Genomic DNA, 57,671 nt, shown 5'->3' with positions numbered 1-57,671 from the left:
CAGCTTCTTAATACCATTCACACAGAATAACAGTGACATGACTGTTGCTATAGTCCAGCCTATCGGCCAGGCCAGCCATATTCCTGTGGCGGAACCTATAACTCTTGACAGCACTATCGCCAGCACCACTCTGAGTATCAGATCCGTAAACGTCGATGTCATGAATCTGCCCATCATGCCTGTTCCCCTTAGTATTCCATCAGCTACAAGTTTTGCCGATACTACAAAGTAGAACGGCGCCAGTATCCTGAGATACGTGACTCCCGTGTCAAGGGCAAGTCCTGTCCTGTTCTCCATAAATGGATACATGCCATAACGGCCAAAGAAGAAGTACAAAACCGCAAATGGTATGCATAGTCCCCATATGAGTTTTATTCCAGCTTTAAGTCCCTGTCCTATCCTGTCGATCTTACCCGCGCCAAGATTCTGTGCGGTATAGTTGGATATTCCATTTCCAAGTGTTGTAAATGACGTTATGACGAGATTGTTGAGCTTTACAGCCGCCGCATAGCCCGCTATGACAGAGGCTCCAAATCCATTGATGACGCTCTGAATAATTATATTTCCAACTGAGATAAAGCTCTGCTGAAGTATGCTCGGTATGGCTATGACTGCTATCTTGCCCAGCATGCTTCCCGAAAATACACGGACCTTCCCCTCAGTGCGAACTGCTGTCAGGCGTCTGAACACAACTATTATCGCAAGTACAGCGCTCACGCCCTGACAGATGAATGTAGCCCACGCAACTCCATTTACTCCCATTTCAAATGTCTTTACAAACAGTATATCAACAGCTATATTGGACACCGATGAGATGGCAAGGAATATGAACGGTGTTCTCGAGTCGCCCAGCGCAGAGAATATTCCTGTCGCTATGTTGTAGAAGAACAAAAATGGCACGCCCAATATGTATATGTTCAGATAAGTAAGCGAATCTCTCATCAGCTCATCCGGGGTATCAATAAGTGCCAGCAGTCTCTCTCCAAGCAGGAATCCAACCAGCATGAGAACCGCCACAAGTACCGCGCTTGCTATGAGAGTAGTCCAGACCGCAGTCTTCATCTCGCTGTATTTCTTTGCCCCGAACAGCTGGGATACTATGACCGAACAGCCTATATTGCATCCAAATGCAAATGCTATGAAGATAAGTGTTATCTCATAGCTGTTGCCGACCGCCGCCAGAGCATTTTCTCCTATGAACTGCCCCGCCACAAAGCTGTCCGCTATGTTATAGAGCTGCTGAAATATCACACTTCCGAAAAGTGGCAGGCAGAATCTCCAAAGCACGGATTCAGGCCTTCCCACAGTAAGATCTTTGTTCACTTTTTTCCCTTCTTTTCTATAATTTACTCCTGTTTTCGGTTTTATTCTAAACTCGTTCACCCGGCATTACAATAGGCAAAATAGTAAACATCTTCGGCTGAACACCCGTTTTTTTGTACTTATTTCCATATATTTTTATGCATATAAAAACGACAGTACATGCCGAGATGGACATATACTGCCGGATCTTTTTATATTTTAAGTTTCTTGGTAATTACAGTATATCTATGTATTCCCCTGACAGCGCCTTGTTCATCGATCTGACAGCACAGAATTTACCGCACATACTACACGTGTCGCTGTACTCGTCATCAGGCTTCCTGCTGTCCCTAATCTCCTTTGCGGTCTCAGGATCTATGGCACATGCAAACTGTGCATCCCAGTCGAGGACACGTCTCGCATCCGCCATCTTGTCATCTATATCCCTCGCTCCAGGTATCCCCTTTGCTATATCTGCCGCATGGGCTGCTATCTTGGATGCGACGATTCCCTGCTTGACATCTTCTACATTTGGCAGGGCAAGGTGCTCTGCTGGTGTGACGTAACAGAGGAATGCTGCGCCGTTCATGGCTGCGACCGCTCCGCCTATGGCACTTGTGATGTGATCGTATCCCGGTGCTATATCTGTGACAAGAGGTCCAAGTACGTAGAATGGTGCGCCCATACAGAGTGTCTTCTGAACTTCCATGTTGGCTGCGATCTGATTGAGTGGCACATGACCAGGGCCCTCAACCATAACCTGTACGTTATGATCCCACGCGCGCTTTGTCAGCTCTCCAAGTCTGACAAGCTCCTCTATCTGACATACATCCGTTGCGTCCGCAAGACATCCCGGACGACATGCATCTCCAAGTGATACTGTCACATCGTATTCCTCGCATATATCAAGGATCTGATCAAAATACTCGTAGAACGGATTCTCGTTACCAGTCATGGTCATCCATGCAAATACAAGACTGCCGCCACGGCTGACTATATTCATCTTTCTCTTGTGTTTCTTGATCTGTTCGATCGTCTTTCTTGTTATTCCGCAGTGGAGAGTCACGAAGTCAACTCCATCCTCCGCGTGAAGACGTACCACATCGATGAAATCCTGTGCTGTCAGTGTCGCAAGATCTCTCTGATAGTGGATAACGCTGTCATATACCGGCACAGTTCCTATCATAGCCGGACACTCTGAAGTGAGCTTCTGTCTGAACGGCTGTGTATTGCCGTGGCTTGACAGATCCATGATCGCCTCTGCTCCCATCTCGACAGCACTCATAACCTTCTGCATCTCGATACCATAATCCTTGCAGTCTCTTGACACACCGAGGTTGACATTGATCTTGGTCCTCAGCATGCTTCCAACTCCCTCTGGGTTTAAACATGTGTGCTTCTTGTTAGCTGGTATCGCTACCTTGCCCTCTCCTACCAGTTTCATCAGCGCCTCAGTGGACATATGCTCTTTCTCGGCAACTTTCTCGATCTCAGGAGTTACTATGCCTTTTCTTGCTGCGTCCATCTGTGTTGTGTAATTTCTCATCTGTTCCTCCAATCTGATCCGGCTTTATAAATCTGTTCCAGATCTAATATTTGTTTCTCTTACACTTTTATAGTGGCGGAAGGTGGTGCCCCCAATCAGCCACTTTAGGGAATATCCCACTTAAGCGGGTCCCTCCTTATAAAGGAGCAGACGCATGAAAGGCGCTTACGCGCGGCGTCTGCGTAATATGTCGTCAAGCACCGCTTGATGACCTGCGCGCACATCAGTGCGCTTCCACTCTTCACAAGGAATCCCCCCACTTACGTGGGTCCCTCCTTATGAAAAAAGAGACACAGGAATGCGTCTCTTCTTTCTTACATCATTATGTATGTATCAAACGTATCCCTACGGCGGCATTATCCGCATCAGGTTGTGGGTCGAAGCGTTCAGCCTCCTCTCAGCCGGCTAACTCGCCAGCTCCCCATATACTATCCAATTCTCTGACAACAAGTATACCGCTGTCAGATCGTAACATCAACATATTTTTCTGTGATGTTACACCGTATGCTGCAACTCATTACTGATCTGCATCTTTTCTAAGGTCATAATAGTGCGGAATGATATCCTCGTAATGTCCATCCGGCATTCTGAAGCCTCCCGGGATAACGCCTAGCGGAGTAAAACCAATCCTTTTATACAGATGGAGTGCATGTACATTTGATGCTACTACGGCATTGAACTGGAGCACTCCAAAGCCTTTCTTCTTTGCCATGGAGATACAGTCAAGCACAAGCTTTTCTCCTATGTGTTCACCGCGGACGTCGCGTCTCACGGCATAGCTGGCGTTACATATATGTCCGCATCTTCCCACGTTGTTCGGATGAAGTATGTAGAGTCCTACCACCTCACCACTCTCTGCGTTCTCGGCGATACCAGTATATGTCTGCTCTTTGAAAAATGCACCGCCTGATTCCGGTGTCAGGTCTTCCTCCTGTGGAAATGCTACTCCGTCATCAACAACCTGGTTCCAAATTTCTGACGCAGCGACCGCATCTTCTGTCGTGTACTCTCTTATGTTGATATTCATCTGTGCGTCCTCCTATTATGATAATATTTCACTTATATTCTATTTATTCTTTTATCATTCTGTCTGCCTGCTCACTGTGAACATATAAAGCAGTTCAGTGTGATATTGCAATTATCTCCTACAAATCCACAGCCTGCCTCACTTCCCTCTTTTTCCAGCTCACAAAGCCATACATATCATTCGCAAAGAATATGACGAAGTTTACAACTACAGGAATATATGCCGGATTCTCAAGTGACGCGAGAACCCACAAAACTATCAGAATCACATCATTTGCTGCATATCCCACCGCATAGTATGACGATCTCAGCATGGTGAGCGCAGCCGCCAGGAAACTTGTGACTATGGATATTGTGCTGAACACTATATTCGGCGTGTCAAGTATCATGAGTATATAGTAGAATACAACCATTACAAGCACCGTGCTGACAGTGAGCCATATCACATGTCTTCTTGTCAGTTTCTGTATGGCAACCTCACTGCTGTTGCCCTCCGACGGATTCTTGAACCACGTTATGGCGGACCACACCGCCATCGGCATCGTCATCCCGAGGTAGGTTATCATCTCACCCCAGTAGCGGAACCTGAATGATATTATACCGTATAATATGCTGAATACGACCATCAATATCTGCGCCCACACATTTCCTTTTGCAGCAAATATAAGCGATGTCACGCCTATGAGTGCCGCCGCCAGTGTGAGGATGTCCAAATCTGCAGTGAGAAGATTCGATACCAGCACTATAATGAGGGAACACAGCCAGATAAGCCATTCCCGCTTAGTCAGTTCCTTTATTGGATTGTTCATTTCGATCTCTCCTTTTTATCGCCTATCTTTAGCAAACTCTTTTCTAGTTGCCTGAATTTTCAAACAATTCTATTGTTCAAGAAAGTCATTCATCTTCTAATTTCTCTCAGATTTTGACTATATTCTTTCCTGCCCATCTCTAAAGTCTTATTTTCTCCAAATCATCTGGCACATGCAGGTTGCCGCTGTAATACCTTTTGCCCTCTGCCACGTACAATCCTTTTCTATGTGTTATATTTTTATCCTCTGTATGATATAGCAACAGATTCTGAACTTCAATCTTTTCTGCAAGTTCACAGGCATCCTTGACTGTTGAGTGATGTTTCTCGTATGGATCAAATATATCCGCCTCAGAATACAGGCAGAATGCCTCATGGAGCAGCCATTTGCTGCCTCTCGCATACTTCTCCTCACAATCATTGTAAGGCTCGTCTCCGCAGCACGTAATTTTCGCGCCATCACCCATATCCATACAGAATCCAAATTGCTTTGTCTTAGTTGAACCAGTATCAAAAAATGTGACCTTTTTGCCCATTATCTCTTTCGTATCGCCGTCATTCACCTCAACCAGATGAAGTCTGTCACCAATATATACTGTCTCCTTCTTATTAAGAAGTTGCATTGCCATCTCCCTAAGTAAAGCGATGACCTCGTCATGTCCGTATATAACGGCTTCGCCTTCATACGAACCTTTTTTCATATGCTGGCATATCATGCGGATCATCCACACCGCGCCGAGTATATGATCCATATGTTTATGCGTCACAAATATTGTCCTCATGTCCTGCCAGTTAAAACCCGCTTTCTTAAGCTGTGACAGTATGCCGTTACCACCGCCGCCATCCACTAGAAAATGTTCGTCTCCATCTGACAGCACAAAGCATGTATTATAACACTCTGTCACAAGTGCACTTCCTGTTCCAAGCATCGTTATGTCCATACACCCATTCTTCCTTTCCCAAATACTTAATTCGTATAATAAGCACCATCCGCAGACTCATATTAACCTGATTAACAGCTTACTTCTCCGGCTCCTTGCACACATCAACCCAGCCGGCAGCCCCAGATGCATCCTCAAGCTCAGAGATGGTGAGATTCACTGCACTGTGGTCATTGCCCGCCGCAGGAAAAACCCTCTCGTATCTCTTGAGGCTCTCATCAAGGTATACATCTATCCCCAGATTTATTCCAAATGGACACACTCCGCCCGGTGCATGTCCGACAAGCTCCTCCACGCTATCAAATGGCACCATCTTCGCCTTGACGTGGAATCTGTCTCTATATTTCCTATTGTCAACTCTGGCTATGCCCTCGGTGAGTATGAGTACTATCTTGTCATCCTGTATGAACGCCATGGTCTTAGCGATCATGCCCGGCTCAACTCCAAGCGCCTCCGCCGCCATGGCAACAGTTGACGTCGGAGCGTCCATAAGTATGATCCTGTCTCCATATCCTTTATCTTCAAGAAACTTTTCTGCCTTTTCCAGTAACATGGCTGTACGTCCTCCTTGTTGTAATTATCTGTATTCTAGCACTTCATCCATTTTCTTTCCAGGCCGCATCTCCGGATTCTCTGCAACAGGTTCTGGATCGCCGCACCTCGATAAGCTGTCTTATAATCGCCGGCTCCACTGGGGTATCTTTAAACCTTCTAATACTGTGTCTTTTTTCTATGCTATCTCTTACCTCCATAGCTATGTCTGCCTCCGTCTGTCTCCGTAAATATATGTATGTAAACCGTATATTATCCAAAGCATCATAATTGCTGTATATCTATAACCATGCACTCCTCAGATGCCTTAAATCCCATTGATTCGTACAGCGGTCTGCCGCTTTCCGTGGCATCAAGACTTATCTCCGTGGCACCATGTACACGCGCATCCTCTATAAGCATATTCACAAGCTGCCTGGCGATTCCTCTCCTCCGATAGTCCTTTTCTGTATATACATTCATGAGATGTGCTCTCTTTCCAGAAGTATGAGAAAATGTTGGCATAATTTCAATATAAGACATACTGGCACACGCCACACATCTTCCGTCATCGACAGCTACAACAGTTGTCTGATCACCTTCAAGAAAATATCTCCTGCTGTTTGTCACCAATTTATCGTCAAATATATAATCAACTGGAAGATCATTGACTATCCTAAGCATGGACAATCTGACATTCATCAACATATCTATATCGCTCGCGTCCGCCATCCTATATTCCATAATATCCCCCTAATCAGTCCTTGACATTTGCTAACCTCCTGTTATAATAACACAAGTCGGACGGTATGTTGAATATTAATATACCTTGCAAGGTGTTCTGCAGATGCAGGATTCCCGGATGGAACATGAATCGCGATACAATATATCAGAATTTTCATGAGCCAGATAAGATGATTATCTTATCTGGCTCTTTTTTTTGCGGCTGGCAGGTTAATGTGTCCCCGCAATCATGTGCCTTTCCGATTTTCAATTATAAACTTTTTTTATTAAGGAGATTTACAAATGAATCTGTTAAAAGACGATCTGAAAAAGCTTTACTTCAAATTCCTCATTCCTTCCCTTGGAAGTGCCATGGTCATGTCCATATACACCCTGACTGATGCCATCGTCATCGGCAAAGGTGTTGGAGCTGATGCCCTGGCCGCTCTGAGCATCACAACGCCTCTGCTGTGCATACTTATGTCAACCGGAATTCTCTTTGGCGTAGGTGGATCAGTGCAGATGAGCGTGCACAGAGGAAGTGGCAACACAGTCAAATCTAACCGCTACTTCACCGTGTCATTCATGATGATCGCGGCCATCACCGCGCTGCTGTGGATACTGTACATAACATGCATGCCATCACTGCTGAGGCTCATGGGTGCAAATGCCACTCTATACCCATATGCCATGTCATACATGCACTATATAAATATGTTCCTGCCGGTTGCAGTATTTTCCAACTTCATAGCTATATTTGTGAGGGCTGACAATGATCCGAACCGAGCCATGGCAGGCGTCCTGCTGGGCGGAGTGTTCAATATCGTGATGGACATCGTACTGGTATTCCCGCTGAAGCAGGGAATCGGCGGAGCCGCACTTGCCTCTGTTATCGGTATGCTGATCCAGGTACTTGTCGCCTCATCGCATTTCCTCAGCAAGAAGAATGAGCTGCGTTTCATAATGCCACACAGGATCCTGAACAGCATGAAAAATATTGTGACAGCCGGTATCCCGAGCTTTTTCAATGAATTTGCAAATGGATTTATAGTGCTGCTGTTTAACATACAGATATTGAAGTACTGCGGCGAGAATGCCCTGTCCATATACAGCGTCATCTCCAACTGCGTCATCCTGTTCAACTCTCTGTTCACAGGAGTTGGTCAATCCGTGCAGCCTGTGATCTCGACCAACTACGGAGCAGATAACATAAGCAGAATAAAAACCATAAAAAGAATGGCTTACACAACCATCCTGATCATGGGCGTGCTGTTCTCACTTATTGGAATACTTTTTCCACGAACATTGTGCAATGTATTTATAGATATGAATGAAGGCCTTGGTGTCATTGCTGATCTTGGTGTCAGAGCGTACTTCTTTGCATTTGTGCCATTTGGGATCAACCTGATGACCTCCTACTATCTTCAGGCCATACTGAAATCCGGGCAGTCGCTGTGTATATCACTGCTCCGAAACATCATACTCAGCAGCGTGTGTATACTGACGTTCCCAGTTTTGACCGGTGGCAACAGCTTGTGGTTTGCTGCACCTGCGACCGAGGCTGTGACTCTTACTGTCAGTCTGGTATTTCTGGCGCAGGAATCCCAAAGGCAGGGTAGCCATTAAATGTGTATGCAAATTAGGCGATACGAGGTATAATGGATATGTTGACTTTAACAATAGGGATTAGGGGGTATAAGGCGAAAATGCACGAAATGGATTTGATTGAATTCCTTATTAAAGAAGGACACACTGATATTGCAGAAAGTATTAAAGACTACCGAAAAAATACTATTAAAATGTGTGTGAAGGATGTGGAAAATGTAATTGCAAAAGGCACAAGTAAAATCGGCGGCTTTCCCGATCTTCCGCCCGAAATTCCATATCCCACAATGTCGGGCTATTCCTGCAAGCGCGGAGATGACACTGAGCGGTACGAAAAATCAGCAATGCAGCTTGTTGCTCAAATCAATCTTGCGGACATTGCCGACTTGGATATTGAAAACAGGCTTCCGCACACGGGTATTTTATATTTTTTCTGGAGCGGAGAAATCGACTCAATTCACCAGACCAACAAATGGGTTGAAAGCGTTGCTGACGACCCTGAAAATTCGGCTTATCACAAGGTGATCTGGTACAATGGCGACCTGTCAAATTTAAAGAGAACTGAGCCGCCTGTTCCATATTATTCAAAGTATTTTACAGAAACTTTTGAGGAAAAGGCTGTCGAGTTTGGACTCACCACAGATTATCAGCCACTGGGAGATGTGCTTGACTGTGACCTATTTGACCGTCTTGAAGAAGTTGCTCCAGATTATGATATCGAATATCTTTCGTATGACGGAAACAAATTATTCGGTTATCCTACGGGGGGTAATATTCCGGATGTAAACGCAAAAACTCATCTGCTGTTTCAATATGGTTACAACATTGGTTGTCTATGGAATATCTTTTGGATCATTTCAGATGAAGATTTAAAGAACCGCAATTTCGACAAAGCGGTCTTTAGTTTCGATTTGGACTAATAACTATAATTCTAAGTAGGAGCAGAACACTCCTGCTCCTACTTGGTATAAATTCAGTGCTTTATACAGAATTCGCAGCCACCTTTTTGTCCGATGCAGCTCTTGCAATCGGAGCCCACTGCATACACATCTTCACCCGCGATCAGATATGTTCCTACAAGACTCATCTTCGGTGACATGTGTTCTCCGTTCCATGACACGCCTGCCTGCGATGAATCCATAAGCCCCAGCAGCTCAGGTACTGCCTCCATGCCCATTCCATAGTATCCTGGACCGAACGACGGACTGCAATACTTCTTCTCATATACACTGTTCTTTCTCTCAAGATATCCTTGCAGCCACCCTCTTATGACATCCATGCATGCCATCTGAAATGCCTCCATGTAATACTGGTCAAGCACAGAACCAGTGTTTTCCAGATCTACAACCGGTGCATGAAATGCATAAATGTAACCTTTATCAATAAGACTGATGTCAAGCTGTGTCAATATTCCGCACTCTATCTTTTTCCCACAAAAAGTAAAATAGCCGGGGCAAATGCACTCAGGAGCAAATTCCTGTAAAAGAACATCCACCGCACAAGATCCAGACATATCTTTCATAACCTCATCCAATATTCTGTCAATATTGATCTGATGCTCATACTTCATATCTGCATCTATTTCATTTATATGGGTAATCTGTATCAATCGTTCTTTCACCTGAGTCTTGAGCTTTCGAAGATCTATATGCAAAAGCTCATCTTCCCTCTGAAGGCGTCCAATAACCATATCATACATCTCTGGCTGATGTACTAAAAGACAATTACTGCAATCTTTTATCCGCTGCCCTTTCCGGCTGATCACATACTCAGGATTACCTAGGCACCGTTCCTCGCGATAAAGTGGGCAGTAGCAGAACATGCAATTAAAGTTCTCTACTTTCTCCACTTTATGACACGGGAAAAACTCACATTGTGTATTCTGAAAAAATTTATAACTATTTTCCATAATATATTATGCCGTTTTATTTTTCTGTTTTTTCATTTTTTTCTTAACTATCTCTACACCTGCATAAATCAGGAATCCAGCAAGTGACATGATCAGCCCCAGCCTCAAACCTGGCGTATGATAAACCATTTGTACTGTATGCTTACCCTTATCAAGTTTTATTCCCATAAAAGTATCTGCAAGCTCATCAATTTTAACCTCTTTACCATCCACAACAGCAGACCATGCATCTTCATAAGGTATTGAAAGCAGTATTTCTGTATCATCGTCAACATCTACTTCACCAGTAATTCTATTTTTAGAAATTTTTAAATCTGTTTTATATCCAGTGTTAAGAATATTGATCGCTTTTTCAAACACATCTGTATTCAGCTGCGATACATACAATGTATGCTTCTTGTCCCTATTGGTTTTTCTCTTTATAACTAAATCTATTTGATCTCCAGCCTTATATTCACCAATGTACATGCTGTTGATTTCAAACCTGTGACATGCATTCTGAATCAACTCGCCATTTACATATACCTCACAATTGTTATCATATAAGCTACTATGTGTTTTGCTTCCATCAACAAACACGTATACCGGTCCATCTTTTTTTACATCCAATTTCCATTCTTCATTACCATTCTTGTCAGTATGTATATATTCTGAATCAACATTCTCATATACATCTACTTCTTCACCAAGCATAGCGGATAACAGGTTCTGCTGATTTTCAAATGGGTCATTGCCAAATGAAACCTTCTTTATATCGTCATTCACCGGATAGCCGAGGGGCAAAGCGTATTTATTTTTATATACCTGTGCATACTGAGTCTTCAGATCCGTTTTCTCGTATCCTGATGCCGGACTCTTTAATTGGACATATTTTATTGACAGCAAAGAATCTGTCAGCAGCATAGGACTATTCCAATATGTCTCACGTAAAAAAAGCTTCTCCCCAGGGATATCAGAATATCCCATATAAGCTAGAAATCTGTCAACATTAAAATCATAAGCTGAACTATAATGCTCTATGCTATTATAACCATACAGCAGTGACTCCCCCGTCGCTATATCTCTTCCAATAGTCTTTAGATAATTATAATCATTTTCATATCTGAAAAAGCTTCCCTTCTCAGTATCATTAAGACTATCGACTATATTCTCGGCAGCAACTGTGTAATCAGAAAAACTCCTTGCATCATTATTGTATTCAGAAAAAGCAATGTACACATTATAACCGGCTTCTATCGCAGTCAGGCATGCCACTCCAAAGCATACTACCTTGGAAACATTTTTTCTATTGTTACCACATAACAGCACTATTATCCCTATACCAAAAATTGCCATATAAATAATGACTATATTACGCGGTGAATTTATTTTCTTTATATAATATAAAAATGCCAAACCTACTGCAACAACCCCCATTGCAGAAGCTACTTCTTTTTTTGATACCTGGTCTTTTTCCCATAATTGAACCTCTCTTGCAGCGATCATTATCATTACAAAAGAGAGTACAAAACTAAATCTGAAGAAGTATGAAGTGCTTCTAACAAAGGCTGTCCACACAAGTTCTAAATCTCTAAGACAATAACAGCTGCACAACAAAGCAAGCAGACATGCCATACAGATTTTTTCTTTTTTCTTCACAGCAGAATTAAAGAAAAATGCAACAACAGCAATAAGAACGATGGTTCCCGTAAAAATAGGGGGTGCATCCTGCGCATTCACTTTCGCACCAACATCAAATCCACTAAGGAACTGTGTTATATCCATATTAACTATACGGCTCAATCCAACGGTATTATTTGTTGCAATTCCTCCAACAAGCGCCATACACGCAGGAAGAAGTATACACAGACTCGCCAACACTCCACATAACATTGTTACTATATATCTAAATATACTTTTCCATTCTGTTTTCAACGCTTTTTTTATACTAAAGTCATTTGCATTAAGATATTCAACAATAAATAGTATTCCTGACATCAGACATACCATATAGCCAGTGTACCAATTACAGAAAATTGCAACGAATACAGAAGTAAATAGCAGTCCCGTTTTCTTCTTATCAACGCACTTCCATACTCCTAGTGCTATCAATGGCAAAATAATAACTCCATCAAGCCACATAACGTTTCTACAATTATACACATTATATTCCATAAGTGCATATAACGATGATAATACAAGGCCTGGTATCACCGATATTTTGAACCTTTTATCAACATATATGTATCCTGTTATTCCACACAAACCAATTCTGAGCAAAATCATAAATGCCATAAACTGTGGTATCTGCGCCTTTGAAAAAAACACAATAAACAAATTTAATGGACTAGACAAATAATAAGCTACTATCCCTATCATCCTGCCGCCAAGTGCTTTTCCTGTAGAATATTCTATACCTGCATTTCCATGAAACACATCCCATAAATATCCATAATAGTCCTTATACTGTAGCAATGAATCCCAGATCATCGTAGACTTGTTACCAAATGGTACCACTCCGCACACAGCCATAACAATCAACGTTATAATAACCGGTAAGAAAAATGCCAATGCAATGATGATCATTTTTTGTCTTAGAGTTTTTTGCTTACTCATCAATCTCCTCCTGTAATCCACATCTTTATTATCAACTATCTATAGCTTGACAATATCTAAAAAGCAATTAATTATCTGATTGCCCTGTTTTTCGCAGCACCCATAAACATGATAACCGGAACCACTATTCCAACGATCATCATAATCACTGCTATCAGTTTGCTGTCACCGGACACCAGTGTCACTATACCGCTTATTATCGCAAGTATCACCAGAAATGCTGCCCATACAACTATGGCAGACGCCTTTGCAACCTTGTTGCTTCCGGCTATTCCAAATATACCGCCTATGATGGCCGCAAGCGATGCTATTCCGGCCACAACGCCACATACGACAGCCTTTGTCGATGGCTCATCTGCAAGCACAAGCTTTGCAATGTCATAATATCCGGCATTTACAAGCCCCCATATGAGCATGATGAGCGACGATGCCGTCACCATTCCCTTTCCAGGTAATTTTTCCATAGATTATTTCTCCTTTTTCATTCTCATATCACTGTCTGCTCCACACATAACAGAAGGCCTGTGTTCTGGCTGCAAACTTCTCAGTCTTGAGCAGTTCTCTTACCTCTGCCTTTGTGTACCATCCTGGAGTGATCTCCTCCAGAGTTGAAGTGCTCGGCTTGAACTCGCCTCTCGCCTTGCCTACAACACACATATTTGTCTCATTTGAAAATCCTACAGCACTGTAGCTTGTCCCTATTGTGTCACTGATCTCGTACAGCTCAAGTCCCGTTTCCTCCATAAGCTCACGTCTGGCACTGACCTCAGGAGTCTCCCCCGGATCTATGAGTCCGGCAGGGAAATTATATACCCATTCACCCGGAGCAAGTCTGAACTCCTTATCTATAAGGATCCTCTCATCTGCCTCGTCTGTGGCGATGATGACCACCGCATCTGCTGCCTTGCCATGAAGTCCCTCGAAATCGGTGATTTCTCCATTCCTGCTTATCATCTCATAGTTCTTAACTATTCCGTCTACAGTCTCGTACTGAACATCGTATCGTGTGATGAACTTTCCCTGTTCTTTCTTTTCAATTCCTACAAATTTCAAAACACTTTCTCCTCTACTTGCAAAGCTCTGCCACAACCTGATTGATGACCTTGCCGTCTGCCTTGCCCTTGAGTTCAGCCATAACAGCCTTCATGATCTGGCCTTTATTCTTTGTTGCTATCACATCTGCAAATTTTGTTGTGAGGATATCTCTCACCTCATCCTCTGACAGAAGTTTTGGCGCATACTCGTTGAACACATCATATCTTGCCTTGTACTGCTCCAGAAGATCTGTTCTGTCTGCAGGGCAGGTATCGATCTGCTCTTTTACAGACTTGATCTCCTTGAGGATAACACTGTCAACTATATCCTCAGGAATGTTGTCTCTGCAGCCGTTATCGATTCCGACCTTCTTAACTGCTGATACGAGGGATGAGATGCTGTCCTTTCTCTCCTTATCCCTTGCCTTCATTGCTGCTATCATATCCTTCTGTAACTTCTCAAGTGTCATTTTTATTTCCTTCTTTCTTTATTTTTATCACTTTTTTATTTTATACCATATTGAACGCTGCTTTTGCAAAACAACATTCTCTGCCTGAAGCTGTTCCAATTTCTTCTGAATATCTGCTTTTTCTGCCTGAAGTTCTCCAAGTTTTGCCTGAAGATCAGATTTCTCCTTCTCAAGTTCTTTTATCCGGATACCCCTGTCAGCCTTTTCCTTATATGTCTGCTGTAGTTTTGCATTTATCTCCGACTTTTCCTTGTATGTTCTTTGAAGCTTGGCATTTATCTCTGACTTTTCCCTGTAGGCACGCTCATTTTCTTCAATGCGTTTCTTTAATTGTCTGGAATTTCTACCAATCTCATTCCTCAATTCTCTGCGTTCTTTTTCATGACATTCACATACCCTGATCAGTGCATCCTCTACCGGCTCTCCATCATATTCAAGAATCTTATTCGCAAGTGCATTATCTCCATATTCAGGTTTAAGCCATTCCTCTATCTTCTGTAACTGAACGTCATTCTGGTCGGCGTCCACATTCTTATGGTAAAGGCCTATTTCCTGTGAGCCCGGTAAGTACCGAAGATCCTCACATGGCATAGCCGCCACAACCGGAACTCCTGACATGATCTCTATTAGCTTAAGCCAGATGTCATCCGCCCACAGGCACATCTCCACCATCTTGTCTTTGTCGAACCACTTATCATCATAAATTCCTGGTGGATATAAAGTTCCTGCGCCCCCGGTTGCAAATAACTGCATCTTTGGTCTGTACAGACAGGCAACCGTCTCCTTCATCCAATACCTGTACGGAATAAGCTGCCCTTTATCCGAAATGACCATCCAGTGTGTCCTCACAGCGGATACCGCCTCTGGATACTGTAAATATGACATATACAGATTCTCAAGCATGTATGGAGGATATTGCAGATCGTCATCTATCGTCACGACCACGTCGTCCGTGAACTCCTGCAGCGCATAGAAATACTTCTTGTGCGGCTTCAGATCATCACACCATCTGACCTCCAGCTTATCCTCAAACTGCAGCTTTCTGAGATCATCCGGGAGATCGTCATCCCTATTAGGGAACTGCTCCTCCGCCAGCCACAAAACGATCTTATCTGCCTTTCTGGTCTGTGAATATATCGACTCAAGCATCTGTGCTATGCCCGCAATTCTGGCGGGATAGGATGTGAGCGACACTATTATCCTTCTCGTCTTGAGCTTTTTCAGCTCCGATGAATCATGTTTCTTTATGATGGAATATTTGCGGAATAACTTGTCATCATTGAGTCCCTTCTCTGTCAATCCGTCAAATATCTCACTGTTAAATACGCTGTGCGCTTTCTCGTAAAACTCTATTCTCTCTGCAGAATCCAGTTCTCTGCAATACTTCTCATAATTGTCCACATACTGACGTATGGCAAAGTACATAACAGCATTCCACAGATCAGTCCTGTCTGCCATGCCCTTCACATGCTCCGTCACACAGTCAACGGTCTTCGGAACATCCGGCAGCTTCTCAGCCTCACTCTCAGGAACAACATTCCTTGAAAATGTCAGATTGCTTATATATGCTATCTTCTCCGCCGCTACAGCTCCAATTGCCGAATATATCGCTTCGCTGTCACAACCGGCAATGCCCAGTCCTGCATCTATTATGAACTGCTTTCTGTAGAGTTTATTGCCAACTAATGGTCGTACCACATTCATGATCCTGCCACGGCAGTCCTTCCAGTTAAACACCTGCTTTCCGCCGTGAACCCACTCAAAATGTATACCTCTTCCGAAGGTCTTCCCACCGTCACTGTCTATAAGCTCGCAGTTCGAAATCACCATGTCCGCCCCGCTCTGCTCTGCGGCGTCATGCAGCTTCTCCAGCATGTTCTCTGGATAAACCTCCGAGCCATCCACGAACAGTATATATTCTCCATGCGCGCGCTCAATCCCCGCGAATCTGTCCGCTTCTATTATCTCGTACTCCTTAAATGTCTGGCCAGCCAGCTTTGTCCGGCATGTCTCCACACCGCTTCCGGCTGTAAAAATCACTGATATAACCGGTTTCATAACCCGATACTCCTTTCATTGAACACCATCCTATTGCTGTCCCTCATGATGTCCCGACTCTAGGTCTGTCAATAAATTTTATATCTTAAGTATTTCCGATAGATTCTTCTGTATTCCTGCCGCAACCTCAGGCTTATTCATGGAATACACATGTATATGCTTCACTCCATTTGCCATGAGATCTATGATCTGGTCTGTGGCATATGCAATTCCCGCCTGCCTCATCGCAGCCTCAGTATCGCCAAATGCATCGACTATGCTCTTGAATCTCTCCGGCACGTTACAACCTGAGAGCTTGACAGCATTCTTGACCTGTACTCTTCTTGTTATAGGCATAATGCCCGGTATGATCGGCACTGATATTCCCGCCTCTCTGATTCTGTACATGAAATTAAAGAATATGTTGTTGTCGAAGAACATCTGGGTCGTGAGATAATCACATCCAGCATCGACCTTTTTCTTAAGCCCAATTATGTCTTCGTGCTTATTTGCCGAGTCTGGGTGTACCTCAGGGTAACATGCTCCGCCCACGCAGAAATCTCCTGTCTCCTTGATGAGCTCCACCAGCTCTGATGCATGTGAGAACTCTGCAAATACCTGTCCATCATAGTTCTTCGGTATATCGCCGCGGAGAGCAAGTATATTCTCTATACCGGCATTCTTCATGTCAGCAAGCGCAGTCTTGATGCCCTCTTTGCTGGCACACACGCATGTCAGATGTGCTATGGTCGGCACGTCGTACTTCTCCTGGATCTCCTGGGCAAGCTGGATCGTATGCCCCTTGGTGCTTCCCCCGGCACCATATGTAACGCTCATGTAATCCGGCTTAAATGCCGCTATACCAAGCGCCGCTGCCTCAACATCCGCAAAGTCTGTATCCTTCTTTGGCGGGAACACCTCAAATGAGAGTGTCGCCTTGTCCTGTGTTATCAAATCTCTTATCTTCATGTACTACCTCTGTATATTTGACTATTACTGTTTATTTCAATCTGGACTCATTTATATCCGGACTCATTTGTATCCGGTCCCGATAAATAATTTTGTTTTTTTGCTTACAACTCTTCAAGCAGCGCCGGAATATCCATAAGTTTTTTCACCTCATAGTCCGGATGTATATCCGCCGCCTGCTGACCATCAGGGTTGAACCATATCGTCCTTATCCCAGCATTTATTCCGCCCTGAATATCTGATGTCAGACTGTCTCCTATGATCACAGTCTCATCTGCCTTTATCTCTGGTCTCCTACCAAAGCAATAGTCAAAGAATTCTCTGGACGGTTTCTCCGCTCCGGCGTCCTCAGATATGAATATATCCTCAAAATATTTTACTATACCGCAGTCTGCCATTCTTCCAGTCTGTACGTATGCTCCGCTATTTGACACAATGTACAGCTTGTATCGTCCATACAAAGTATCAAGCAGCTTTATCGTATCAGGGAATACAAATCCCTTCTGGCTGAGCTGATCCTCATAGTAGGCTGTCGCCTCTGCAGCAGAGTAGTCAACTCCCAGCTCTGCAAAAAGTATCTCGTATCTGCTCTCCTTAACCTGCTGCCTTGTGAGCAGCCCCTGTTCAAGCAGCTTCCATCTTGATTTGTTGATCTCGCTGTATCTGGATATGACCTTTTCTGTAGGCTCCACCCCTATATGCCTGAGCATATTTGAGAGCGCTCTGCTCTCACTGCGCTTGAAGTCCAGCAGTGTCTCATCCAGATCAAACAATATGTTCTGTACCATATAAATTCCTTATATCTTTCTTTTCAAATTCATATGCTGACTTATCAGTGTCTGTCGTTATGATTCTGCATTTTATACATTACTCTTATGCGCAGCTGCCGGATTTTTACAGTGCGCACATTCTTAAATATTATATTCCACTCACCAGATAATAGCAATAGAGCCGGTTACAAATCTTCTGCTGTGACCGCCCTCTCTTCGGCAATCCCGCACGATCCGCAACCGGCTCTGTTCCGTCTATTTTATTAAGTTTATTTGTATTTCAATTTACTTCATGCTCTTGCTGAGTCCGCTCATTGCGATCTCTGACAACTGTTTTCTGTAGAGAAGTGAACTGATTAAATACTCTATAACACCACCCAAAAGGATGGCCGCATATCCAAGAACAGCAAACTTTACAAGCCCAAGACTTATAACATCTGATATATGACTGATTGTTGACATGCAGGTCATTATCACCAGCATAAACACAATAAAGCTTGCCACAAAATATTTGTAACATACACCGCAGAATATCATAGCTCCGAACAATATAAATATGATCATAAACAATGTATCCAGATAGTTTTCTGTATTCTCCGGATACATTCTGATAAGTATATATTTCTCCACAACAAGTATTGTGAAAAGTACAAGATACACAACTGTGCTGACGATCACTGGCATTCCCACCTCCAGTTTTCTCTTCATCACGCTTGACTGCACATAGTCCGATGCATTCATGTATATTATCATCTGATAGGCAAACATTCCAGTCAGCATAAAATAGAAACCGCCCAGAATATTCGTTCCGTGTGATGATATTTCAATCAATAAACCTATTGCAGTGAATAACCCCAACATCATCACATTTGTCTTTAACTTATATCCATATCTAAGAAGTTTAAAACCAAGTATCAAATCTTTCATCCCTTAATCCTCCTTGTCTAATATATATCATTTCTCCCGCCGGCAGGCGGGGCGGATAGTCTAAGCCGTTTCCGGCCTTGAACAACAATCTGTTAATCCATATCCAGATAAGACGCCTCAACCTTGCAGTACATATGTCTGCGCGTCACATATATTCCAACCGGCAGCAATACCGCCAGTGCTGTAACTATGAGCCATGTAAACTTCTGCAATTCCGAAGATATCGTTATATATATAACCGCAGCTCCCGATGCTCCTGATGACAGCATGGACAGCAGACTCATGACCTGAACATTCTGGACATATCTCGTAATGTTCAGCGCCCACACGGAAATATCTGCTGTGAGCAGTATCGACAGGCAAAGCAGTCTTACCGGGTTACCCACCATAATTTCATATGGTACGGCCACTATCACCATGCATATCGCGATCCTCGCCGGTCGGGCAAGCAGATCCGCCGTAAGCGCATTCCGTAACATGGCTTTCCCCTTTGTTGACGTCTTCAGATAATCCATTCCAAGGCAGCCCTTCACACATATTGCACCGAATCCCCAATAATCAGCCATAACCTCGATCGCAGTCATGAGCGCCGCTCCCACACCGAGCATGACCGCTGTTACATAATATTTTCTCACTCCTATATCGATCAATGCCAGTATCACCCCCAGTATGATCGGTATCAACACATTACACACTAGCCGGTATTTTCCATTCGTGATGGCTCTGTAATCCTTTATCATCATCATAATTACGCTCCTATAAATACGTGAAACACTCTAAGCTGTTTTTACTTTAATACCATTTTTGTATTATTCTTCATGACCGCAACACTTATCTGAAACAGCGATGGTATCTCCTTGCTCACATTCATTCCGGCAAGCTTGTCCAGATTCTCTGCAAGACAGATTCCCTCAAAACCATATGGATTCTTAGTCATGGTATAAAGGATGTTTGATGCCACCTCCGCATCCTGGGCATCTCCCTTTATCAGTATGTATTTCTCCTTCAGATCCTCCACAAATCCGCACTCGACCACATTTCCATGTTCCATGATGATCGCATAATCAGTGATGCTCTCCATATCGGATATATTGTGTGTTGAGAACAATACACTCTTCTCCCCCGCTCCGTCGCTTATATAATCGCCGATCATCTGACACAGCTTATCTCGCATAAGAGGATCAAGAGGCGATGCCGGCTCATCGAGCAGCAGCAGGTCAGTATCCCTCGCCATAACCCCGGCAAGCATCAGCTTAGTTCTGGTTCCATCAGAGAGTGCTGAACACTTTTTCTTCAGCGCAACACCGTTCGGAGAATCAGGAAATATCGCAAGTTCACGGCAATATCTTTCAAACTCGTCCCTGTCAAAATTGTCAAAGAGCAGACTGCTTATCTCCTCCACATCAGATACAGTCCACTGTGGAAGGTAATATCTGCCTGTTCCCGTATAGCCTATCCTGTTCTTTACATCCGCCCTTCTCTCCTTCTCCTCCGATGAATACTTGTCAAAGAAAGTCAGCTCACCTTTGTAATCAAGCCTTATTCCTGAAAGCATATTGAGAAGTGTCGTCTTTCCCGCTCCATTTTCTCCGATGAGTGCTGTCGCAAATCCCTTTGGCACCCTCAAATCAGGTATATCCAGTGTAAATGTCTTAAACTTTTTGGAAATATTCTCCCCTTTTACAGCGCAGTCATAATTCATCATCCAATCCTCCATTAAACCTTAAACTCTCTTCACGTCTTTCTTTTTCCCTATTCTCTGTCCACTTTGTCCTCTGCCTGTCAAATCGTCAGTCCTGTACCATCAGCAGAGCATCAAGCATGTTCTTGAGCTCATCGTCCGACAACCCCGCAATACGTGCCGCAGCTATGGCCTCCGTCAAAGATGCCTCTACCTTTCGAAGATGCTGCTCTATCAGCATCTCACTGTCCTGTGCATTCACATAAAAGCCCTTGCCCTGTTCAGCGGTGACCAGCCCCTCCTGCTCCAGCAGCTCATAAGCTTTCATGGTGGTGATAACACTTATCTTCAGATCCCGTGCCAGCCCCCTGATAGACGGCAGATATTCGCCCTGGGCATATTTGCCCGCCAGAATGTCCGACTTGAAGCTGTCTGCTATCTGCTGATATATAGGCACTCCTGAGTTCTGAGAAAGTCTCATATGTACACCTCCTTAAACTGTTCTCAACTGTTTATATGTTATATATACACTATGCACAGATATGTGTCAACAACTTTTTACTCTAAACCCTAAAATAATAATATCTTCATCTCCTTGTCCACGCAAAAAATCCCCGCCGGCACTGATCTGTTCGGTACCGGCGGGGATTTATCTGTCATATTATTCTATTGTTCAAGCGGGCATGTTATCTGGAACATCTCCTCACACACCTTGTGTACAAGTCTGGCTGTCTCCGTGTCTGCCAGCTTGTAATATACCTCCTTGCCCTCTCTGCGGCTCACGATCAGGCCGCTGCCCTTGAGCTGCTTCAGGTGGTGCGATACGGCCGGATCACTCATCTCCATGGCCGCCGCTATGTTGCTGACACATTCCTCGAGGTGGCACAGCATCCAGAGTATCCTTAGCCTTGTGCCATCGCTGAGCTGTTTGAATATATCTGCCATGCTGCTACAATCTTCCACAGACGGCATGCATTTTATGATCTTGTTCTCATTGTCGCAGTGACAATGCGGCAAATGTATCTCTCCCATGCGGTCTCCTCCTATTCTTTGAAGCTCAGTGCTCTTGTCGCATTTAATACCGCAAGGATCATAACTCCTACATCTGCAAATATTGCCCACCACATGTTGACAAATCCAACTGCGCCCAGTGCAAGGCATGCAAACTTGATCACAAGTGCAAATACTATGTTCTGGTGTACGATCCTGAGTGTCTTCTTGGATATCTTCATGGCTGTCGCTATCTTTGCAGGATCATCATCCATGAGCACGATATCCGCAGCTTCGATAGCTGCATCGGAACCAAGGGCTCCCATGGCGATTCCTATATCTGCTCTCGAAAGTACAGGGGCGTCATTGATTCCATCTCCGACAAATGCAAGCTTCTCCTTCTCTCCCTTGGCTGCGATGAGCTTCTCGACCTCATCCACCTTGTCTCCAGGGAGAAGTTCACTTCTCACCTCATCCACGCCAAGCTCGCTTCCGACTGCATCTGCAACCTTCTTCGCATCACCTGTGAGCATGACTACCTTCTCCACGCCTGCTGCCTTGAGACCACTTATAGCCTCCTTTGCATTTGGCTTGACAACATCTGATATGAGAATATATCCTGCATACTTTCCATCCACGACAACATGTATCTCTGTTCCAACCGATGTAGGAACCGCTGCCTGTATGTTCATCTGCTTCATGAGTTTGACATTTCCTGCGGCAACCTCATGACCATCAACAACCGCTGACACACCGTGTCCGCTGATCTCCTTTGCGTCTGTGACCCTGTTGTTGTCGATTTCCTTGCCATATGCCTCCTTCAGGCTCTTGCTGATAGGATGGTTGGAATAGCTCTCGACCAGCGCTGCCTTTTCAAGAAGATCAGCTTCGCTCATTCCTCCCTCAGGATGTATCTCTGTAACCTGGAACACACCCTTTGTGAGTGTTCCTGTCTTATCGCACACGACATACTTTGTGTATGAGAGAGCCTCAAGATAGTTGGAACCCTTGACCAGAATACCCTTTGCCGAAGCTCCGCCGATTCCTCCAAAGAAGCTCAGTGGAATGGATATTACCAGTGCACATGGACAGCTTATAACAAGTGTTGTCAGTGCTCTGATGATCCACTTGGACCATGCTGCAGGATTACCCATGATAATGTTTACCAATGGCGGAAGCACTGCAAGCGCAAGTGCCGCTATACATACAGCCGGTGTATAATACTTTGCAAATCTTGTGATGAAGTTCTCTGATCTGGACTTCTTCATACTTGAGTTCTCAACGAGATCAAGGATCTTTGATACAGTTGACTCTCCAAATTCCTTGGATGTCTCGATCTTTATAAGTCCTGTGAGGTTGACACATCCACTGATGATCTCATCGCCGACATGAACCTCTCTAGGTACGCTCTCACCTGTGAGGGCACTTGTGTTGAGTGAGGATGAGCCCTCCACAACCTTACCATCGATAGGCACCTTCTCGCCCGGCTGTACAACTATGACTGTTCCGATCTGAACGTCATCCGGATCAACCTGTTCCAGCTTGCCATCCTTCTCTATGTTGGCATAATCCGGACGGATATCCATGAGTGCTGTGATATTCTTCCTGCTCTTGCCTACGGCGTAGCTCTGGAACAGCTCGCCTATCTGGTAGAACAGCATAACCGCTGATGCCTCCTTGTACTCACCGAGCACCATGGCACCTACAGTGGCTATAGCCATGAGGAAATTCTCGTCAAATACTTCTCCGTGTATGATTCCGAGAAACGCCTTCTTAAGTATATCGTAACCGATGATGAGATATGGAATCAGGTACGCCACGATCTCTATACATCTCCACATGATCGACGGATTTTCAAGATCTACAGTTCCGGTCTTTTCAAGAACTGTGAATGTGACAGCCATGGCAACCAGAAGAACCGCCGATATTATAATTCTTTTGAGCACTTTTTTCTGTTTCTTTGTCATAACATCCTCCTATCTGATAGAGCACAGATCTTTCACAGTTAGCCGTGACTAAACAACCTGCTATACCATAATCCGGCAGTCAGCATGCACATGCATAACCGCCTTTGGTTACATAAAGATCTCGCAGTCAGGCTCAACCTTCTTACAAGCCTTAAGTACGTTCTTCATAACCTCAGCCTCGTCAGCTCCGTCGTCGAACTCAACGCTCATCTTCTGTGCCATGAATGCTACAGTTGCATCCTTAACACCTGCTACCTTCTTTGTAGCCTCCTCCATCTTTGCTGCACAGTTTGCACAATCAACTTCAATCTTATACTTCTTCATAATAGTTATCTCCTTTTCATTGTTCTCATTGAATCTATGAACATTTAAACATGTATTTAATTATATGTCAACAGTAAAATGCTATTCTTTTTAAAATTTATTTATATGAACATCTGTGCATTTAAAAAAACCTGTGTATATAACATATACACAGGTTTTTGTTCCAGATATATCTGATTCCACTTTCAGATCATGTTTCAGATCCTACTTCAGATCCTCCACAAGCTCATAGAGAGCGATTGCTGAGTTGAAGTTATCAGGTATGATCTCATCACTTGGGATGACAACTCCGTACTTATCTGCTATCTCTGAAATGATAGAGATGATATCGAGTGACTCCAGGATTCCATCGTCAACGAGTGCCTCTTCATTTTCAAAATCAACATTTGGCTTGATCTTCTTGAGCATCTCAATAAATTCTTTCATTGTTCAATTCTCCTTTGTATGATCTTCTCTGCAAACCATCTATACGTTCTGCTCTGCAAGCTTTCTTACTTCCTTTCGCAGAACTGAACCCTTGAACGTCTTTGGTATACTTTCAACATAGATATACTTTCTTGGAAGCTTATAGCTCTCAAGTCTGTCAGCAAGAAAGCCTTCAAAATCAGCTTCCTCATAGCCATCCTTCTGCACGACCAGTATGACCGGAAGCTCTCCGGTGATCGGGTCTTTGATTGAAGTGTAAGCCACATCATCTATATGCTCATATCCAAGTGCAAGGTCTTCTATCTCTGCAGGAGATATCTTGCTTCCACCATAGTTTATCACATCATCGGCCCTGCCTACAAGTATGCAGTCGCCATCCTCATCCAGATATGCCAGATCCTTTGTCCTAACATATCCATCCACAATGGTCTCAGCAGTGAGTTCAGGGTCATTGTAATAGCCTTCCATGACTATAGAACCGCCCCAGGACAGAAGTGCCGGTGACTCCGGGCTGCCATTTGTAACAACGTTACCCTCGTCGTCAGAGAATCTTACGACCGAGTTCACGGTAGGTCTTCCTATACATCCTGTCTTGTTGCCATTGCCACTGAACTCCAGTATGCATGCGCATCCGGCTTCAGATGAACCATAAAAATTATACAGTCTTGTATGTGGAAGCAATCTGAGCAGCTTCTCCTTGTCTGACTCGGCAAGAGGTGCTGAGCCTATCTGTATATAATCAAGCTGATCTGCATAATCCGCGATCCTGTCATCCGACAAATGGAATATCATTCCGAGTGATGCCGGTGATATCGCCATGGATGTCACTCCGTATTTCTCTATGAGCTTCCACAGCGTTCCGATAAATACCATTCCGTCCATCAGACATACTGTGCCGCCATTTACCATGTCTGACTGGTATCTTCTTATTCCAAATGAATGGTTGAGAGGCATTGGTATTATCTCCACATTGCCCTTCTTCATGGCTGTTCCCTCGATGACATTGCCGGCTATTCCCACATCACCTCTGTGGTGCATGACAACGCCCTTTGAAGATCCAGTAGTTCCCGTTGTGAAGAGCAGCATCGATCTGTCCTCCTCACCCGGAAGCTCAAGCTCTGCCTCGCTCTCATCCTTCATCCTGGTTATTATTTCCTTCTGGCTTATACACTTTATTCCATCCACAGGCTTGTCTGATATGAGACATGCCGCGTCAACTCTCTGGCCTATCTCAACTGCCCTCTCTGCGGATGTGGATTTCTCTATCGGCACGACAAGCACCTGCATGTACTGCAGTGCAGTGAACACTGTCAGATAATCTATGTTCTGTGTGCATCTGATCATTACATGATCGCCCCTGCATATGCCCATATCCCGCAAAGCGTGTGCAGTCTTTCTTATATTGCTCCAATACTCTGCGTATGTGACTGTCTTTCTTAGCTCACACACCGCCAGAGTGTCCGGCTGCGTCTGGGCATACTCCTGAATATAATGTAATACCGTCTGCTTATACATTATTCGTTCTCCTTCTTGTACTTCTCCCATTCTGCCATGAGACTGCATTCCTCATCTGCCCAGGCATCACAGGCATCAGTCCAGCTCTGCTTCTGCTCATCTGTAAGCTTACTCTGCAGGCCGTAATTGTCCTCTATATATTGTGCAAGATATGTGGTAACCTTCTTGGCACCCGCAATATTTACATGCTTGCTGTTGTAGAAATCTGTTGAATAATCCAGATTCAGTTCATCAAGAACATTGTTCATGTTCAGATAATCATATCCCTTTGAGGCTATGTACTCGTCAAGCTGAAGCTGCTTGGATGCCTGACCCCTTGATGGGTAGTAAGGTGTCGCAACCAGCAGAACCTTAACTCCGAGCTCCTCTGCCTTTGCCTCTATGTCATCTATATATCCGAGTGTCTCATCCGACAGATGAAGCTGTCCGTCAGACTCAAACACAGGCTCCTTGATCTTCGTGATCTTCGCCCTCTGCCTGCCCGTCTTGAACTCGTCCGTTCCCTGATTGAGTCTGTCTATAAGCACCTGTCTGTCAAATGTCAGCAGATTATCGTGATACTTCAGAATAGGGAACATGAGCTCGAACTTGGACTTCTCGTCCGCTCTGTAATACTTCTGTATCATCTCAAACTTCGTCGATGATGGTCTCATGCCCGATGTCATGACTTCCATACGATAATTGTAATGCTCATCCTTTATCTTTGTGACATCGCCTCGTATGATAATACTTCTGACCTCAACCACAAACAGATCCAGATCCTGGGTCTTGGCAGCCTCCTCCATGAGATACGGCGCAAGTCTTATATCCTGAGCCGCAGTACCTATGAGCATTGATGTGTACCCCTGCTCCTCATACGCCTGGGTCGGTATCCAGTATCTGTACATCGAGCTGGAGCCGATGAGCACCGTATTGATGGTGTTATCCTCCTCCGCATAGTAGTTTGTCCACACATCAGAGTCAAAATCCTGTGGTCTCGCCAGTTCTCCCGCCTTGTTCAAGCCAAGGAAAAGCACTGTACATATCGAAAATACTGATATTGTATATTTTATCCACGCTGGCATATCTTTCTCCCTTCTCATCAGAACTGTTCATATATAAATGACGCGCCCGCACCGGAGCCGTATACTCCGCAAATGGCAATGAATGCCAGACCTGCTGCCATGACCAGCCATTTGAATACTATGTTCTGCTTTGCAAGCCATTCTCTGACATCGCCTGTGTTGCCTCTTCTCTCCATGATCTCCTGCGCGATGGACACAGCAAGAAGGAGAAGGCATCCAAATATCAAAACTCTCCACTCTCTTCCTGAAAGTGAAAATTCATCCACAATATTATACACCCTTGAGTGATCAAAAACCATGGAACGGATCATCCAGATCGAGCTTCGGATTCCCTGTCCCATAAATATAAGACGTCCGATGACACAGAGGATGAATGTCCTGAGCATTCTGAATATCTCCCAGCTTATGCAGTCAGTCTTTATCCTGAGCGCCTTTGTAAGCTTTGCCAGCGGTTCCTCAAAAAGTGTCGACATGCATATCAGCACTCCGTGATACAAGCCCCATGCTATATAATTCCACTTTGCGCCGTGCCAGAGACCGGTCAGCACCCACACACACAGGATAGGTATGCTCGCTGCAAATACCTTTCCTATCACATTTCCTAGGTGATCTCTTATCTTGACATTGAGCTTGAGGAACAGCTTTGATGTTGACACCGGGTAGAATACATATTCTCTGAAGAATGCACCCAGTGACAAATGCCATCTTCTCCAGAACTCAGGAAGTGTCTGTGAAAAGTATGGTCTTCTGAAGTTCTCTCCCAGAACGATGCCGAAGCACTCTGAAGTGCCCCTTACTATGTCCATACATCCTGAGAAATCGCAGTATATCTGGATGGAATATGCGATTCCCACTGCCAGGAATATTCCGCCATGATAATCAAATGTATGCCCAAATATCTCTGTTGTAAAAGCTCCTATCCTGTCAGCTATAACGATCTTCTTCACAAATCCCCAAAGCATGAGCCAGACACCTCTCATGATAGTGTCCATATTGAAGCTGTGCTCCTCCCAGAGCTGATGTCCTACTTCCTCATATCTGGCTATAGGTCCCTGGGTAACATGTGGGAAATAAAGCACATATGACAGGTATCTGAAGAAATTCTTCTGCGCTGATATTCGTCCGTTATACAGATCCACGAGATATGAGATCATCATGAATGAGTAAAATGATATTCCCAAAGGTGCTATGAGATTCCAGTCAGGAATGCTCTGCAATCCGTCGTATGGTATGAATCTCTTTATATTGTCGAGCACAAAGCCAAATGCCTTGAACACCGCCAGAACACCGATAACTATGACAAGTGCCCACACAAGGAACTTCTTTCTCTTCGCCTTCTCAGCAGCCTTGATCTTTCGTGCGGTTCTTCTGTCCGCATCCTTTGCCAGCTCCTCCTGCTCGTCCAGACTCTTCTGCAGCCTCAGTGAGAACAGATAAACGACAACAGCCGTGACAATGACCAGAAACAAGTACTCTATCCCGGCATATCCGTAGAACACAAGACTCGCAAGGAGCAGTATCACCCACTGTATCTTCTTTGGAACTATGTAGTATAGCACTATTGTACACAATAAAAAAACTATAAATGTATAAGTTACTACTGACATGTCCTCTCCCTCTTCTACAAGTAAAAATTATTTATACACTGCTAAACGCCGGCCAGTATTTTAACAGCAGCGCACATACTACTGACATGACCGCCAGAACCAGCAGAGTTATCTTCCAGCCCTCTTTGAACATATACTTTGGCGACAGGCCGTATCCAACCGGTATCGCCCTGATGGATGTCGGAAGCATGTATGACAGGTTGACTCCCACAGATGCCACATATATGTACGGTATCGGATTGAGTCCGCAGCCCTGTGTGATGGATATTACCAGCGGCATGGCTACCGCAGCCGTGGCTGTGTTAGATGTCACATCCGACATGAGAAGTGTAACGGCAAGTATCACGAACACTGTGATAAATCCGCCCTTCATATCAAGCTTTGATATACACTCACCAAGTGCCTCTGCAGCACCGGATTTGTTGATGAGTGTTCCGGCGGCAAGTCCACCGGCAAATATATACATAAGTCCCCAGATGATCTTACCCTGAACATTCTTCCACACCATAATACGCTCTCCGTTCTTGTTGGTGAGAAGGAATGATACTATGGCGCATATGATAAATACATACGCCGGCTTGAGTCCCGGAAGTATGCTCTGGTAGAGCTGTCTGGTAAATGCAAGCACCGTGGCAAGAACAAATAACACAAGTGCTATCTTCTCCTCGTAACTCATAGGAGGAAGCTCCTTGTATTTTGCTACAAAGTATTCCCTTGAACCGCCAAGCATCTCTGTCTTCTTCACATCACGGATCATGAACAGGATATTTACAAGCACAAGTATGAGCATGATAGGCAGGAATCTTACGACCCATGAAGAATACATGTACTCCTCGCCTGTTATCTGCTGTATATATTCGACCGTCACAAGATTCATCGCACCTCCGAGCGGCGATGCCAGACCACCGAGTCCGGTTGCATATGCTATCGTGAGAAGTATCTTTGATGCAGTCTTGTTTGTCTTGATGTCGTCCATTCCTATGTACTTGAGCATGGCGATTGCTATAGGTGTGATCGTCGCACATACCACTGCATTTGGAAGCACCGCTGACAAAACTGCTGACAACACAAACCAGAACACAAGCTGTATCCTCAGACTGCTGCCGATAAGTCTCAGGAATGTAATGGCTATCCTCTTGTCAAGCCCGGTATTCTCCCACATCACGCTTATGATGGAAGCTCCCAGAAGAAGCAGTATCGTCTCGTCTGCGTAGTTGGAAATGACCGCCGACATGTCAGTCATCTGAAATATCGCATTTAAGGCTATCGGGAGGAATGCAGTTACCGCATAGTCCACAGGGCCTGTTACCCACCAGTACGCCATCCACATGATGGTTCCTATCGCTGCTCTTGACTCAAATGTCGTGAATACTCCGTGTGGCAAAAGTGCCGTAAACAGCCCGAATAACAATGGGCCGATCAGTAAATGTACTATTCTCTTTCGTTCTTTCATAAATATAGCTCCTATTTTCAATAAAACACTGATTTTAAATTATACACATTTAAGATTAATCTTTCATTAAAAAAATTAATATATATTAAAATCCACAGACATTATTCTGCATTTACCGGGATTTTAAATGTAAACAGGCTTCCTTTTCCGGGCTCACTGTCAACATCCACGATTCCGCCGTAATATCTGGCGATCTGCATTACCTGTGACAGACCCAGGCCAAAACCCTCCGCACTTCTGTCTGGCTCACCTCTGTAAAAACTCTCAAATATCTTTTCCTTTGTGCTCTTATCCATTCCCCGGCCCTCATCCCTGACCGAGATAAAATAGCTGTCATTTTTCACACCGCAGGACACATGGATACTACCTCCATCATTGCTGTACTTCACCGCATTTGACATCAGATTGTTCACGACGATAACTATATGGTTCATATTCGCTTTGACCATCGTCGGCTTCAGGTCGTAGGTAAACTTAAGATTCTTCTTACAGATGTACTCCACATCATCGCACACAGACTCCACCACATCCAGCAGATCTACATCCTCAACCGCTATGACTGCGTTTTCATTGTCCATGACCGACATCTGAAGAAGCTGTTCTATGAGCCCCTTCATACGTGAGGTCTGTCTCTCGAATACCTCTATGCTCTCTAGCATCTCCTCATCGCCATTCTTCTCCGCGATCTCCCTGGAAAGCTGACACTGGGCATGCATGACTGCTACAGGTGTTCTCAGCTCATGGGATACATTTGCATTGAACTCAGCCTGTCTCTCAAGCTCCTGATGGACTTTTCTGTACAGGTTGTTATTCGCATCGGTCAGCATATCAAGCTCTTTGAACGGACCGTCATACTCCAGATTCTCTGTAAAATCAAGATTGTCCACGCTCTTATCTATCGAACGGTTCAGGCTTCCCATTGGAACTGCTATCAGTTTCCTCAAAGCAAATGCATATATCACAAATGCTATCAGCACGATTCCAATAACACAGTATGATTTATATAACAGTTCACTGTAATTGCTCTCTATATCCCTGACGGATACCATGACACAGATCTTGTATTTAGAAGTCTTCTTCAGCGGCTCTTTGTCTGTTCTTCCCTGCCTGACGACCGCAAAATACTTGACCTTCCCTGCATCTATATGCATAAGATCTCTTATGCTTATATCCGGATTATCCGCATATTCCTCAGGCACCTCGCCGTCAAGGATCTCGCCGTCATTTCCCTGAAGGAACACATATATCTGCTCATTACTGTCCGGATCGTCCTCACGGTCGTAAAATCCATCATCTATATGTGGCTTCTTCTGTGAATCATACACTATGTATCGTCTGATCTGGGCTACCTCCTGTGTCAGCTTCTTATAAGCCATCAGGTTCATATCATCCTTCATAAGATTGTTCTGGATGACCAGCAGACAAGATATACCCACCACCAGAATAAGCGCTGTAATTATAATAGTGTATGTTACAAATGATATTTTTCTCTTTAACATTCCAGTTTATAGCCGACACCTCTTATAGTATGGATCAGCTTCTCCTCATAATTATCGTCTATCTTCCTTCTCAGATAACGGATATACACATCTATCACATTTGAATTGACATCGTCATCTATGTTCCAGATGTTCACCCGTATCTGTTCCCTAGTTACTACCACATTTCTGTTTCTGGCTAGGTACTCAAGGATAGCATACTCCCTGACCGTGAGATCAATTACCTTTCCATCCCTGATCGCCTGTCTGTTGTTCATGTCGACCACCAGTGAACCACAGGTTATCACATTCTCATTTACCGGATTCTGGGTTCTCAGCATGACCCTGAGTCTTGCCATAAGCTCCGAGAACTCAAATGGCTTTGTCATATAATCGCTGGCTCCGGCATCCAGTCCCCTGACTATATCCTGTGTCTCCGTCTTGGCCGTGAGGAAAAGCACAGGAACCTGTATCCCCGCATTTCTCATCTCACGCAGGACTGTTATTCCGTCCTTGTTCGGGATCATTATATCCATGATCGCCCCGTCGTAATTCTCCGCTTCCATATAATCAAGTGCCGCCTGTCCGTCATAACAGGCATCCACATTATAGCCCTCTTTGACCAGCTTACTGCATATTATGCTGTTCAGATCCTTCTCATCTTCAACTACAAGTACACGCATACATCCATCCTCCCTGTCATTTTCATCTGTTGGCCACTACAGTATATCGCTGCACGATCGCTGAACAGATATATATTGCCATGCTTTTATGAAAATAACATTAAAAGCCGTCACTTACATCTGCAAAATGTAAATAACGGCTCTCAAATGCTGTTTTTATCTATTCTGTCTTACCGCTCTTCTCATCGTAGGTATCAAGGAAGCTGTGTCGCACGCCTCCCTGCTTGTACTCTATAAGGGTATCGATATTGACATTCTCCACACTCTTGAATATGTTGCCCTCCACAAACGGATTTGTCTTCTTGAGTGTCGCTATAAGCTGCTTGATCTCCTGACGCTTGGACTTCGTCTCCTCATTGTTACATGTTGTGCATGTGTCAGTGAACTTACATGCGCACTGTATGAAATGAAGCTCGTTGTAATCTCTCCACGCTTTGATGTCGTCCTCCCTTACCATATAAAGAGGTCTGATGAGCTCCATGCCCTCAAAGTTGGTGCTGTGGAGCTTCGGCATCATGGTCTGCATCTGCGCTCCGTAGAGCATACCCATGAGTATGGTCTCTATGACATCATCGTAGTGGTGTCCAAGAGCTATCTTGTTACAGCCAAGCTCCTTCGCATAGCTGTACAGATGGCCTCGTCTCATTCTTGCACAGAGATAACACGGCGACTTCTCTACGTTATACACTGAATCAAATATATCCGACTCAAATATCTGGATAGGGATGTTCAGCATCCTAGCATTATCCTCTATGACCTTGCGGTTTGCAGGGCTGTAACCCGGATCCATAACTATGAACTTGAGCTCAAATGGGAACTTGTTGTGCCTTTTCAGCTCCTGAAAACACTTTGCCATGAGGAAGGAATCCTTGCCGCCCGATATACATACGGCTATCCTGTCGCCCTCCTTCACCAGCTCATATCTGTTGATGGCCTTTGTGAAGTTGCACCATATCTTCTTGTGGAACTTCTTGCGGAGGCTCTTCTCAACGTCGGCACATATATCAGTCTGTTCCTGCTTGCCCATGGTGTAGAGCAGCCATGATATATATCCGCCTTTGAGGCTCACCGCATCGTATCCCAGCTCTGTAAGTCCCTCCGCCAGCGGAATGCTGTTGGTTCCGTGGGTGCAGCAGATGATGAGTTTCTTTCCCTTTGAGTTGTCCCCGGGCATATATTTCTCAACCGGGAATATCTCACTGGCTGTCTCCGCCAGATTCTCTGGCATCAGCCTGTCCGTCTGGACTGCCATCGCACCCGGGATGGCTCCGTGGGATATCTCAACTTCATCCCTGATGTCAACTATCAGATATGAATCCTTATCCAGTTCCTGTATCTCTTCTATTGTGATTTCATTTGAAGTTTCTTTTGAGTTTTCTAATGCCATATCCCTGTCACCATTTTTCTTAGTATTACAAATAAGCTATTTTTATATATGATACTGTCTGCTGCATATGGCATCGCCGTCATCCGCAGCTTACTCCTTACCATCCCAGCAGTATGTACAAAGCTTGCACTTCTCAACTCCGCACGCCTCAAGCATATCGTCAAGTCTGTTGAATCTGAGTGATGTGAAATGCAGCTCCTTGCAGATCTCATCAACCATCTTCTCATACTTCTCTGAATCAGGATCTGTGTACTCCTGAAGTACCTCATCTGTCACATTTCCGTTCTCAAGTCTCTCGATAACTCTTCTTGTTATAAGATCCATCTCTGATGATGATCTTGAGAAGTTAAGGTATTTACATCCGTATACAAGTGGTGGACATGCAGGTCTGATGTGCACTTCCTTGGCACCGCTGTCAAACAGATACTCGGTTGTCTCTCTGAGCTGTGTTCCACGCACGATGGAATCGTCTATGAGCAGAAGGCTCTTATCCTTTATAAGATCCTCAACTGCCAGAAGCTTCATCTTGGCTATGAGATTACGCTGGCTCTGTATGGTCGGCATAAATGAACGTGGCCATGTCGGTGTGTACTTGATAAATGGTCTTGAGAAAGGTATTCCAGACTCATTTGCATAGCCGACTGCATGCGCTGTTCCTGAATCCGGAACTCCGGCTACGATATCAGGCTTAACGTTATCTCTCTTTGCCATGCTGGCTCCGCAGTTGTATCTCATCTGCTCTACGCTCATACCCTCGTATGAACTTGCAGGGTAACCATAGTATACCCACAGGAATGTACATATCTTCATGTCCTTGCCCGGCTGCACAAGCGTCACGCAGTTGGACGGTGTGAGTACAACAACCTCACCAGGACCGAGTTCTTTATAGTCATGATAGCCAAGGTTCTTGTAGGCAAAGTTCTCAAATGACGCACAGAATGCACCATCTTTCTTGCCTATGACCACAGGAGTTCTTCCATACATATCCCTGGCTGCATATATTCCATTCTGGTTCATGAGCAGGAGTGACAGAGAACCATCTATCTTCTCCAGCGCATATCTTATTCCATCTATCAGATTATCCTTCTGGTTGATAAGAGCTGCCACCAGCTCTGTGCTGTTGATATCCCCTCCGCTCATCTCAAGGAAATGTGAATGTCCCTGATCAAATATCTCCTTGGATATCTCGTCAACATTGTTGATCTTGCTGACAGTTGTCAGAGCATATGTTCCGTGATGTGAACGCACTATGAGTGGCTGTGGCTCATAATCGGATATACATCCTATTCCAAAATAGCCCTTCATGTTCTGCATATCTTTGTCGAACTTTGTTCTAAATGGAGCATTCTCGATATTGTGTATGGATCTGTCAAATCCCTTATCTCCATACACTGTCATGCCTCCGCGTCTTGTTCCAAGATGTGAATGATAGTCTATTCCAAAGAACAGATCAAACACACAGTCATCTTTTGCCGCTACTCCAAAAAATCCACCCATTGTTTTCCTCCTGAAGTGATAAAAATTTGTCATTTTCGCAAACATATCTATATTAGCATAGTATCGGCGGTGATTACAATACCTTCATCGCCGACTTCACTATCCCCGCAATGAAGATCAGCACAGCCAGTCCGAAAAAGCAAACCTCCATCTCTCTGTACACCTTGTTTGACTTCTTCTCATAGGCCGTTCTCTTTTCCCTAGAGTATAAAAGTTTATACTCGCTACCGATAGAATGTTTCTTTCTGTTTATCTCCTGATTTACCATATAAGAATCCGGCTCACCGCTGTATGGATCGATATATTCCACTGTGGGTTGTGCATATCCCGGCAATTTTGTCCTGCCGGTCAGGGTATCGTATCCTATGATCTTTCCGGTTATTTCCTACATTTAACACATTCTCACTGTATATAAACCTTCTATCATTTAACCAACTACTGAAAAAGATCTGTATTCATACCAAAGACATCAATAACTTTCAAAATATCGGAAAGTTCATCCCTAAATTTCTGACGATACTCCTCCATGTCACCATTATCCCTGCCATTGTTACTAAGTTCAAATAAATCTCTGTCATTCTTTATCGCTACTGCCACCATATTGCCAGCGATCTGTATCTCCATAAATCCTTCAAGTCCCATAAGTCCCTGCATAAGCTGTGGCGTCAATACCCTCAAAGCAAGCTGGCTGTCAGAGGCATATATATCGAACCTGTTATCAAATGACGCGTTGCCCGTCATAAAACTGTTACGTGAATTCTCAGAACCCAATACTCTTGATAATATGCCACTTTTCTTTTCGTTTTTCATTCTTGGACTAATTCTCTCCTGGATCTGTACAAAACCATTAACATTCTTGTGGGAAGTAGCCATTATGAGCTGGCCTTTAAAATTAACAACATTATCGCCAGGAAACTCACCGTCCGGTGAACCCTTTGTTTCCGTTCTGAGTGTGAGATCACTGAATGTAAATTCTACTCCCCTGTATATTCCATGTATAAAGTCAGAACCATCCATATTATTAAATGAAGGAAGAATCGGACAATTATGTAAAAATGCCTCATTTGTATATCCATTTGGCATGTATTCAATCACATGCAAGCGCTCTCCAAGGACACTCCGTACAACATACTGTCCCATGAGTTCCTTGAGGTCTTTAAGTTTATTTGTCTCCATATATGAGAACAGGAAAAATCCGCCTACAAACAAAGCCGGAATCAGCAGCCAAGCAGAGTCTAATTCATAGCCATTTCTAGATACCACCATAAACGCAACAAATGGCGCAAATATTCCTATAAAAGAAACAATCTTAAACACCTTAAGCACTTTACATAGTTTGCGTTTTTCTAATATTTTCGATTCTATATTCTGATCCATCTTCTCATCTCCAAACTGTGATAAATACTCTATACGAATCTCAGCGCCTTACCGAACTTTTATCTCATAAAAAAATCGCCCTATACCGATATATAATATACCAGTATAAGACGAATTCAAACTTAATTAAAAAGATTTTCCCTGAATCCTAGCCGATGCTCTTAACGCTTTCTCCCTCTATCAGGGAATATGGCACTATCTCATGTTCACCATCTGCTGCATAATTTATATGCTTGAGCATGATGTCAACACTTCTCGATGCCATGATCTCTGTATTCTGTTTTATTGTTGTAAGTCTTGGTACACAGTATCCTGCCAGCTCTATTCCATCAAATCCAGTAACTGACAGCTCCTCCGGAATATGTTTGCCCAGATCAGCAGCCGCTCTCATGACGCCGATCGCTATCGTATCACTGAGAGCCATGATTGCTGTAACCTCCGGCTGTTCCTCCAAGAGACGCTTCGTGGCCTCATAACCTGCCTTCATAGAATACCTGCACGGAATATATGTAAACTCCGCCCGGTCATCATGCTGCCACTCATCTATAGCCCTCTTGCAGCCTTCATATCTATTGAAACTTATCTGTTTCTCGGACACTTGCCCTCCTATGACTCCGATGCGCCTGTGGCCTTTTTCAAGAAGATACCTTGTCATATCGTATGTCGCTGCCGTGTCATCTATCGTTATGGAGGATATGTTGTCATTTGCAAGAATCTCTCCGCCGGTCGTGATTATGACTCCCGGGATCTCAAACTCTTTCACACGCTCATCAAAAAGTGCAAGATTGGCACCCAAAAACATGATTCCCTTCGGATTCACGCTATGAGTGAGTTTGATGGCATACTCGATCTCGTCACCATCCTCGTCTATGTACTCCACTATGACATCCTCATCATATCCAGCAAGCAGGTTCTGTATCCGCTCTACTATATCCGCAAACAACATATTCTGGTTTCCTTTTATGATGACAACCACCGCCGATTTCGCTGACATTTTGAGGAGCTTTGCGTTGACGTTCGGCTCAAAGCCGTTTTCCTCTATAACCCTGAGTATCTTCTCTCTGGCTGCATCGCTGACTCCGGTCTGATTGTTGATCACCCTGGACACGGTTCCGATACCATAACCTGATATACGTGCAATATCCTTTATTGTCATAAGCTGTATCCCACTTTTCTCTTTTATTCCCAATAATTATATTATCCCAATATGTGGAGGTCAAGAAAATACTCTACTTATCATTTCCCGGTAAATATTTTTAGAGAGTACTTTTTCACATCTTGCTTCTCCCGGTCATCAGTGTAAGTCTGCCTATTTCCTCTGCAAGATCATCATCCGTATCGTCGGATATCATGCGCCACCTCCAGTTATCGCCAACTGTGGATGGCTTATTCATCCTCGATTTATTGTCTAGCCCCAAATAATCCTGCATCGGTATAATACAAAGATCTGCAATACTTCTCATAGCAAGCGTGATAAATGGGACATTGATCAGACGGTCCGGTGTATAATGAGCTGCCATATAATCCCTTGCCATGTCTCTGGATCTCTGATCTATACTGCTCCACCAGCCAATAAGGGTCTCATTGTCATGGGTTCCCGTATATACAACACAATTTCGTATGTAATTATGTGGAAGATAATCAGATGCCGCCCCGGTGTCTCTCACATCAAAGGCAAACTCCACAACCTTCATTCCCGGAAATCCGGAATCATGCACAAGCTTTCTGACCGAATCAGTCACAAAACCAAGATCCTCGGCAATGACATCTCTCTTACCCAGAGCCTTTTCTATATTCCTAAACAGATCCATCCCAGGGCCCTTTTTCCACTTGCCATTCACAGCTGTTTCCTCACCATATGGAATGGCATAATATTCATCAAAGCCTCTGAAATGATCAATCCGGACTACATCATAAAGTTTATAGCTATGTCTCATTCTGGCTATCCACCAGCTGTAACCGGTCTGCCTGTTCAGCTCCCAGTCATATATTGGGTTTCCCCACAGCTGTCCGGTCTCCGAAAACCCATCAGGCGGGCATCCGGCAACCTCGTATGGTCGCCTGTCCTCATCAAGCCTGAAAAGCTCCGGGTGTGCCCATACATCTGCGCTGTCCATAGCTACATAGATTGGGATATCTCCTATGATCCTTATATGGTTCTTGTTGGCATAGCTCTTTAGTGCATTCCACTGAGTATAAAACAAATACTGCATGTACTGCTGAAAATGTATCTCATCCGCAAGCTTAATCTGCATCTGCTGCACCGCATCAGGCTGCCTGTTTCTTATATCCTGCGGCCACTCTGTCCACGGAATTCCACCAAGCGAATCCTTTACAGCCATAAATAGTGAATAATCATATATCCACTCTTTGTTCTCATCCATGAACATGGAAAACTCCATGCTGTCAGTCATTTTCCATCTCTCATATGATTTTCTCAGGATTGGATATCTTCCTTCATATATTGTTCTATAATCCACATATCTGCCATCGTCGCCCCAGTCTATCTCTCTGCACTCGCGGTCTGTGAGCAGTCCCTGATCCACAAGTGTATCAAGATCTATAAAATATGGATTTCCAGCAAATGTCGAAAATGACTGATACGGCGAATCCCCATACCCGGTGGGACCCATGGGAAGTATCTGCCAGTAACTCTGGTGTGCAGACCTAAGCCAGTCAACGAAACGATATGCCTCTTTTGAGAAGCTGCCAATTCCATACTTTGACGGGAGGCTTGATATAGCAAGCAGTATTCCTGCTGATCTTTCCATCTGAAATCTCTCCTTTTAACCAATTTCAGGCGGCTGCGAATCTCACAACCGCCTGTTTTTTATAATAATATTATATTACTATCCCTTTACAGCACCAGCTGCAACACCCTTGATGATGTACTTCTGTGCACAGAGGTAGAATACAACAACCGGAATGATAGCCATAACAAGGCACGCCATGATCGCTCCCATATCTACTCTTCCGTAGCTGCCCTTCATATACTGGACAACTATAGATATCGTCTTGTATTTCTTGATGTCGAGTACCAAATATGGCAGAAGGAAATCATTCCATATCCACATAGCCTCAAGTATTCCTACAGATATGTAAGTAGGTTTCATGATAGGGATAACAACCCTGAAAAATGTCTTGAGCGGCGTACATCCATCTATCATCGCAGCCTCCTCGACCTCCAAAGGAATGGACTTGATAAATCCGCAGAACATGAATACTGCAAGACCTGTTCCAAATCCAAGATACACGATCACGATTCCCCATGGAGTATTAAGGTGAAGTGCATCCGCAGTTCCAGCCAGAGTAAACATAACCATCTGGAAAGGTATTACCATAGAGAACACGCAGAGCAGATATATGATCTTTGTCGCTATATTCTTGACTCTGGTTATATACCAAGCTGTCATAGAGCAGAACAGCAGAATTGCCACTACTGAGAGAACCGTTATCACAACTGTCCAGCCCACTGCCTTAATGAAATCATACTGTGTTATAGCCGTTTTATAATTGTCCAAGCCTATGTAGCTGTGCTCATTTGGCAGTTCAAATGTCTCCAGACTGATAAACGTCTTGGCTTTCAGCGAGTTTATAATTACGATTATTATCGGTGAAACAAATATTATGGAAATAATGGTAAAGAATAAAGTAGCCAGAATTCCCGTCAACGTTGGTTTTTCTTTCACTCTGTATACAGGCTTTTTATCCGCTGTATTTGCTGTTTTCTGTATCTTCGCCATTACTGCTGCACCTCCTTTGATCTTGTAATCTTAAGCTGTATGAGTCCTATCGCTACTACCAGTATGAAGAATACGACTGCCTTGGCCTGACCTACTCCCTCATATCCTACTCTTCCATAAAACGTCTCATATATATTGAGCGCTAGCATCTCTGTCTTATGGAGTGGCTCGCCTCCTGTGAGTGCCAGGTTCTGGTCAAACAGTTTGAATGAGTTGGTTATTGTGAGGAATGTACATATAGTTATGGATGGCATCATGTTCGGGATCGTAACCCTGAAAAGTCTCTGTGTTCTATTTGCACCATCAATCATGGCTGCTTCCTGAATGTCTTCAGGAATTGCCTGAAGTCCTGCAATATAAACGATCATCATATATCCTATCTGCTGCCAGCACACCAGTATAACCAATCCCCAGAAACCGAGGACTTCATTGAGCTTCAGGGCTGTATCAAACTTTGAGAATATGGCATCGAATATAAGCTGCCATACATATCCAAGTACGATACCACCTATAAGATTCGGCATAAAGAATACCGTTCTGAATATATTAGTTCCTTTGATCTTCTGTGTAAGTGCCAGTGCCACAAGAAATGCAAGAACATTTATAAGCACAAGTGTGACAATCGCAAATAATGTTGTAAACTTAAATGCATCCGGGAATGTTGAGTCCTTGAATGCGTCTATATAATTCTGAAATCCTACAAATTCAGCGTCCCTTATGGTCGTGAACTTACAGAAGGACAGATATATTCCCTCGGCAAATGGCACGATAAATCCTATTAGAAACGCAGCCATTGTCGGTATCAGAAACACCGGCCAATATCTTTTTATCGTTTTCTCCATAATTTTTTTGATAACCTCCACTCTGTTGCATATCAATTTTCTTTCCAATATCTTCTGAGTCTAAAAATGGATATGTAGACATATTTGCATATGAATACATATCCATCTCTAGTCTGACACCTCTGGGTATGAGCTGCCTTTGCAAAGCTGTTAGCCTTCCTGGTGTCCTGCAGCTTGCAGAACTTTATTCATATTTTAAGTTGGTTTTATTTTGTGATGTTTTTTTATTTTTGGGTTGTGTACTATTGTTTATTTGTTAATATGTTTTATTTTGACTTTGCTGCAGCAGCCTCTTTAGCCCATCCATCTACAAATGCGCTCTTTACAAGATCCCAGTTGGCATCTGTCTGATCTGCCGCATATGCTGTAAGTGCTGATCCAAGGTCGTTCTTCCACTGCTCTGATGGCATTGTTGTGAAGTTCCAGCTTACAGGTGTCTTGCCCTCTGCTACATACTCATTTGCGATGTTTACAAGAAGGTTTGTTGACTCAAGGTTCTTCTTGAATGGTGTTACAAATCCCATTCCATCGGCTCCTGATGGCATAGCGCCCTTTGAACCACAGATTGCCTTAAGTGCGGTGTCATTTGTAGCACACCACTCCATGAAGTCAAGAGTTGCCTGGATATCTTCCTCTGAAGCCTTAGCATTTACACACCAGTAATTCTCACTTCCTGTACAGAGTCCCTGATTCTCCTCACCATCTGCTCCTATATAGATAGGGAGCATTCCGAGGTTGTCATCGCCAAGTGATGATACATCTGCGTATGCCCATGTACCATTCTGATAAAATACTGCCTGTCCTGAAACAAACTCTGCAACCGCATCATCACCAGTCTTTGTGCTGAGCTGCTTTGGATCGGTTGTTGAGTTGTTGATGTACAGATCCCATACATTTTTGTAATTATCAAGATATGTACCCTTGATCGCATCTGTAGTATCGATTCCATCAGCCTTGTATTCATAGTAGATTGGAAGATTTGCAAGATGTGTCTTGAATCTCCAGTCTGATGAGCCATCCATTCCAGCTGATGTGAATGCTGAGAATCCTAATTTGTCTGAATTGGCTGTTATATCCTCTGCCACCTTCTTGAGGTCTGCAAATGAATTGATATCATCCTCTGTGTATCCAGCTTTGCTTAAAAGCTCTTTGTTGTAAATGATTCCGTATGACTCTATAACATATCCGATTCCTGCGACCTTATCGCCATCCTTAAGTGCAAAGTCCTCAGAAGTGAGTTCTTTATACACCTGTGATGATCCAAGATCATAACAATAGTCCTTCCAGGAAGCAAGACCAACCGGTCCATTTACCTGGAACAGGGTAGGTGATTCTGACTTACCCATCTCACTCTTAAGAGTAGTCTCATACTGACCAGAAGCCGCTGTAACTACCGTCACATCAACGCCAGTCTCTTCTGTGTACACCTTAGCAAGCTCCTGCCACTGTGCATCCTGCTCCGGTTTGAAATTCAGATAATATACAGAGCCCTTTGCATCTGCCTTCTTTCCTGCTCCATCTGAATCTCCTGAGCCACATCCTGTCAACATGGTACCTGCCATCATAAGTGACAGTCCAAGTGCCGCAATACCTTTCTTGTTCATATTGGTTCCTCCCATAAAATAATAAAAATTTTTCCTTCAGTCATCTCTTATACGAGCTGCTTAATGGTTACTTTGTTTTTTCGGAAACGTTTTTGGAACCGTTTCCATTTGATATATCTTATATTAGTTGTTTATGTACAAAATGTCAATACTATTTTCAATTTTTTTATCACTTTTTGCATTTTTTCACATAGCTCACAATCCAGGTTACATAAAAATGTATAATTTTTGTCATATTCTATCCTTTCTGAATACTATAAATAGAACTATTAAATCTGAAAGGACTATCCTATGAAATGCAACAACCATTGTTCTCCGAACAGACCTGACTGTCGTGACAACATCTGCACTATAGACCTCCGGGATAAAGCGTTACAGAACCACAATTACCGCGAAACCGTGTGGACCGGCTGTTTCATGCAGATGACAGTCATGTGTATACCTGCCTGCTCAGACGTAGGTTTGGAAATCCATGATAATACCGATCAGATCATCCGGATCGAACAGGGACAGTGTTCAGTCAGAATGGGCTGCTGCCCAAACGAACTGTGCTTCCGTCAGAATCTTTGTGCAGGAGAATGCGTCTGTATACCAGCCGGCACATGGCACAACATCATCAACATTGGCAATAATCCACTGAAACTCTCATCCATATACGCCCCACCACATCATCCCAGGGGAGAGACACAGACCACCAAAGCCAGGGCTATGGGAATGGATTGCTAGTATCTTTTCCTGCGACATGAAGTAGATGCCACTATAGAATCAAATAAAAAAGACACCAAATTCTGCCTGCCCGTCTGATATTGGGCAAGCGGCATTTAGTGTCTTTGCTGCTTCTACTATACTTTATTGTTTTCTCTGTGTCATCACTGCATTGGAAAAACTGTATCACATTTCAATCATGAGATCACATTTCTCCTACTCATTCTCATCCTCTTCCTCTTCATACCAATCGTCCTCATATCCATCTTCCACATAGTCTATGTCATATTCATCGGCTTTGTCTGCTTCTTCATCGCTCAGTTTAGCATATATTCTTCCATCGTCCCAATCATCTGGCATATAGAGATGCGGCTCATTGTCCCCCCACTTATATGAATGCATCACCTTAACGTCAGACAGATCCAGGACGGACTCCATCAATATTGACTTCATATAGTTCTTCACTGTTTCCGGCGCAAGATTGACAAATTCCACTATCGGGTATCTCTGAAAACGGATAGCATTGGTCGATGTCCCATACCCTGAATTCTCAAAGCTGGCATTTACCGGTCTTTCATTTACACTGAGTGATATATTTGTAACAGTGCATACCTCTCGTTTATCAAAAACATATATTTTACCCTCGCTGGTCAGTACCTGTACACGACCATCATTTATTCTGACCTTATCAATACTTCCTGTTTCTCTTTTTGTTTTTTCTACACCTGTTGTTTTTCTTGTTAATGGCATAATGTTCTCCTCCTGTAAAACAAATTTTTAATGTCATGCTTTGTATTCCGTACGGTATATCCAATAGTACACACTGACCTTTTTTTACTCAACGTCTGGGTAGATTTTTTTATCCCTCTGGGTAGACCTCCGATATGTCATTTTCTTGTTTTTTTGTGCATGGGGTAGATGGCATCCCTATCTGCCATGCCTATGTTTCTTATTTCATTTATATATGGGGGAGAATTGCTGCCTTGTTTCTTATTATTGTTTTGTAAATTTTGTATAGTATAGTTTCAGACGGTTTTTCAGATTTTTAGTGATTATTTTTTATATAAACAGAAAATCCCGGTGCATCATTTTTTCGATACACCGGGATCTTATACATCTTTTATGAATATGATGAAAGAAATTGTTTTGTCCTCTCCATCTTCGGATTGTCAAATACCTGGTCAGGTCTTCCCTGCTCAAGTATATATCCATCATCCATGAATATGACCTGACTTGCAACATCCTTTGCAAATGCCATCTCATGGGTAACAATTATCATGGTTGTCTTTTTGTCTGCAAGGTTTCTGAGAACCTTAAGTACCTCTCCTGTGAGCTCCGGATCAAGAGCCGATGTAGGCTCATCGAAACACAGGATGTCCGGCTGCAACGCAAGCGCCCTTGCTATGGCAACTCGCTGACACTGTCCTCCGGAAAGCTGGTGAGGATAGTTGTTCATTCTGTCCTCAAGTCCCATCTGGCGTAGAAGTTCCTCTGCCTGGACTCTTATCTCGTCGAGTATATTCTTCTTATTTACTTTGAAATCCGGTCTCTCCTTTGCAAGAAGCTCTCTTGCAAGCATTACGTTCTGAAGCGCAGTGTACTGTGGAAAGAGATTAAATGACTGGAACACAAGTCCAAAATGCAGTCTCTTCTTGCGCACCTCCGACTCCTTGAGTGTCTCCGGCTTGTCAGTGTCAAGCAGGATTTCATCATTTACACGGATAACTCCATTGTCCGGCATCTCCAGAAAGTTCAGACAGCGAAGAAGTGTTGTCTTTCCACTTCCTGATGATCCTATGATAGAAAGGACCTCGCCCTGCTCCAGAGAAAAGCTTATATCCTTGAGCACATCTGTCTTGCCAAACTTCTTTTTTATATGTTCAACCTCTAATATAGCCATAGCTGCTCCTCCTATTAATCTGTATCGCCCCTCTGCTCCGCAGCGGGGCAGATCGTCGGAGCCGATTCCGAGTATGAACTGCGTTCATTGCGGCTCCTCCTATTAATCTGTATCGCCCCTCTGCTCCGCAGTGGGGCAGGTCGTCGGAGCCGATTCCGAGTATGAACTGCGTTCATAGCGGCTCCTCCTATCTAAAGAAATCAAGTTTCTTCTCTAATTTGCCAAGTAAAACTGTGAGTACGCCATTCCATATCAGATAGTAGAATGCGCAGAAGAAGAGTGGCCATATCGCACCAGAGATTCCCTGTGAACCCTTCATGAATGCCTGTCCTGCCCAGATTATCTCCTGAAGTGCGATGATACGGGCAAGGGACGTATCCTTGACCAGAGTTATGATCTCGTTGGACATCGCCGGAACTATCTTCTTTATCATCTGCAAAAGCTTGACCTTGAAGAATATCTGCTTTGGAGTCATGCCAAGCACAAGTCCGGCCTCCTCCTGTCCTACAGGAATACCCTGAATACCTCCACGGTAAATCTCTGAGAAATAGCAGGCATAGTTCACTATGAATGACACCGATGCCGCTACAAATCTTCCGCCTTCGCCGCCGCCCCATACCGGGTTGTGGAATACAAGTCCCGGGAAATAATATATGATGAGCAGCTGTATCATAAGTGGTGTACCTCTCACTATCCATACAATGAACTTCATAAGATAGCTGAGCGGTTTAAACTTTGACATGGAACCGAGTGCTATGAGAAGTCCAAGTGGAAATGCACCGAGCAATGTCACGAAGAACAATTTTAATGTCTGTATAAATCCTGTATTAAGAGCTCCAAGTACGACCGGGAGCTGTTCAAAAAACAAATCCATAATAATTTTTCTCTCTAAGTGATGGTAAAAATACTAATTATATCTTATCTATTACTTTGCAAGTGCAGCCTGTACCTTATATGTCTCAGCACACTTCTCCATTGAACCGTCAGCCTTACTGTCTGCAAAGAACTTGTTGAGCTCAGCTACAAGATCTGAGTCCTTTCTGAAGCCAACGCCATACTCCTCGCTGTTGAGACCTACGGTATATGTGAGCTTGTCATAACCTGTTCCCTCACCAACCATAGCTGCTGCCATAAGCGAATCAATGATTGCTGCATCTGATGTTCCAGCTGCAACTTCCATGAGTGCATCTGCCTGTGCCTTTACCGCTGTATAGTTGAGACCAAGCGCCTTGGCCTGATCCTCGCCTGCGCTTCCTGCCTCTACAGCAAATGTAAGCTCCTTGATGCTGTCTACTGTCTGATACTTGTCTGCCTTATCATTTGGCACGATAACTACCTGAGCATTGTTGCAGTATGCATCTGAACATGCCATTGAGCTTGTAACCTCATCTGTAAGTGTCATACCATTCCATACACAGTCGATGGTCTTGCCGTCAAGCTCCATGATCTTGTTATCCCAGTCTATCTCTACGAACTCTGCCTTTACGCCAAGGCTCTCTGCAAATGCTGATGCCATATCTGCGTCAAATCCGATCCAGTTGCCTGACTCATCCTTGTAATCCATCGGTGCGAAGTCTGTAACGCCGACAACGAGAGTTCCCTTATCCTTTACATACTCCAGATCACTCTTTGACTCACTCTTAGATCCGTTATCAGATCCGCCACATCCAACCAGTGAAAGTCCCATTGCTGCCACTAAGAGCAGTGATAATAACTTTTTCATACTTCTTTCCTCCTGAAATATCCTTAAATATACTTGGCAGATGCATGAAACACACTACACCGGGCATCTGCATGATATATAAGCCCTATTAGGGCATAACACGGTAACATAGTAACAGTTTATCATGGTAAAGTCAAACCTAAGATTGAGGAAATGCCTGTAAATGTATTATGTATTATGTAATAATAATAACCACAGAAGGTCTTACTATTCTGTGGTCAGGATGCTCACCATCTGGAATTATTTTACATATGCTCTATCAATATGTATCACACAATAGTAATTTTTATTGTACTCACTAACTTTTTCCTTGATATAGGATATTATCTGTTCTTCTGACATTTGATATCCATGTGGCAAAACCACATCAAAAATCAGATTGGAATGTGTTGAACCCTTTACCATTCTAAAGTCGTGAAACTGAACATTTTCATTTTTTCTGCTATCCTTATTAAGTGATTCTATAATTTCAGTGATCCGCGCTTTCGCAGCATTTGTCTCCTCATCGTCATCTACTATCGGGTCCATGTGAATGACAGGCTCACAATTTAGTTCTTTTCTGAGAGAGAATTCTATCTGATCGATCAGATCATGCAGTTCAAGAATATCTTCCTTATAAGGAACTTCTGCGTGCAAGCTGACCATAAGTCTGCCAGGTCCATAATCATGGACCACAAGATCATGAATACCAAGGATCCTTTTATCACACCTCACGATCTTCTCGATCTCGTCCACAAGCTCTGGTTCCGGTGCCTGACCAAGCAAGGGGCTGACCGTATCCTTCATTGCAGTGATGCCAGCTATGAGTATCATTACGCCCACCAATAACCCGCAATATCCATCTATAGGTATTTTCCAGAAATGAGCAGCAAGTGCAGATGCAAGAACAACCATTGTGGAAAATGTATCAGATAAACTGTCTTTCGCCGTCGCTATCATGGTCGCACTCTCTATCTTTCTGCCTATACTCCTGTTGTAGAAATACATATATATCTTTACTCCAATTGAAACAACGAGTATAACGGCAACTAGACTGCTGAATTTTGGAAGTTCCGGATGTAGGATCTTTCCGATTGAATCTTTAATAAGCTCGTAGGCCATCAATATGATCATGACTGCTACAAATAAGCCTGATATATACTCTATTCTTCCATGTCCAAACGGATGATCCGGGTCCGGTTTTCTGCCAGATAACTTAAAGCCTATCATAGATATAAACGAGCTTCCTGCATCTGATAAATTGTTGAACGCATCCGCCGTAATCGAGATGGCACCCGAAAGTAATCCAGCGAAGAATTTTCCCAGAAACAATAATACATTCAAAAATATACCAACAGCTCCGCAAAGAACACCATATTTCTCCCTCACCTTGCTATCCTTATAATTATCTGATTTGATCCACAGCTTCGACAATAATGTCACCATATCTTTTGTTCCTCCTAATCTGAATCTCAAAAGTTCTGAAAAAAAGAACCCACAAAAGCGTTGGACTTCTGCGGGTTCTTGATATATCTGAAATGATATATAATTATCTCTTTGAGAACTGTGGAGCACGACGAGCGGCCTTGAGACCGTACTTCTTTCTCTCCTTCATTCTTGGATCTCTTGTAAGGTATCCAGCCTTCTTAAGGATTGGTCTGTACTCAGCATCAACCTCAAGGAGTGCTCTTGAAATACCATGTCTGATAGCTCCAGCCTGACCTGTGAAACCACCACCACATACGTTAACGAGTACATCGTACTTGCCCTCTGTGCCTGTAGCAACGAGTGGCTGCTTTACGATAACCTTGAGTGTATCAAGGCCAAAGTACTCATCCATATCCTTCTTGTTTATAACGATCTTACCAGTACCTGGAGTGATGTAAACTCTGGCGATACTGCTTTTTCTTCTTCCTGTTCCATAGAACTTTGTTGTCTTAGCCATCTGTTAATCTCCTCCTTCTTAGTACTTAATCTCTAATACTTCTGGCTTCTGTGCCTGATGCTTGTGATCTGCACCAGCGTATACGTGAAGCTTTGTGATCATCTCTCTGCCAAGTGGTCCCTTTGGAAGCATTCCCTTAACTGCAAGGTAGATAACATCCTCTGGCTTCTTAGCCATCTTCTCACGAAGAGTTGTCTCTTTCATACCACCTACATAATCTGAGTGGTTGTAGTATACCTTCTGATCTAACTTCTTACCAGTTACCTGGATCTTGTCAGCGTTTACTACTATTACATAATCACCTGTATCAATGTGTGGTGTATATGTTGGCTTGTTCTTTCCTCTTAAAATGCTTGCGATCTCTGATGCAAGACGACCTAAAGTATGTCCTGTAGCGTCAACTACATACCACTTTCTCTCTATTGTTGATGGGCTTGCCATAAAGCTCTTCATCGTGGTACCTCCTAAATTATTCTTTTATAATCTTCTTTACTAATGTATATTCAGCACATTCCTTACCGGGGCATTGGTTCGAAACACACTTATAAACTTCGCATACTTTGCAAGTATATTATAATTACATTTTGTTGTCAACTATTTTTTCAACAAAAATATCCGGCGATACATGTGCACCGCCGGATACCATATTATCATTCATTCTTCTGTCTGTAAATACTATCTTTTATTTAGAAATCCACCTCTGTGTCATAGTAGCAGCACTTCAGCAGCTTCTCCATCTCCTCCTGGCTTGGCTGTCTTGGGTTGGAGCCTGTACATGCATCAAGTATCGCATTTGCAGCGATCTCAGGAAGTCTCTCAAGGAATACGTCCTCCGGAACAAAGCCCTGCTCACATGGATAGCTGTCAGATCCGTAATTCTTGATACAATGAGGAATGTTCAGCTCGTCATTCATCTTGCGCAGATACGCAATAAGAAGGTCTACCTTCTCGTCGAGTGTCTCACCGCCAAGTCCCATGAAGTCCGCTATCTCTCCGTAACGAACCTTTGCGGTCTCATCCTTTGCATTGAAAGCTATAACCTTTGGCAGATACATTGCATTTGCTGCTCCGTGGATGATATGTGCGCCATAGTCAGCAAATGCTGCTCCGGTCTTGTGAGCCATCGAATGAACTATTCCGAGAAGCGCATTGGAGAATGCCATACCTGCAAGACACTGTGCATTGTGCATTGCGTCTCGCTTCTCCATGTCTCCGTTATATGATCCAACCAGATCATTCTGGATCATCTTGATGGCATGAAGTGCCAGTGGATCTGTGAAATCGCAGTTTGCTGTCGATACATAAGCCTCGATTGCATGTGTCATGGCATCCATACCTGTGTGAGCAACCAGCTTCTGAGGCATGGTCTCTGCCAGCTCAGGATCTACGATCGCAACATCAGGTGTAATCTCAAAATCAGCTATCGGATACTTGATTCCCTTCTCATAATCTGTGATGATCGAGAACGCGGTAACCTCTGTTGCAGTTCCTGATGTTGAAGAAATAGCGCAGAAATGAGCTTTCTTTCTAAGTTCAGGTATTCCAAATACCTTACACATATCCTCAAATGTCGCATCAGGATACTCATACTTTATCCACATAGCCTTTGCTGCATCTATAGGTGAACCACCGCCGATGGCCACTATCCAGTCTGGCTCAAATTCAAGCATGGCTGCTGCACCCTTCATAACCGTCTCTACTGAAGGATCTGGCTCAATTCCCTCAAATAACTTAACTTCCATTCCAGCTTCCTCAAGGTACTGAACTGCCCTGTCAAGGAATCCAAATCTCTTCATGGATCCGCCTCCAACACAGACCATAGCTCTCTTACCCTTGAATGTTTTGAGTGCCTCCAAAGCACCTTTTCCGTGATATAAATCTCTTGGTAATGTAAATCTTGCCATCGTTTGCCCTCCTAAAATCAAAATAAAAAAAGCCAATCATGTTATCTTCACTGAAACACCTTGAAATATTCCGAACACTTCGAAACAATTCCTGACATATCCGTCATGTATCAGCATTTCAATGTAATTATAACATGATTGGCTCTTGTTTTCATTATTTTTTGTGCATTTCACACAATGTTTTTCATCTATTTTCCACTGTTTTGCTAGATGTTTTCCACTTTTCATTCTTATTTCTAGATTATTTCAAGTCCACTTTTCCAAATTATTATATACAAAATATAACCACGCTGTTTTATGAACTGCCAATATATTATTAGCAATTTTATCTTATCCCGGCAAATATTATACGTCTACAGCCGTTTACGTTTACAGATATTTTATCTCCACAAGAGTAAGCCCCTTTGCTTCGGCTTTCGGTCCTGCTTTCGTCCTATCCTTCGCCGCAAGTATTGACTCCATACAGTCCTCTGGCCAGATTCCAAGGCCTATCTTCATCAAAGTTCCCACTATGATACGGACCATATTGTACAGGAAACCATTTCCGCTTATCCTTATATGTATCATATCACCAACTTTATCTATGGTTATATCTGTTATTGTACGGACTGTATTCTCTACCTGTGATCTTGTTGAACAGAAGCTCTTGAAATCGTGCTCTCCTACCAGAACAGCCGCAGCTCGTTTCATCTTATCTATATCAAGCGGATAATAGACGAATGTCGAGTAAAGACGCTCCGTCGGCATATCAAATCTTCTGTTTAATATCTTGTATTCATATGTCTTGATCGTATCACAGTATCTCGGATGAAAATCGTCCGCCACCTGGCAGGACTCTTGTATCCTTATGTCTTCCGGAAGCCGCTGATTAAGCGCAAATGAAAACTTTTCTCCTGGTATCCCTGATTCAGTATCGAACACCGCCACATTTCCCAGTGCATGTACACCGGAATCCGTCCTACTAGCTCCTATCACCTTTATATTCTCGTGGCAGAGTTCGCTGAGAGTCTTATTCAGGACCTCCTCCACAGTTATTCCATTTATCTGGACCTGCCATCCGCAATAATTTGTTCCATCGTAGGCTACGATCAATTTTACTCTCTTCATATTCATACTAGGGATGTATCTGACACATCCGTATCCTTTTCTATATTATCGATGTATCTGAATTACGCTCCAATTCTTAATCAAGCCCGATCGTCATTGACTCTGTAATATTTAAAACAAATCTATATACAAACGACTTTTGATCCCGAAGTGCGCATGTATCCCGAAATAAGATTGCAGGATTTCCTACATCACACATCTGTATACTATCATGCATCCCAGATACACCAACACTATAGCATAACTTACATAGTCTGTTCCACTGTATTTTAACGGATTCATGCGGCTCCTGCCTTCGCTGCCGTCAAAACATCTGGCATCCATGGCCTGGGCAAGATCTGTGGCCCTCCTTATCGCCGATACAAATAATGGTACAAATACAGGTACATAACTCTTTATCCTCTTGAATATATTGCCACTCTCGAAGTCCGCACCTCTGGAAAGCTGTGCCTTCATGATCTTATCCAGCTCCTCCATAAATATCGGGATAAATCGCAATGCGATCATAAGCATCATGGCCATATCAGACACCGGAACCTTTATTTTCTTCAAGAATCCCAGACTGCTCTCCAGTCCATTTGCCAGATTCATCGGTCTTGTAGTGTACGTCATGACAGATGAGCCTATTATGAGGTATACAAGGCGTATAACCACAAGCACCGTAGTCATCACACTGTTATCTGTTATGCGAAGTCTGTGCCAGCTCCAAAGTACCCGTCCGTCCCCGTTGAACACGCTGAATATTGCTGTAAACAGAATAAACATCCATATGACCTTCAGTCCCCTGCAAATGTATGTTATCGGCACCCTGCTCACCGCCACATATATACAGAGGAATGCCGTTGCGGCAAGTATCATGATCCAGTCCTTGCAAAGAAACAGCGATATGGCATATAGAAATGTTATTGCAAGCTTTGTTCTCGGATCCATTCTATGTATCACAGAATTGCCACTGTAATATTGTCCTATTGTAATATCTCGTATCATAGTAAATCTCCTATTCCGGGCACCCGGAAACATCTATACCGTACCGCTCAAGTAAGCTCCTGTCCTCAAAAAACTCACCTGTCCCTCCATCATACACTATCCTTCCATGCTCCATAAGAAGAATCCTCTCTGACATCTCATACACATCCTCCATGTCGTGGGATACCAGTATGATCGTCACATTTTTCTCTCTGTTGAGCTTTCTGACGAGATTCCATAACTGCTCCCGGCTCTCTCCGTCAAGCCCACATGCAGGCTCATCAAGGATCAATACGTCTGGCTCATATGCCAGTATTCCCGCTATTGCCACCCTCTTTTTCAAACCACCGGACAATTCGAATGGAGAATACTCCGCATATTTCTCCGGTACTCCCACCAACTCAAGCGCCTTTCTGGCAGCATCCTCAGCCTCTCTCTTTGACATTCCAAAGTTTATCGGGCCATACATTACATCCTTGAGCACCGTATTCTCAAACAACTGGGACTCAGGGAACTGAAATACATACCCTATCCTCCTGCGGATATCCTTGATATTCCTTACACTCTGCACATCCGTATCATACAGATATACCTTGCCACTCTGTGGAACTATCAGCTTATTTATCATTTGAAGCAGTGTACTCTTTCCCGAGCCGGTCTGCCCTATTACAGCGACAACCTGTCCTTCATATATCTTGATGTTTATATCAGAAAGCGCCTGAAATGACTCATTTCCATTCACATACGAATATGATACATTCTGAAGCTCAACTATACATTTTTCTGAATTATCTGCAGTCTTCTCATCCTCAGCATGATTACTCTGCGCATTGTTCATATCGCTGCTTATATCCATATGCCTGTTCTTATATTTATAGCAGATATCGATCGGTATTCCGGCCCTACGCTTCATATCAACCGGTATCTCCAGTCCATAGCTCTTAAGCCGGTCAACATCTGTGAATACATCTCCAGGTGTACCCTCTGCCACGATCCTGCTATTATCCAATATGTATACTTTATCCGCCATAAGTGCCTCAGCTATCCTGTGAGTCACCATTATTACGGTTATTTTCTTTTCTTTGTTCAATCTCTGCACAAGCTCCAGCATATCCTTTGCTCCCTGCGGGTCAAGCATGGATGTCGCCTCGTCTAGCACTATACAATCCGGAGTCATCGCCATGGACGATGCGATTGCAAGCCGCTGTTTCTGTCCACCGCTTATTCTTGACGTATTGGCATACTTATAGGCTGTGAGCCCTGTGAGCTCCAGCATCTCATCTATCTTCTTCCATATATCTTCGCTGGAGACGCCAAGATTCTCCAGCCCAAATCCTATATCCTCAGCGAGGGTGTTGCCGACTATCTGGTTATCGGGATTTTGAAACACCATTCCTACCTGTCGTCTGACGGATGTAAGCTCTCCCATCTCCGCCATATCTTTTCCACCTATGACTATCGACCCCTCATGCGGTGCAAGCAGTCCATTCAAATGTCTTGCAAACGTAGACTTCCCTGAACCGTTTCTGCCAAGGATCGCGATTATCTCCCCCTTGTCGGCAAGAAAATCTACATCCTTTATTGCCCAGTTCTCCCCTATCTTATTGCCGTCTTTGTCCTTTATATTAAATTTATGAGATAGTCCTTTTACATTTATGAAGCTCATAATCTTTCCAATCTATATCAATGAAATCTTTCTATATTTCACTAAATTTTATTAAAAAACAGGGCCGCCGTACACGAACGTAAACTAATACGTCTATGTACTGCAGCCCTGTTTATTTATCTGTATAATATCAATCTATCAATCGATTATACTAACTCGAGAATAACCTCAAGAGCCTGATCACCCTTACGCTGACCGATCTTGATGATTCTTGTGTAACCACCCTTACGTCCTGCGTACTTTGTACCATACTCATCGAATAACTTCTGTGTTAAGTCGATCTTCTTAGTACCGGCCTTCTTACCAGCAGCATCTGTAGGAACTTCAACAACTGGATATAAAACCTTGAGCATCTCTCTTCTGGCATGAAGTCTTGAAGGCTGATCCTTCTTAACTGTCTTCTCAACTGTGTCGTATACTGTAACCTTCTTACCGTCTACAACTTCCTTGATTCTCTTGCCATCTTTATCCTTCTTAGCAACCTTAGCCTGAACTGTAACCTCATCGTAGTTGTCCTTCTCAGCAACTGCTAAAGTGATGAGCTTCTCTGCGATCTTAACAACTTCCTTAGCTCTTGCCTCTGTTGTCTTGATCTTTCCATGATACAGTAACTGAGTTACCTGGTTACGAAGTAATGCGTTTCTCTGTGCGCTTGCTTTTCCAAGCTTTCTATACTTTGCCATTTTAATTATCCTCCTATACCCTTTGCGGGTCTTCACTGTGCTTACTATTATTCAGCTTGAGTGGTATACGGGAACTGCTATTAGTCCTCGTTCTGATTAAGTGATAAGCCTAACTCCTTAAGCTTAGCTAATACTTCATCCAGTGACTTACGACCAAGGTTACGAACCTTCATCATATCCTCTGGTGTCTTGTTTATAAGTTCCTGAACTGTGTTGATGCCAGCTCTCTTCAAACAGTTGTATGAACGAACTGATAACTCGAGCTCATCGATATTCATCTCAAGAACCTTTTCCTTCTCGTCTGTTGTGCTCTCAACCATAACATCTACAAGACGTGCGTTCTCTGATAAATCTACGAACAGCTTCAAGTGCTCTACCAGAAGATTTGCAGCAAGACTTACTGCCTCATCTGGAGCAAGAGCTCCGTTTGTATATACATCAAGAGTTAACTTATCATAGTCAGTAACCTGACCAACACGTGTATTCTGAACTGTAAGGTTTACTCTTTCAACAGGGGTGAAGATTGAGTCAATAGCGATGACATCAATTGGTGCATCTGCTTCCTTGTTCTTGTCAAGGCTTACATATCCACGTCCGTTGACAATTGTAAGCTCCATCTCAAGCTTTGCGTCCGGACCACTAAGGTTTGCGATTACAAGATCAGGATTTACGATCTCTATATCTCCGTCAACCTTGATATCTCCTGCCTTAACAACGCGCTCACCAACAACATCGATGTATGCCTGCTTTGGCTCAAATGTATCTGAGTTATTCTTGATAACGACATTCTTGATGTTCATTATTATCTCAGTAACATCCTCTTTTACACCTGGTATTGAGCTGAACTCGTGTAAAACGCCCTTTATCTTAACGTGGCTTACAGCGGTACCTGGTAATGAAGAAAGCATTATTCTTCTAAGTGAGTTACCAAGTGTTATACCGTAACCTCTCTCTAAAGGCTCGATTACAAACTTGCCATATTTGTTGTCATCTGAAGTCTCAACGATCTCGATTTTTGGTTTTTCAAACTCAAACATCTAAGCCCCTCCTTTACGGGTTTTAAAATGCTACACTCCAAGTTACAAAATGTATAAATAAAGAACAAATCTTACTTAGAATATAACTCGACGATGAGAGTCTCATTTACAGGAACATCGATCTGCTCTCTGCTTGGCTTCTCTACAACTTCACCTGCGAGGTTATCTCTGTCTGCTGTTAACCAACCTGGTACGAGAACACCCTCTGTTGCAGCCATGATATCCTTGTATCTCTGAAGAGACTTGCTCTTCTCTCTGATCTCGATCTTATCGCCTGGCTTAACTGAGTATGAAGGGATGTTTACACACTTGCCATTTACAAGTACGTGCTTGTGATCTACGATCTGTCTAGCCTCTCTTCTTGTTCTTGCAAAGCCTAATCTGAAGATGATGTTGTCAAGTCTAAGCTCAAGTAATGTCATGAGGTTAGGACCTGTTAATCCCTTCTGCTGCTCAGCCTTTGCATAAAGGTTACGGAAAGGCTTCTCAAGTACACCATAAATGAACTTAGCCTTCTGCTTCTCGCGGAGCTGAAGTCCATACTCGCTCTGCTTTCTATTTGATCTGTTTGGTCTTCTGTTTGACTTCTTGTCTATTCCGAGATACATTGGCTCCATGCCTAAAGATCTGCATCTCTTAAGAACTGGGGTTCTATCTACTGCCATCTTGTTTGTACCTCCTCTAATTAAACTCTTCTTCTCTTTGGTGGACGACATCCGTTATGTGGAACCGGAGTAACATCCTTGATACTAACTACATCTATACCACATGCTGAGAGTGCACGAATTGCAGCCTCTCTTCCTGAACCTGGTCCCTTGACAAATACGTCGATTGTCTTGAGTCCGTAAGGTGCAGCAGCCTTTGCGGCTGTCTCTGCAGCCATCTGAGCAGCATATGGAGTTGACTTCTTAGAACCCTTAAATCCTAATCCACCAGCGCTTGCCCATGAAAGCGCATTGCCTTCAGCGTCTGTTAATGTAACAATTGTATTATTGAAAGATGACTGAATATGAGCCTGTCCGTGCTGTACGCTCTTTCTGACACGCTTCTTAGCCACTTTTTTAGTTGCCTGCTTAGCCATTAGCCTAAACCTCCTATGGTTTTTTACAAATATATTCTATAAATATTACTTCTTCTTATTAGCAACAGTCTTCTTAGGACCCTTACGAGTTCTAGCGTTAGTCTTAGTCTTCTGTCCACGAACAGGAAGTCCCTGTCTATGACG

The 57,671-nt window shown here is 43.6% G+C and carries 58 protein-coding genes and 1 riboswitch (2 of these 59 only partly in view); of the genes, 3 read left to right on the top strand and 55 right to left on the bottom strand.

The window, feature by feature from the left end; genetic code table 11:
- The 8 genes from DWW60_RS05915 to DWW60_RS05885 all read right to left on the bottom strand — a co-directional run.
- Positions 1-1,323, bottom strand: the 5' portion of a protein-coding gene (locus DWW60_RS05915) for an MATE family efflux transporter (RefSeq protein WP_022215819.1). It extends 30 nt beyond the left edge of the window; the window shows 1,323 of its 1,353 coding nt (coding positions 1-1,323); the start codon lies at positions 1,321-1,323; its stop codon lies beyond the left edge, outside the window.
- 214 nt (positions 1,324-1,537) lie between these two features.
- Complete coding sequence (gene thiC, locus DWW60_RS05910) at positions 1,538-2,848, bottom strand: phosphomethylpyrimidine synthase ThiC (RefSeq protein ID WP_022215820.1); 1,311 nt, start codon at positions 2,846-2,848, stop codon at positions 1,538-1,540.
- A 325-nt stretch (positions 2,849-3,173) separates the two neighbouring features.
- A riboswitch (TPP riboswitch) is annotated at positions 3,174-3,282 on the bottom strand.
- A gap of 83 nt (positions 3,283-3,365) precedes the next feature.
- Positions 3,366-3,875 carry a GNAT family N-acetyltransferase gene (locus DWW60_RS05905; RefSeq protein ID WP_117874600.1) on the bottom strand — a complete coding sequence of 170 codons (510 nt, stop codon included), beginning with the start codon at positions 3,873-3,875 and terminating at the stop codon, positions 3,366-3,368.
- A gap of 118 nt (positions 3,876-3,993) precedes the next feature.
- On the bottom strand, positions 3,994-4,683 hold the full coding sequence (gene pnuC / locus DWW60_RS05900; RefSeq protein ID WP_117874598.1) for a nicotinamide riboside transporter PnuC: 690 nt from the start codon (positions 4,681-4,683) through the stop codon (positions 3,994-3,996).
- Positions 4,684-4,822: 139 nt separating this feature from the next.
- Positions 4,823-5,623: an MBL fold metallo-hydrolase gene (locus tag DWW60_RS05895; RefSeq protein ID WP_055223193.1), complete on the bottom strand. Its 801-nt coding sequence runs from the start codon at positions 5,621-5,623 to the stop codon at positions 4,823-4,825.
- Positions 5,624-5,702: 79 nt separating this feature from the next.
- Positions 5,703-6,176: a YbaK/EbsC family protein gene (locus DWW60_RS05890; RefSeq protein WP_117874596.1), complete on the bottom strand. Its 474-nt coding sequence runs from the start codon at positions 6,174-6,176 to the stop codon at positions 5,703-5,705.
- 43 nt (positions 6,177-6,219) lie between these two features.
- A complete protein-coding gene (locus DWW60_RS13395) occupies positions 6,220-6,375 on the bottom strand; it encodes a hypothetical protein (protein ID WP_158564628.1) in 156 nt (51 codons plus the stop codon).
- 64 nt (positions 6,376-6,439) lie between these two features.
- Complete coding sequence (locus tag DWW60_RS05885) at positions 6,440-6,898, bottom strand: GNAT family N-acetyltransferase (RefSeq protein WP_117874595.1); 459 nt, start codon at positions 6,896-6,898, stop codon at positions 6,440-6,442.
- Between the two features lie 282 nt (positions 6,899-7,180).
- Here DWW60_RS05885 and DWW60_RS05880 point away from each other — a divergent pair, with 282 nt between their 5' ends.
- Positions 7,181-8,503, top strand: coding sequence for an MATE family efflux transporter (locus DWW60_RS05880; RefSeq protein WP_117874594.1), 1,323 nt, complete (start codon positions 7,181-7,183; stop codon positions 8,501-8,503).
- Positions 8,504-8,592: 89 nt separating this feature from the next.
- Positions 8,593-9,402 carry a DUF1963 domain-containing protein gene (locus DWW60_RS05875; protein WP_243002924.1) on the top strand — a complete coding sequence of 270 codons (810 nt, stop codon included), beginning with the start codon at positions 8,593-8,595 and terminating at the stop codon, positions 9,400-9,402.
- A gap of 53 nt (positions 9,403-9,455) precedes the next feature.
- Here the strand turns inward: DWW60_RS05875 and DWW60_RS05870 are convergent, their stop codons facing one another.
- The 31 genes from DWW60_RS05870 to DWW60_RS05720 all read right to left on the bottom strand — a co-directional run bounded on the left by DWW60_RS05870 (position 9,456) and on the right by DWW60_RS05720 (position 42,831).
- Positions 9,456-10,391, bottom strand: a complete 936-nt coding sequence (locus DWW60_RS05870; RefSeq protein WP_117874593.1) for a cysteine-rich small domain-containing protein — start codon at positions 10,389-10,391, stop codon at positions 9,456-9,458.
- Positions 10,392-10,397: 6 nt separating this feature from the next.
- Positions 10,398-12,986 (bottom strand): YfhO family protein, encoded by a 2,589-nt coding sequence (locus DWW60_RS05865; protein ID WP_117874592.1) that lies wholly within the window; start codon positions 12,984-12,986, stop codon positions 10,398-10,400.
- Positions 12,987-13,057: 71 nt separating this feature from the next.
- Complete coding sequence (locus DWW60_RS05860; protein WP_117874591.1) at positions 13,058-13,450, bottom strand: hypothetical protein; 393 nt, start codon at positions 13,448-13,450, stop codon at positions 13,058-13,060.
- 28 nt (positions 13,451-13,478) lie between these two features.
- Entirely contained in the window at positions 13,479-14,039 is a 561-nt protein-coding gene (locus tag DWW60_RS05855; protein ID WP_055146459.1) for an NUDIX hydrolase, read from the bottom strand.
- 13 nt (positions 14,040-14,052) lie between these two features.
- Positions 14,053-14,490, bottom strand: coding sequence for a GatB/YqeY domain-containing protein (locus DWW60_RS05850; protein ID WP_015533834.1), 438 nt, complete (start codon positions 14,488-14,490; stop codon positions 14,053-14,055).
- 27 nt (positions 14,491-14,517) lie between these two features.
- Positions 14,518-16,548 (bottom strand): glycosyltransferase, encoded by a 2,031-nt coding sequence (locus tag DWW60_RS05845; protein ID WP_117874590.1) that lies wholly within the window; start codon positions 16,546-16,548, stop codon positions 14,518-14,520.
- A gap of 78 nt (positions 16,549-16,626) precedes the next feature.
- Entirely contained in the window at positions 16,627-17,496 is an 870-nt protein-coding gene (metF, locus tag DWW60_RS05840; RefSeq protein ID WP_015533832.1) for a methylenetetrahydrofolate reductase [NAD(P)H], read from the bottom strand.
- Positions 17,497-17,600: 104 nt separating this feature from the next.
- Complete coding sequence (locus DWW60_RS05835) at positions 17,601-18,284, bottom strand: YjjG family noncanonical pyrimidine nucleotidase (protein WP_117874589.1); 684 nt, start codon at positions 18,282-18,284, stop codon at positions 17,601-17,603.
- Positions 18,285-18,551: 267 nt separating this feature from the next.
- A complete protein-coding gene (locus DWW60_RS05830) occupies positions 18,552-19,193 on the bottom strand; it encodes a hypothetical protein (protein ID WP_117550651.1) in 642 nt (213 codons plus the stop codon).
- Positions 19,194-19,285: 92 nt separating this feature from the next.
- A complete protein-coding gene (locus DWW60_RS05825; protein WP_117550653.1) occupies positions 19,286-19,939 on the bottom strand; it encodes a hypothetical protein in 654 nt (217 codons plus the stop codon).
- A gap of 41 nt (positions 19,940-19,980) precedes the next feature.
- Positions 19,981-20,898 (bottom strand): ATP-binding cassette domain-containing protein, encoded by a 918-nt coding sequence (locus DWW60_RS05820; RefSeq protein WP_242992681.1) that lies wholly within the window; start codon positions 20,896-20,898, stop codon positions 19,981-19,983.
- Positions 20,899-20,983: 85 nt separating this feature from the next.
- Positions 20,984-21,355, bottom strand: a complete 372-nt coding sequence (locus DWW60_RS05815) for a GntR family transcriptional regulator (protein ID WP_022058324.1) — start codon at positions 21,353-21,355, stop codon at positions 20,984-20,986.
- A gap of 185 nt (positions 21,356-21,540) precedes the next feature.
- The gene (locus DWW60_RS05810; protein WP_022216672.1) at positions 21,541-21,906 is read right to left on the bottom strand and encodes an ArsR/SmtB family transcription factor; all 366 of its coding nucleotides are present in this window, start codon (positions 21,904-21,906) and stop codon (positions 21,541-21,543) included.
- A gap of 11 nt (positions 21,907-21,917) precedes the next feature.
- The gene (locus DWW60_RS05805; protein ID WP_117874588.1) at positions 21,918-23,831 is read right to left on the bottom strand and encodes a heavy metal translocating P-type ATPase; all 1,914 of its coding nucleotides are present in this window, start codon (positions 23,829-23,831) and stop codon (positions 21,918-21,920) included.
- Between the two features lie 108 nt (positions 23,832-23,939).
- Positions 23,940-24,158, bottom strand: coding sequence for a cation transporter (locus DWW60_RS05800; protein WP_055146474.1), 219 nt, complete (start codon positions 24,156-24,158; stop codon positions 23,940-23,942).
- A 201-nt stretch (positions 24,159-24,359) separates the two neighbouring features.
- Positions 24,360-24,581: a phosphopantetheine attachment site gene (locus DWW60_RS05795; RefSeq protein WP_015533823.1), complete on the bottom strand. Its 222-nt coding sequence runs from the start codon at positions 24,579-24,581 to the stop codon at positions 24,360-24,362.
- Positions 24,582-24,620: 39 nt separating this feature from the next.
- Entirely contained in the window at positions 24,621-26,096 is a 1,476-nt protein-coding gene (locus tag DWW60_RS05790) for a class I adenylate-forming enzyme family protein (protein WP_117874587.1), read from the bottom strand.
- Entirely contained in the window at positions 26,096-27,160 is a 1,065-nt protein-coding gene (locus DWW60_RS05785) for a hypothetical protein (RefSeq protein WP_117874586.1), read from the bottom strand. The genes DWW60_RS05790 and DWW60_RS05785 overlap by 1 nt, the downstream gene beginning before the upstream one ends.
- Before the next feature lie 17 nt (positions 27,161-27,177).
- Positions 27,178-28,767 carry an MBOAT family O-acyltransferase gene (locus DWW60_RS05780; protein WP_117874585.1) on the bottom strand — a complete coding sequence of 530 codons (1,590 nt, stop codon included), beginning with the start codon at positions 28,765-28,767 and terminating at the stop codon, positions 27,178-27,180.
- Positions 28,768-28,798: 31 nt separating this feature from the next.
- Positions 28,799-30,220 (bottom strand): SLC13 family permease, encoded by a 1,422-nt coding sequence (locus DWW60_RS05775; RefSeq protein ID WP_055273732.1) that lies wholly within the window; start codon positions 30,218-30,220, stop codon positions 28,799-28,801.
- Between the two features lie 101 nt (positions 30,221-30,321).
- On the bottom strand, positions 30,322-31,719 hold the full coding sequence (locus tag DWW60_RS05770; RefSeq protein ID WP_117874584.1) for a sensor histidine kinase: 1,398 nt from the start codon (positions 31,717-31,719) through the stop codon (positions 30,322-30,324).
- Positions 31,713-32,381, bottom strand: a complete 669-nt coding sequence (locus DWW60_RS05765) for a response regulator transcription factor (protein ID WP_015533818.1) — start codon at positions 32,379-32,381, stop codon at positions 31,713-31,715. Before DWW60_RS05765 ends, DWW60_RS05770 begins: the two co-directional genes overlap by 7 nt.
- Positions 32,382-32,541: 160 nt before the next feature.
- Complete coding sequence (locus DWW60_RS05760) at positions 32,542-33,768, bottom strand: ATP-binding protein (RefSeq protein WP_117874583.1); 1,227 nt, start codon at positions 33,766-33,768, stop codon at positions 32,542-32,544.
- 90 nt (positions 33,769-33,858) lie between these two features.
- Positions 33,859-35,265, bottom strand: a complete 1,407-nt coding sequence (locus DWW60_RS05755) for an amidophosphoribosyltransferase (protein ID WP_117874582.1) — start codon at positions 35,263-35,265, stop codon at positions 33,859-33,861.
- A 73-nt stretch (positions 35,266-35,338) separates the two neighbouring features.
- Positions 35,339-35,599 carry a hypothetical protein gene (locus DWW60_RS05750; protein ID WP_117874581.1) on the bottom strand — a complete coding sequence of 87 codons (261 nt, stop codon included), beginning with the start codon at positions 35,597-35,599 and terminating at the stop codon, positions 35,339-35,341.
- A 101-nt stretch (positions 35,600-35,700) separates the two neighbouring features.
- A complete protein-coding gene (locus tag DWW60_RS05745; RefSeq protein WP_117874580.1) occupies positions 35,701-36,642 on the bottom strand; it encodes a DUF3137 domain-containing protein in 942 nt (313 codons plus the stop codon).
- 148 nt (positions 36,643-36,790) lie between these two features.
- Positions 36,791-37,798 (bottom strand): LacI family DNA-binding transcriptional regulator, encoded by a 1,008-nt coding sequence (locus DWW60_RS05740; protein ID WP_243002923.1) that lies wholly within the window; start codon positions 37,796-37,798, stop codon positions 36,791-36,793.
- A 115-nt stretch (positions 37,799-37,913) separates the two neighbouring features.
- On the bottom strand, positions 37,914-39,413 hold the full coding sequence (gene malQ, locus DWW60_RS05735; protein WP_117874578.1) for a 4-alpha-glucanotransferase: 1,500 nt from the start codon (positions 39,411-39,413) through the stop codon (positions 37,914-37,916).
- A gap of 78 nt (positions 39,414-39,491) precedes the next feature.
- Positions 39,492-40,385 carry a carbohydrate ABC transporter permease gene (locus DWW60_RS05730; protein ID WP_117550678.1) on the bottom strand — a complete coding sequence of 298 codons (894 nt, stop codon included), beginning with the start codon at positions 40,383-40,385 and terminating at the stop codon, positions 39,492-39,494.
- On the bottom strand, positions 40,385-41,227 hold the full coding sequence (locus DWW60_RS05725; protein ID WP_117874577.1) for a carbohydrate ABC transporter permease: 843 nt from the start codon (positions 41,225-41,227) through the stop codon (positions 40,385-40,387). The genes DWW60_RS05730 and DWW60_RS05725 overlap by 1 nt, the downstream gene beginning before the upstream one ends.
- A 266-nt stretch (positions 41,228-41,493) precedes the next feature.
- On the bottom strand, positions 41,494-42,831 hold the full coding sequence (locus tag DWW60_RS05720; protein ID WP_117874576.1) for an ABC transporter substrate-binding protein: 1,338 nt from the start codon (positions 42,829-42,831) through the stop codon (positions 41,494-41,496).
- 291 nt (positions 42,832-43,122) lie between these two features.
- Between DWW60_RS05720 and DWW60_RS05715 the strand changes: the two genes are divergently transcribed.
- A complete protein-coding gene (locus tag DWW60_RS05715) occupies positions 43,123-43,557 on the top strand; it encodes a cupin domain-containing protein (protein ID WP_238051488.1) in 435 nt (144 codons plus the stop codon).
- Positions 43,558-43,752: 195 nt separating this feature from the next.
- On the opposite strand, the gene DWW60_RS05710 is transcribed toward DWW60_RS05715, so the two are convergent.
- From DWW60_RS05710 to rpsM, 16 genes are all read right to left on the bottom strand, one after another.
- Entirely contained in the window at positions 43,753-44,286 is a 534-nt protein-coding gene (locus DWW60_RS05710) for a hypothetical protein (RefSeq protein WP_117874575.1), read from the bottom strand.
- A gap of 370 nt (positions 44,287-44,656) precedes the next feature.
- Positions 44,657-45,436 carry an amino acid ABC transporter ATP-binding protein gene (locus DWW60_RS05705; protein ID WP_004850188.1) on the bottom strand — a complete coding sequence of 260 codons (780 nt, stop codon included), beginning with the start codon at positions 45,434-45,436 and terminating at the stop codon, positions 44,657-44,659.
- A gap of 187 nt (positions 45,437-45,623) precedes the next feature.
- The gene (locus DWW60_RS05700) at positions 45,624-46,310 is read right to left on the bottom strand and encodes an amino acid ABC transporter permease (protein WP_004850185.1); all 687 of its coding nucleotides are present in this window, start codon (positions 46,308-46,310) and stop codon (positions 45,624-45,626) included.
- 51 nt (positions 46,311-46,361) lie between these two features.
- The gene (locus tag DWW60_RS05695; RefSeq protein WP_015533807.1) at positions 46,362-47,159 is read right to left on the bottom strand and encodes a transporter substrate-binding domain-containing protein; all 798 of its coding nucleotides are present in this window, start codon (positions 47,157-47,159) and stop codon (positions 46,362-46,364) included.
- 240 nt (positions 47,160-47,399) lie between these two features.
- On the bottom strand, positions 47,400-48,584 hold the full coding sequence (locus tag DWW60_RS05690; protein ID WP_117874574.1) for a cation diffusion facilitator family transporter: 1,185 nt from the start codon (positions 48,582-48,584) through the stop codon (positions 47,400-47,402).
- Positions 48,585-48,687: 103 nt separating this feature from the next.
- On the bottom strand, positions 48,688-49,083 hold the full coding sequence (rpsI, locus tag DWW60_RS05685) for a 30S ribosomal protein S9 (protein ID WP_004850181.1): 396 nt from the start codon (positions 49,081-49,083) through the stop codon (positions 48,688-48,690).
- Positions 49,084-49,101: 18 nt separating this feature from the next.
- The gene (gene rplM, locus DWW60_RS05680; RefSeq protein ID WP_004850178.1) at positions 49,102-49,536 is read right to left on the bottom strand and encodes a 50S ribosomal protein L13; all 435 of its coding nucleotides are present in this window, start codon (positions 49,534-49,536) and stop codon (positions 49,102-49,104) included.
- Positions 49,537-49,769: 233 nt separating this feature from the next.
- Positions 49,770-50,987 carry an iron-containing alcohol dehydrogenase gene (locus DWW60_RS05675; protein WP_015533805.1) on the bottom strand — a complete coding sequence of 406 codons (1,218 nt, stop codon included), beginning with the start codon at positions 50,985-50,987 and terminating at the stop codon, positions 49,770-49,772.
- A gap of 369 nt (positions 50,988-51,356) precedes the next feature.
- Positions 51,357-52,094, bottom strand: a complete 738-nt coding sequence (truA, locus tag DWW60_RS05670; RefSeq protein ID WP_117874640.1) for a tRNA pseudouridine(38-40) synthase TruA — start codon at positions 52,092-52,094, stop codon at positions 51,357-51,359.
- A 186-nt stretch (positions 52,095-52,280) separates the two neighbouring features.
- Positions 52,281-53,081, bottom strand: a complete 801-nt coding sequence (locus DWW60_RS05665; RefSeq protein ID WP_015533803.1) for an energy-coupling factor transporter transmembrane component T family protein — start codon at positions 53,079-53,081, stop codon at positions 52,281-52,283.
- A 10-nt stretch (positions 53,082-53,091) separates the two neighbouring features.
- On the bottom strand, positions 53,092-54,726 hold the full coding sequence (locus tag DWW60_RS05660) for an ABC transporter ATP-binding protein (protein ID WP_055273737.1): 1,635 nt from the start codon (positions 54,724-54,726) through the stop codon (positions 53,092-53,094).
- A 146-nt stretch (positions 54,727-54,872) separates the two neighbouring features.
- Positions 54,873-55,409, bottom strand: a complete 537-nt coding sequence (locus DWW60_RS05655; RefSeq protein WP_015533801.1) for a bL17 family ribosomal protein — start codon at positions 55,407-55,409, stop codon at positions 54,873-54,875.
- A gap of 80 nt (positions 55,410-55,489) precedes the next feature.
- Entirely contained in the window at positions 55,490-56,446 is a 957-nt protein-coding gene (locus tag DWW60_RS05650) for a DNA-directed RNA polymerase subunit alpha (RefSeq protein WP_015533800.1), read from the bottom strand.
- A gap of 71 nt (positions 56,447-56,517) precedes the next feature.
- Positions 56,518-57,111 carry a 30S ribosomal protein S4 gene (gene rpsD / locus DWW60_RS05645; protein ID WP_015533799.1) on the bottom strand — a complete coding sequence of 198 codons (594 nt, stop codon included), beginning with the start codon at positions 57,109-57,111 and terminating at the stop codon, positions 56,518-56,520.
- A 20-nt stretch (positions 57,112-57,131) separates the two neighbouring features.
- Positions 57,132-57,527, bottom strand: coding sequence for a 30S ribosomal protein S11 (gene rpsK, locus DWW60_RS05640; RefSeq protein ID WP_004850165.1), 396 nt, complete (start codon positions 57,525-57,527; stop codon positions 57,132-57,134).
- A gap of 45 nt (positions 57,528-57,572) precedes the next feature.
- On the bottom strand, positions 57,573-57,671 hold the final stretch of the coding sequence (rpsM, locus tag DWW60_RS05635) for a 30S ribosomal protein S13 (protein WP_015533798.1). The gene runs 270 nt beyond the window's last position; 99 of the gene's 369 nt are visible here — the last part of the coding sequence; the start codon falls outside the window, past its right edge; it ends in the stop codon at positions 57,573-57,575.

The organism is Coprococcus sp. AF16-22 (assembly GCF_003461545.1).
Taxonomy (GTDB): Bacteria; Bacillota; Clostridia; order Lachnospirales; family Lachnospiraceae; genus Coprococcus; species Coprococcus aceti.
This window is presented reverse-complemented; position numbering and strand designations above follow the sequence as displayed.

Bases quoted from the DNA above. Each gene is read 5' to 3' on its own strand.
- DWW60_RS05860 (WP_117874591.1), bottom strand. From the start codon at position 13,450: ATGGAAAAATTACCTGGAAAGGGAATGGTGACGGCATCGTCGCTCATC.
- DWW60_RS05805 (WP_117874588.1), bottom strand. From the start codon at position 23,831: ATGACAAAGAAACAGAAAAAAGTGCTCAAAAGAATTATAATATCGGCG.
- thiC (WP_022215820.1), bottom strand. From the start codon at position 2,848: ATGAGAAATTACACAACACAGATGGACGCAGCAAGAAAAGGCATAGTA.
- DWW60_RS05720 (WP_117874576.1), bottom strand. From the start codon at position 42,831: ATGAACAAGAAAGGTATTGCGGCACTTGGACTGTCACTTATGATGGCA.
- DWW60_RS05695 (WP_015533807.1), bottom strand. From the start codon at position 47,159: ATGAAAAAGTTATTATCACTGCTCTTAGTGGCAGCAATGGGACTTTCA.
- rpsD (WP_015533799.1), bottom strand. From the start codon at position 57,111: ATGGCAGTAGATAGAACCCCAGTTCTTAAGAGATGCAGATCTTTAGGC.
- DWW60_RS05660 (WP_055273737.1), bottom strand. From the start codon at position 54,726: ATGAGCTTCATAAATGTAAAAGGACTATCTCATAAATTTAATATAAAG.
- DWW60_RS05905 (WP_117874600.1), bottom strand. From the start codon at position 3,875: ATGAATATCAACATAAGAGAGTACACGACAGAAGATGCGGTCGCTGCG.
- DWW60_RS05745 (WP_117874580.1), bottom strand. From the start codon at position 36,642: ATGGATCAGAATATAGAATCGAAAATATTAGAAAAACGCAAACTATGT.
- DWW60_RS05865 (WP_117874592.1), bottom strand. From the start codon at position 12,986: ATGAGTAAGCAAAAAACTCTAAGACAAAAAATGATCATCATTGCATTG.
- DWW60_RS05780 (WP_117874585.1), bottom strand. From the start codon at position 28,767: ATGTCAGTAGTAACTTATACATTTATAGTTTTTTTATTGTGTACAATA.
- DWW60_RS05880 (WP_117874594.1), top strand. From the start codon at position 7,181: ATGAATCTGTTAAAAGACGATCTGAAAAAGCTTTACTTCAAATTCCTC.
- DWW60_RS05700 (WP_004850185.1), bottom strand. From the start codon at position 46,310: ATGGATTTGTTTTTTGAACAGCTCCCGGTCGTACTTGGAGCTCTTAAT.
- DWW60_RS05875 (WP_243002924.1), top strand. From the start codon at position 8,593: ATGGATTTGATTGAATTCCTTATTAAAGAAGGACACACTGATATTGCA.
- truA (WP_117874640.1), bottom strand. From the start codon at position 52,094: ATGAAGAGAGTAAAATTGATCGTAGCCTACGATGGAACAAATTATTGC.
- DWW60_RS05665 (WP_015533803.1), bottom strand. From the start codon at position 53,081: ATGATACGAGATATTACAATAGGACAATATTACAGTGGCAATTCTGTG.
- DWW60_RS05690 (WP_117874574.1), bottom strand. From the start codon at position 48,584: ATGGTGACATTATTGTCGAAGCTGTGGATCAAATCAGATAATTATAAG.
- DWW60_RS05885 (WP_117874595.1), bottom strand. From the start codon at position 6,898: ATGGAATATAGGATGGCGGACGCGAGCGATATAGATATGTTGATGAAT.
- DWW60_RS05790 (WP_117874587.1), bottom strand. From the start codon at position 26,096: ATGTATAAGCAGACGGTATTACATTATATTCAGGAGTATGCCCAGACG.
- DWW60_RS05765 (WP_015533818.1), bottom strand. From the start codon at position 32,381: ATGCGTGTACTTGTAGTTGAAGATGAGAAGGATCTGAACAGCATAATA.
- DWW60_RS05760 (WP_117874583.1), bottom strand. From the start codon at position 33,768: ATGGCATTAGAAAACTCAAAAGAAACTTCAAATGAAATCACAATAGAA.
- malQ (WP_117874578.1), bottom strand. From the start codon at position 39,413: ATGGAAAGATCAGCAGGAATACTGCTTGCTATATCAAGCCTCCCGTCA.
- DWW60_RS05655 (WP_015533801.1), bottom strand. From the start codon at position 55,409: ATGGCAAAGTATAGAAAGCTTGGAAAAGCAAGCGCACAGAGAAACGCA.
- DWW60_RS05705 (WP_004850188.1), bottom strand. From the start codon at position 45,436: ATGGCTATATTAGAGGTTGAACATATAAAAAAGAAGTTTGGCAAGACA.
- DWW60_RS05825 (WP_117550653.1), bottom strand. From the start codon at position 19,939: ATGATGATGATAAAGGATTACAGAGCCATCACGAATGGAAAATACCGG.
- DWW60_RS05770 (WP_117874584.1), bottom strand. From the start codon at position 31,719: ATGTTAAAGAGAAAAATATCATTTGTAACATACACTATTATAATTACA.
- DWW60_RS05775 (WP_055273732.1), bottom strand. From the start codon at position 30,220: ATGAAAGAACGAAAGAGAATAGTACATTTACTGATCGGCCCATTGTTA.
- DWW60_RS05740 (WP_243002923.1), bottom strand. From the start codon at position 37,798: ATGACAATAAAGGATATTGCACGTATATCAGGTTATGGTATCGGAACC.
- DWW60_RS05890 (WP_117874596.1), bottom strand. From the start codon at position 6,176: ATGTTACTGGAAAAGGCAGAAAAGTTTCTTGAAGATAAAGGATATGGA.
- DWW60_RS05725 (WP_117874577.1), bottom strand. From the start codon at position 41,227: ATGGAGAAAACGATAAAAAGATATTGGCCGGTGTTTCTGATACCGACA.
- DWW60_RS05815 (WP_022058324.1), bottom strand. From the start codon at position 21,355: ATGAGACTTTCTCAGAACTCAGGAGTGCCTATATATCAGCAGATAGCA.
- DWW60_RS05785 (WP_117874586.1), bottom strand. From the start codon at position 27,160: ATGCCAGCGTGGATAAAATATACAATATCAGTATTTTCGATATGTACA.
- DWW60_RS05845 (WP_117874590.1), bottom strand. From the start codon at position 16,548: ATGAAACCGGTTATATCAGTGATTTTTACAGCCGGAAGCGGTGTGGAG.
- DWW60_RS05755 (WP_117874582.1), bottom strand. From the start codon at position 35,265: ATGGGTGGATTTTTTGGAGTAGCGGCAAAAGATGACTGTGTGTTTGAT.
- DWW60_RS05810 (WP_022216672.1), bottom strand. From the start codon at position 21,906: ATGGGAGAGATACATTTGCCGCATTGTCACTGCGACAATGAGAACAAG.
- DWW60_RS05795 (WP_015533823.1), bottom strand. From the start codon at position 24,581: ATGAAAGAATTTATTGAGATGCTCAAGAAGATCAAGCCAAATGTTGAT.
- DWW60_RS05870 (WP_117874593.1), bottom strand. From the start codon at position 10,391: ATGGAAAATAGTTATAAATTTTTTCAGAATACACAATGTGAGTTTTTC.
- DWW60_RS05895 (WP_055223193.1), bottom strand. From the start codon at position 5,623: ATGGACATAACGATGCTTGGAACAGGAAGTGCACTTGTGACAGAGTGT.
- DWW60_RS05850 (WP_015533834.1), bottom strand. From the start codon at position 14,490: ATGACACTTGAGAAGTTACAGAAGGATATGATAGCAGCAATGAAGGCA.
- rpsK (WP_004850165.1), bottom strand. From the start codon at position 57,527: ATGGCTAAGCAGGCAACTAAAAAAGTGGCTAAGAAGCGTGTCAGAAAG.
- DWW60_RS05675 (WP_015533805.1), bottom strand. From the start codon at position 50,987: ATGGCAAGATTTACATTACCAAGAGATTTATATCACGGAAAAGGTGCT.
- pnuC (WP_117874598.1), bottom strand. From the start codon at position 4,683: ATGAACAATCCAATAAAGGAACTGACTAAGCGGGAATGGCTTATCTGG.
- metF (WP_015533832.1), bottom strand. From the start codon at position 17,496: ATGAAGATAAGAGATTTGATAACACAGGACAAGGCGACACTCTCATTT.
- DWW60_RS05650 (WP_015533800.1), bottom strand. From the start codon at position 56,446: ATGTTTGAGTTTGAAAAACCAAAAATCGAGATCGTTGAGACTTCAGAT.
- rpsI (WP_004850181.1), bottom strand. From the start codon at position 49,083: ATGGCTAAGACAACAAAGTTCTATGGAACAGGAAGAAGAAAAAGCAGT.
- DWW60_RS05715 (WP_238051488.1), top strand. From the start codon at position 43,123: ATGAAATGCAACAACCATTGTTCTCCGAACAGACCTGACTGTCGTGAC.
- DWW60_RS13395 (WP_158564628.1), bottom strand. From the start codon at position 6,375: ATGGAGGTAAGAGATAGCATAGAAAAAAGACACAGTATTAGAAGGTTT.
- rplM (WP_004850178.1), bottom strand. From the start codon at position 49,536: ATGAAGAGCTTTATGGCAAGCCCATCAACAATAGAGAGAAAGTGGTAT.
- DWW60_RS05835 (WP_117874589.1), bottom strand. From the start codon at position 18,284: ATGGTACAGAACATATTGTTTGATCTGGATGAGACACTGCTGGACTTC.
- DWW60_RS05730 (WP_117550678.1), bottom strand. From the start codon at position 40,385: ATGGCGAAGATACAGAAAACAGCAAATACAGCGGATAAAAAGCCTGTA.
- DWW60_RS05830 (WP_117550651.1), bottom strand. From the start codon at position 19,193: ATGAAAGATTTGATACTTGGTTTTAAACTTCTTAGATATGGATATAAG.
- DWW60_RS05820 (WP_242992681.1), bottom strand. From the start codon at position 20,898: ATGATGAATTATGACTGCGCTGTAAAAGGGGAGAATATTTCCAAAAAG.
- DWW60_RS05710 (WP_117874575.1), bottom strand. From the start codon at position 44,286: ATGCCATTAACAAGAAAAACAACAGGTGTAGAAAAAACAAAAAGAGAA.